Genomic DNA, 56295 nt, shown 5'->3' on the forward strand with positions numbered 1-56295 from the left:
ACCCTGCTTGCGCATTCGACTGTAATGACAGGGCCCCTGTAGGTATGCAGGGTGAGCGCGTCCTGATGGGAGGTCATCACCCTGGCAAAGCTTTCGATCACATTCTTCGACGACTCATCCATGACCAGACCCGCCTCAGCTATGGTCTTGCCTTTCAGGCCATCCATAGTGCTGCCGAGCAGATGAAGGAGAAACGGGTTGGCATCCTCTATACACCCTTCAGGATGACTGAGGATGAGAATGCCTGTCTGGGCCTCTTCGAATACCCTGCGGTAGAACGGATTCTGCTTCTCGTCGAGCCACTCTTTACGGACGCTGCCGCCCCGGCCTGCCGATCGCGGGGAGGAATCAATGCCCTGTAGGGATTGTTTGTCTTTACCCATACTGCCCTGCCGGTTCAAAATAGAGAAGATTCAAACGGATAGGAATGTACGTATTTATGCCGCCACCTCTGCACGGTTTCTTCCGGCTGCACTGCCCTGGATACGCGCCCTGACTCCGGAGCATGACGGAAATGCCAGCGATGAGGGTCATCCCGATGACATGATTTCATGCTACGGCACCGAATAATTTATCAGTTCAATGTTTGATTTTGAGCCAGGGAATACTATATTTGAGACCTTTATCATTAATACATTTAATACGAGCAAGATGCAGGCGCTGATCGAGATTTCTGACAAGCAGTATCTGGTAAAAAAGGGTGACACCCTTTTTGTCCCCAGACAACAGACCGCCATCGGCGACACCATGGAGATCAGTTCCATGGCGACGATCGACGGAGCAAACACCGTCCTCAATCCTGCAGTAAGCGTCAAGGCGAAAGTCCTTGGCCATGTCAAGGACGACAAGGTCGTGGTGTTCAAGAAAAAACGCCGGAAACGCTACCAGTCACGCAACGGCCATCGCCAGCAGATGACCCAGATCGAGGTGGTTTCCCTTTAAGACAGGCAGCAAAGGTTTTCTAACGATAATTTTTTTCCCATGGCTCATAAGAAAGGCGGCGGATCAACGAAAAACGGCCGCGACAGCAACCCGAAATATCTTGGCGTGAAGGCAGCCGGCGGATCGACCGTATCGGCAGGAACCATCATTCTCCGCCAGAGAGGCACCGTCATCAAGCCCGGAACCAATGCCGGCATCGGACGCGACCACACCATCTTCTCACTTGTTGACGGAGTCGTAACATTCCGCAACGGCCGAAACAACAAGAAACAGGTAGATATCCTTCCTTCCTGAGTTTGGCTTGCCATAAAATAAGGTTATATTTCTTTATAGCCGTCTTATCTTAAGACGGCTTTTTTTATGAAATCCCGGGTCCACCCCGTCGACGACAGGGAAGGACACAGATTTTCAGGAGTGCCCGGGCACAGCAATCAAGGGACATTGAAAGACCACAGGGCAACACCCCCTGCCGGCAGAACTTTCGCTGAAAGCGTAGTGCTCATTCTGTGCACGGAGTCTTCAGCATAACGTTCCGCCCAGGTAGCGAACGCCTCCGGATGGTTTATCAATATCCTCCGCCGGGTAACCGGTCGAAATCAATTCATTACACCATTTAAACTGACCGCTTTATGAAAATAACCGTTATAGGAGCCGGTAATGTTGGCGCAACCGCAGCCCTTCGCATTGCAGAGAAACAGCTGGCAAGAGAGGTCGTGCTGATTGATATCGTAGAAGGCATTCCCCAGGGCAAGGCACTTGACATGTATGAGTCCGGACCTGTTGCACTGTTCGACACCAGAGTATCAGGGTCCAACGATTACCGCGATTCCGCCGATTCCGACATCATTCTCATCACTGCAGGCCTGGCCCGCAAGCCCGGCATGAGCCGCGAGGACCTGCTGCAGAAAAACGCGACGATCATCAAGGAGGTCACCAGCCAGGTGATGCAGTACTCCAAGAATCCGATCCTCATCATGGTGTCGAACCCGCTCGACGTCATGACCTACGTTGCCCGCCAGGTAAGCGGACTTCCCGAGGAGCGGGTCATCGGCATGGCAGGCGTGCTTGATACCGCCCGCTTCAGGAGCTTCATAGCCGAAGAGCTGCAGGTATCCATGCAGGACATCAACGCCTTCGTGCTCGGCGGCCATGGCGACTCGATGGTTCCGGTCGTCAAGTACACCAATGTGGCAGGCATCCCGATCACCGAACTGATGTCGATAGAAAAAATCAATGCAATTGTCGAACGCACCAAGAACGGCGGCATTGAAATCGTCAACCATCTGAAAACCGGCTCTGCATTCTACGCTCCGGCAGCCTCAGCCGTGGAAATGATCGAGTCGATCGTAAAGGACCGCAAGCGCATCCTCCCCTGCACCACATGCCTGAAAGGCCAGTTCGGCATCCAGAACGTCTTCTGCGGCGCTCCGGTCAAACTCGGCAGAAAGGGCGTGGAGCAGATTCTGGAAATCAATCTCTCAGCGGACGAACTCAAGGCATTGCAGCAGTCGGCTTCCATTGTAGAGCAGAACTGCAGGAACCTTGATGCACTGCTTGGCTGAGCATACCGGATCAATCCATTGCTTGAATACATAAAAAAAGCGGCCATTCGGCCGCTTTTTTTATGAACAGGTGTCCCCCATTACACCTGTTCCACCTCACGGGCGTGAGGAGTTTCATGATTATACTTGCAATTGCCGTGCCAACGCCAGAAAATCCCCATTTTCCCATACAGAACCGTCCCTCATCGTACACTGCCGGATCCATTGTGAGACGATCCTGTTCCATACCCGAATGAAAGCAGGCACTTCAGGGGGATAAAAAAAAAGCGGCCTTTCAGCCGCTTTTTTTCGAACAGGTGTCCCCCATTACACCTGCTCCACCCCACGGGCGTGAGGAGTTTCATGATTATACTTGCAATTGCCGTGCCAACGCCAGAAAATCCCCATTTTCCCATACAGAACCGTCCCTCATCGTACACTGCCGGATCCATTGTGAGACGATCCTGTTCCATACCCGAATGAAAGCAGGCACTTCAGGGGGATAAAAAAAAAGCGGCCTTTCAGCCGCTTTTTTTCGAACAGGTGTCCCCCATTACACCTGCTCCACCCCACGGGCGTGAGGAGTTTCATGATTATAGATGCAAGTGCCGTGCCAAAGATCGTGATACATAAAAAAAATAGCACCAAAAGCCAGCAACACGCTGTATGCAGGGAGTTGCTGGCCACAAAAAGATGCGTATTGATGGAAATCAGGGGCATAGCTGCCCTCAGGCAGGTCGGTCAAAACAGTACATCACGTCCTGTTTTGACACAGCTGTAGCAGAAAGATGAAGGAAATGAGAGCTTGATAACTTTCCGCCGGGAATATCAAGCTCCGGGGTCAGCCGGCTCCTCATGGCTAACACAGTGAATGGCCCCGAGCCCCCATATCAGGTCACTGCAGTCGATGCCCACCACCTCCCGATCTGGAAAACAACCGCGGAGAATCCGAAGCGCCTCGGCGTCCTGTTCACACCGGTACACGGGAACAAGAACCACGCTGTTGGCGATGTAGAAGTTGGCATAGCTGGCCGGAAGTCGTTCGCCCTCATAGTAGACGGGATCCGGCATAGGCAGCTTTACGACCCGTAGCGGCTCGCCCCTGAGATTGGTATACCCCTTGAGGAGCTCATAGTTCTTTTGAAGCGGCTTGTAGTTTTCATCTTCAGGATCATCCTCCACGGCGATGACCACCGTGTTAATGCTGACGAAGCGCGCCATATCGTCAACGTGGCCGTCTGTATCGTCACCTGCGATCCCGTCACCGAGCCAGAGTACTTTCTTGATGCCGAGCCAGCGCCCGAGCTTCCGCTCGATATCCTCCCGGCTCATGGTGGGGTTGCGGTTAGGGTTCAGCAGGCATGCCTCGGTGGTCAAAAGCAGCCCCTCTCCGTTCACGTCAATCGCGCCGCCCTCGAGCACCATTCCGGTCGATACCAGCGGCATCCGCCGGATGGCGGCTATCCGGGACGGAACGGCATTGTCGTCGTCGTACGGTTCGTATTTCCCGCCCCATGCGTTGTACTCCCAGTCAAGGATGACCTTTTCCTGCGTATCGCCACTGGTATGATAGACGAAGTTCGGCCCGTGATCGCGGCACCAGGCGTCATTGGTCGGAATCTGGTGAAGAAATACCCGTTCCATTTTGAGACAGGGGTGGCCGGATGCAAGAAGCAGTGCGCGCACATCATCTTCCATCTGCTCATCAAGCACATTGATATGCACATCCTCAGATGAACTCAGCCAGGCGGCCAGTTCAACAAACACGGCAGGCACCGGTTCAAACTTCCCCGGCCATGACTCAAGCTTGTGCGGCCAGGAAAGCCAGGTTGCCTCGTGCGGAGCCCATTCAGCGGGCATGACATACTTCGGTTCAGGCATGGGTAGAGAAAATGATGGGGTTGAAGGGTTTTTACCTGTCGGGGTGCAGCAGATACTCCCTGATCCGTCCGATCCGCTGCATGACCGGAGGATGCGAATAGGTCATGAAGACGTGGAACGGATGAGGCGTGAGGTTGGATAGGTTGCTGCGCGACAGCTTCCGGAGCGCATCAATGAGTGCCTCCCCGCGGGGAAAAGTTGATACGGCAAACCTGTCGGCCTGATACTCGTGCCGGCGGGAGAGCACCTGCAGGAACACCGAAAGAATGAACTCTACCGGGGTGTAAAGCAGCATGAAAAAGACCAGACTGCCATAAACAGAGAGGTCCTGCATATAGAACGCATCAAAGAGCTGGCGGTTGGCGAGGAAAAGCGAGAGGAGAAAAAAGAGCACTCCGAGGTTCAGGATGCTGAGCGCCATGCTGATGAGAATGTGCTTTTTACGGAAATGGCCGATTTCATGAGCCAGGACCGCAACCAGTTCATCAACCGTATGGGCATTGACGAGGGTATCGAAGAGGGCGATCCGCTTCTGCTTGCCGAATCCGGTGAAGAACGCGTTGGAACGGGCGGAGCGCTTCGAGCCGTCGATTACATAGATGCCCTCAAGAGGAAAGTTCACCCCTTTTGCATAGCCAGTGATCGCATCCTTCAGCTCACCGTCCTCAAGAGGCACAAAACGGTTGAAGAGGGGCATGATCCAAGTCGGGGCCACATACTGCAGCAGCAGGCTGAAGGCAGTCAGGGCTCCCCAGGCGGGCAGCCAGGCCATCGGACCCGCCGCCTCGAAAAACCAGAGCAGGGCTGCAATGACGGGAGCGCCGATCAACACTGCAAGCGCAAGGGTTTTCAGCAGGTCCGAAACGAATACCCCCGGGGTCGTCCTGTTGAAGCCATAGCGTTCCTCGATGACAAAGGTCTTGTAGATGCTGAACGGCAGTGAGATGAGCGACTGGAGCAGCATGAGCGAACCGATGTAGAGAACTCCGGTCGGGATGGAACCGAAAGCGAAGCCCCGAAGGAACTGGTCAAGCAGGTTGAACCCTCCGGAAAACCAGAACACAAGAAGCAGCACCAGGGCAACAGCACCGCTATACAGCGAGAGGGTGGTCGATGCACGAAGGTAGGCCTGCGACTTCAGGTAAGCCTCCTCGTCGAATATGCCTTTGAATTCAGAAGGAAGGCCAGAGCGGGATGCCTTGAGGTTGAGCAGTTCTGATACCAGTCTGATGAGGAAGGTGGCAAGAAGCGTGAAAAGTACCACTGCGCCAAAAACATTCATCGGGATAGGAAACATAAGATTCACTTGATAGTCACTCGTTATTCGCCCGTGCATTGCATCAACAGTCAACCTTCATTCAATTCTCACTCAATCTTCATCAATAAACCGCTTCTGAATATCCCCGTAGGTTTCAATGCGCCTGTCGCGCAGAAACGGCCAGTGCGACCGGTAATGGCCGATGCGGCTCCGGTCGCACGCGGCCAAGAGAACTATTTCCGCGCCAGCAGGAGCTTCAGCCTCGATGGTGCCGAATGGTCCGCTGACAAAACTGTTCCCCCAGAACTCCAGGTCCCCTTCCCGCCCGACCCTGTTGGCAGCGGCGACGAAAACGCCGTTGGCAACCGAGTGGGACTGCTGGATGGTTTTCCATGCCGCAAGCTGCGAGCGGCGGACCTCCTCTGAACTCTCTCCGGCCGCCCAGCCGATGGCCGTCGGATAGAAGATGATTTCAGCGCCCTTCAGCGCCGTCAGGCGTGCAGCCTCGGGATACCACTGGTCCCAGCAGATGAGGACTCCGATGTCTGCATACCGCGTCCGGAACACCTTGTATCCGAGGTCACCGGGGGTGAAATAGAACTTCTCGTAAAATCCCGGATCATCGGGAATATGCATCTTGCGGTACCGCCCGAGAAGGCTGCCATCGGCATCGACCACCACGGCCGTGTTGTGGTAGAGCCCGCGGGCCCGCTTTTCGAACAGCGAGGCAATGATAACCACTCCGAGTTCCCGTGCCAGGTCCTGAAACAGCTCGGTCGTTGGTCCCGGGACCGGCTCGGCAAGCAGGAAGGGATCGTACTCCTCAGTCTGGCAGAAATAGAGCGAGGTGAAGAGTTCCTGAGTGCAGATGATACGCGCTCCCGCAGCCGCAGCCTCGCGGATCGCGGCGGTTGCTTTCCGGATGTTTTCCTGAGGATCGGCCGTGCAGGAGGACTGCACGAGGGCGATGGTGACGATATCTGAGCTCATGAGAAGAGGGGCTCGGTTAATGGATGAGAAGACCCGCAGAGAACAGTGCGCCGTAGATGGTCATCAGCTTCCCTGTACCGGCAAGCACTGCGTTCAGTTCCCGCCCTTCGCTCCCGTAGAGAGCCCTGAGCATCGTGACGGCAAGAGGGATGGAAAGGAGTGAAAGCAGCGACCAGGGAGAGTATCCGAACGAAGTGAGGGCGAACGGCACAAGGTAGGCCAGCGCGGTCAAGATAAGGTAGATACGTCGGGCCCAGCGGGCGCCGATTCTTGCCGGCAGCGTCATCTTCCCGACTCCCCGGTCGGTATCGATGTCGCGGATGTTGTTGCAGAGAAGGATGTTGACCGAAAATGCCCCGGGAGCCGCTGCGGCAATAAAAACCGGCAGGGAAAGCGACAGGGCCTGCACATAGTAGCTGCCGCCGACGGCCACAAGACCGAAAAAAATGAACACGAACAGGTCGCCGAGTCCGGAATAGGCAATCGGGCGGGGGCCTCCTGTATAGGCCCAGGCAAAGAGCATCGAGAAGAGGCCGACGATCAGGATGGGCCATCCGGCAAGGAAGACCAGATAGAGTCCGAGCAGAAAAACCGCCGAGAGAAGTGCGATGGAAACCCGGATCATGGTCTTTTCAGCTATCAGACCGGCAGCCACGGTCCTTGTAGGGCCAAGCCGCTCGGCGGTATCTGCCCCCTTGCGGAAGTCATAGATTTCGTTGATGAAATTGGTGGCCACCTGGATGCCGAGGGCGCAGACGAGGGCAATGAAGGCCGGCAGAGGGCTGAAAGCCCCGTCGGCCGCCGCCATGGCTGAGCCGACAATCACCGGGACCGCCCCTGCGGGAAGCGTTTTCGGGCGGATGGCCAGGAACCATGCTTCAGGCATTCTGCCCCTCACTCTTTTTTTCTTTGGCCATCTTGACGCTGCTGAAGGTGTGGCGGATCTTCTCTCCCGGTTTGATGTAGGTGAGGCTGTGGCGAACGGCCATGGCCGCATCGCTGAGACCGGTCTGGATGATCTTCAGTTTCCCTGGATAAGAGGCGATGTCGCCGGCGGCATAAAGCCCATCGACGGAGGTTTTCATGTGCCCGTCGACCTCAACCGCGTTATCGACCAGTTCGAGCCCCCAGTCGGCCAAAGGGCCGAGATTGGATTTGAACCCGATGAGCAGGAGCAGTCGATCCGCCTCGACACGCGAGGTGATGCCGTCCCTCCTTTTGAGATGCACGGCCTGAAGGGTATCGCCGTTCAGGTCTATGGCGCTGACTTCAGTGCTTAGATGAACGTCTATCGCTCCCGACTCTTTGGCTTCGTCGACTTCGCGGGCGGTCTTGCCGTGGCCCTGGAATTCATGCATACGGTGCACGAGGGTCACCTTCCGGGCCACGCCCATGAGCCCGACGGTCCAGTCGAGGGCGGAATCGCCGCCGCCGACGATAACCACGTTCTTGTCACGGAAATCCGCCCGGTTTTTCACGGCATAAAAAACCGAGCGGTCTTCGAGCGGGGAAATGTTGCCGAGCTGCGGCAGCTTGCGCGGTGAAAACGCCCCGAGCCCGGCAGCTAGCAGCAGCGCCCTTGAGACAAAGGTCCTGCCGGAGGCGGTCACGACCTGAAAATCCCCGTTTTCGAGCTTCCTGTAGCTAATCACTGTTTCACCCAGAATCACCTCTGGCCCGTACCGTTCGGTCTGCTTCCAGAGGCTGTCGACCAGCCCTGCGGCTGGGACTTCAGGGAAACCTGCGACATCGTAAATGTGCTTTTCGGGGTACAGCGCCGAAAGCTGACCTCCGAGCTGCGGCATGCTTTCGATGATCCTGCAGCTGATATTGTTCATGCCGCACTGGAATGCGGCGAAAATGCCCGTGGGCCCCCCACCGATGATGGTGAGGTCCAGTATGCCGTCGGGAGAAACGCGTTGTAGTGTCATTGGGATGAAGCCCGGGTTACTGATTTGCTGCACCGGCATCTCCCGAACCGCCGGTTCGGGATTTTTTCAGATAGATCATTCCTTCCGGATCAACCATCCCGTAGAGGATGGTGATCAGATGTTCCCCTTCATCCAGTTCGTGGATTTCGACATGTTCGGCATCCCGCTTCGGGACCTGGCTGCCGGCGTTGTCCCTGAAATAAAAAACCGCACGTACGCCTCCGTGGGGAGTTTCACCCACGAACTCATAGTTGCCGTCTTCAAGTTCCAGAAGCGCACAGCCGGGAGTACCCGCCGCAATGGGGCAGGAGGCACACTGGGAGTAAAAACCCTCCACAGGTTCGGCAAAATCACAGACAGGGAATTTCATAACGGGGTTCTTTCATTTTTCTTCAGCTGGATTGGGTGCCAGCAAATATAATATTTACATTGCTTTTTTTACTGTCGCAGGCCTCCATCAAGGGGGTTTTCCTGCCGACGGTCTTCATTCATAAGATTCTGGAGTTTTTCAAGGGATGCTGGCAAAACGGATCATCCCCTGCCTTGATGTGCGCGACGGCAGGGTTGTAAAGGGCATAAATTTCGAGGGGCTGAGGGATGCGGGCTCGATTCTCGAGCAGGCGCGCTTCTACAACAATGAGCTGGCCGACGAACTGGTTTTCCTCGACATTTCCGCTTCGCTGGAATCACGCAGAACAACGCTGGAGGAGGTGCTGAAAGTTTCCGGAGAGGTTTTCATCCCCCTGACCGTCGGCGGCGGAATCAACTCCGTGGAGCGGGCCCGGGAGGTCTTCCTCCACGGGGCCGACAAGGTATCGGTCAACACCGCTGCCGTCAAGGAACCGGAGCTGATCTCGCGCATCGCCGAAAAGTACGGTTCGCAGGCGGTTGTGGTAGCCATTGACATCAAGAAGGTCGACGGCCGCTACATCGTACACACCCATTCAGGCAAACAGCCGACAGCGTATGAAGCGCTTGAATGGGCGCTGAAAGTACAGGAACTCGGCGCAGGGGAGATCCTGCTGACGAGCATGGACCGTGACGGCACCAAAGAGGGTTACGACAACGACAGCCTCGCCCTCATCTCCACTGCGGTGCATATCCCGGTCATCGCCTCGGGAGGAGCAGGCTCACTCGAACATCTCTATGACGGCTTCACCAAAGGTCACGCCGATGCGGCCCTGGCCGCCTCTATTTTCCATTTCCGGCAGCACTCCATCCGCGAAGCCAAACAGTACCTACGGGACCGGGGCATCACCGTCAGGCTTTGAGTGCGTCCGGCTCAGGGCCATAGGCACGTATCGATTTGATCTCAAGACGGAACGCACCGGAGTGCTCCTTCGAAATAAGTACTCCGATCTGCACGATCGAAGCAAGCTCAAGGGGCTCAGCATCCTCTATCACCCTCCCGCGGAATGATGCCGTAAACGCATTGAACGGCAGGTCGACCTCCTGCCACCCTCCGGCAACCGTCTGGAAATCGCTCCGGTAAACGATGCCGTCGTACCGGTCATCGTTACGGATCCGGAAACTGTATCTCCGTCCGTCTCCTTTGACGAGCAGCCGGATGCCCAGGAACCCCCTGAAATCGCGCTCTTTGAGGAATGTCCGGACGGAGGCGAATCCCCCGCTGTTGCGCGTGGAAAGCACTCCCTCGAAAACACCCGCCCCATCATCACCGCGTTGGAAACGGCTCTCTGAAACCCCGCCCATCACCTCATCATCCACGCTGTGCCACTTCAGGCATTGAGGGTTCGTAAAATCGCAAATTACCCGTTCCTGCATGCAATTGCTGATTGAGGTTATTGAGCTGTTATAGAAATATTATCGATGCGATATTCTGCGCCATGCCGCAGCTTGAATCTCTCCTGCTCTTGAAGATTCTTAGGAATAGTAGGGCGCACATTTGTATTTTCACAGGAATAACAACGGCGAACTGCCACCAAACGATCCCGCAATGCACCCGATACTGTCCGCCACCCGCTACCTTGTGCTCATAGCCGTCGCATCACTGTTTGCCGGCACCATAACGATCCTCGTCTATGGAACCCTCTCAGTAGGAAGCCTCATCCTTGACGCACTCTCTTCAGGCACGATTTCGCCGAAAGGAGGAAAAAACCTGGTGCTCGGCTTTATCGAGAACGCTGATCTTTTTCTCGTTGCAACAGCCCTCTACATCATGGCGCTCGGCCTCTACGAACTGTTCATCGACGACACCGTCCCCATGCCCGAATGGCTGCAGATCCATACCCTTGACGACCTCAAGGACAAGCTGGTCGGGGTGATTGTGGTCGTGATGGCGGTACTCTTCCTCGGCCATGCGGTGACGTGGCACGGCGAAAGCACAATTCTCTACCTCGGAGGCGCCATCGGAGCCGTCATCGCCAGTCTGGCCCTCTTCAACGGGCAGAAAAAAAAGAAGGACCCGAAACCCTGAAGGACTATCTTCTGACCTAGAACCACTTCCTCGTCCTGAAAAAAAGGATCATACCGATGAAAATCGAGCCCATGAGCCCGAGGACCCCGAAGTAACCCCACGGCCATCCCAGCTCGGGCATGTAGCGGAAGTTCATGCCGTAGACTCCGGCGATGAAGGACAGCGGCATAAACACGGTAGCGATGATGGTGAGCACCTTCATGATCTCGTTCATCCGGTTGTTTGCGATGGCAAGCCACGTGTCGTACATCCCGATGACGATGTCGCGATAGGTCTCAACGGTCTCGATGACAAGGACGATATTGTCGAGGATGTCCCTGAAAAACGGCCGGGTCGCCTCGTCGTCGATCACCCGGTACCGGTCGCGGCCGATGCTGCTGATGATTTCACGGAGGGGCCAGACTGACTTTCGCAGGAGGATCAGTTCCTTTTTCAGGGTGTACATCGCCGGCAGCGATCCACTGCCGACCGTATCGGTCAGTTCGTCGTCCAGCGTTTCAATCCGGTTCTCGAACTGCTCGAGAACCGTGAAGTAACTGTCGACTACCGAGTCGACGATGGCATAAGCCAGATAATCCGCGCCCTTTTTCCGGACATTGGTGCCGGGGTTTTCCAGCCGCTCATAGAGCGATTGGAACAGCAGGCCCGGGCGTTCACGGAAACTCAGTACGAACCCTTCCCCGATGACCAGTCCCAGCTGCTCTTCCGACACATCACCACCATCGCCTTCAAGCTCCAGCGTCTTGAGCACAAGAAAGAGATAGCGATCGAAATCCTCGATTTTCGGCCGCTGCAGGGTATGCAGGATATCTTCCAGCGTCAGGGGATGAAGGCCGAAGAGCGTGCCTGCCTCCTCGACCAGCCCGACATCGTGCAGTCCATCGATGTTCACCCAGAGCACCTCGCCCTCCCGACGGAGCGCCACGGCCTCCCGGATGGTCCCGGCAGAGGCGCGCCGGACGGACTCCTGGCTGTAGCTGAATACGGTGATTGCCGGATCCTGCATTTTCCGCCCTCCGGTATGCACAAGCGATCCCGGGGCCGTACCGAGAGTGCCGGCCATACCGCTCATGACCTTTTTCATCGGCCGCCGCAGGGCAGTGGCTCTGGCTGGTTGACATTGTTTTTTTCGAGCATGCTTCATAAGCCATCGGTTGAGGGTTTCAGGGTACGGGTCCACTGCCAGTTGCGGACTTCGGGCAGGTCTTCACCGTGGGTACGGATATACTCATTATGGGCGATCAGCATGTCACGCACATACTGCTTCACATAGGCCGCTTTCTGACGAAGCCGCGGCACCCGCTCCACCACGTCGGCCACCAGATGGAACCGGTCGAGATCGTTGCGTACGACCATATCGAAAGGGGTGCTCGTGGTCCCCTCCTCCTTGTATCCGCGCACATGAAGGTTGTAGTGGTTGGTCCGGCGGTAGGTCAGCCGGTGGATGAGCCACGGGTATCCGTGATACGCAAAGATGATCGGACGGTCAATGGTGAAGATGTCATCGAAGTCCCTGTCCTTCAGGCCGTGGGGGTGTTCTTCCGGCGGCTGCAGGGTCATGAGATCGACGATGTTGACCACCCTGATCTTCAGATCCGGGATTTTCTCCCTGAGGATGTCTACCGCCGCAAGAGTCTCAAGGGTTGGGACGTCACCAGCACAAGCCATCACCACGTCGGGGTCGCCGTCCAGGGTATCGCTGGACGCCCACTCCCAGATTCCGATGCCGCAGGTGCAGTGACGGACGGCCGATTCCATGTCCAGCCACTGCCAGGATGGCTGCTTGCCGGCAACGATGACGTTGATGTAATCGCGCGAACGGAGGCAGTGGTCGGTGACGGAAAGCAGGGTATTGGCATCCGGCGGCAGGTAGACGCGTATCACATCGGCCTTCTTGTTGACCACATGGTCGATGAATCCGGGGTCCTGATGGGAAAAACCGTTATGATCCTGGCGCCATACGTGCGAGGTGAGAAGATAGTTGAGCGAAGCAATAGGCCGCCGCCAGGGGATTTCCTGCTTGCATACTTTCAGCCACTTTGCATGCTGGTTGAACATCGAATCGACGATGTGGATGAATGCCTCATAGCAGGAAAAGAATCCATGCCGACCCGTCAGGAGGTACCCCTCGAGCCACCCCTGGCAGGTATGTTCCGAGAGGATCTCCATGACACGCCCGTCCGGCGCCAGATGGTCATCATAATCCATGACCTCATCCATCCAGGTCCTGTCAGTCACCTCGAACAGGAAGCCAAGGCGGTTCGAGGCCGTCTCGTCAGGGCCGAAAACCCGGAAATTGGCCGCCGCCATATTCTCCTTCATGACATCGCGAAGGAACGCCCCCGCAACCCTTGTGGCCTCCGCCTCGACAGCACCGGGAGATGGCACCATGACGGCGAAGTCACGGAAATCATGCATCATGAGATCTCTCAATAGCAGCCCGCCGTTGGCGTGCGGGTTGTCACCCATCCGCCGCTTTCCCTTCGGCGCAAGTGCCTTCAGTTCCGCCCGGAGAGCACCCGACGGAGTAAAAAGCTCTTCAGGCCTGTAGCTCCGCATCCAATCCTCCAGTAGCTGGAGGTGTGCCGGGTTCGTACGGACCTCGGCAAACGGGACCTGGTGCGAACGCCAGAAATCCTCGACCTTTTTGCCATCGACTTCTTTCGGCCCACTCCACCCTTTGGGTGAACGGAGCACAATCATCGGCCAGACCGGCCGCTCCCTCACGCCGCCGTTCCTGGCAGCTTGCTGGATACCCTTAATGTCATCAAGGCAGGCGTCCATGGCCGCAGCCATTTTCTGGTGCATGTCAAGAGGATCCGACCCCTCCACGAACCGGGGGCTGTATCCGTAGCCTTTCATGAGATTCTCAAGCTCCTCATGCGGAAGGCGGGCAAGCACCGCCGGGTTGGCGATCTTGTAGCCGTTCAGGTGGAGAATGGGCAGCACCGCCCCGTCACGGCATGGGTTCAGGAACTTGTTCGAGTGCCAGGAGGTCGACAGCGGTCCTGTTTCAGCTTCCCCGTCGCCGATGACAGCGGCAACGATGAGATCCGGATTGTCAAACGCGGCTCCGTAGGCATGGGAAAGCGAATAGCCCAGCTCTCCGCCTTCATGGATGGAACCCGGGGTCTCGGGTGCCACATGGCTCGGCACACCGCCAGGAAAGGAGAACTGATGGAACAGCGTTTTCATGCCGGCCTCGTTTTCCGATACCGCCGGGTAATACTCGCTGTAGGTCCCCTCCAGCCATACGTTGGCAAGTACCGCCGGGCCCCCATGACCGGGACCGGAAATGTAGATCATATTGAGGTCACGGATGCGTATCACCCGATTCAGGTGCACATAGATGAAATTCTGGCCTGGTGTCGTCCCCCAATGGCCCAGCAGTCTCGGCTTCACATGCTCCGGGACGAGCGGTTCCAGGAGAAGCGGGTTTGCGAGCAGGTAGATCTGTCCCACCGAAAGATAGTTTGCCGCCCGCCAGTAGGCGTTGAGTCCATCGGCTTCTGCCGCTGTGAGAGCACTCTTCGTTTCTTCCCTTTCCTTCGTAGGATCCTCTGCATTCATCGGTTCATCTCCATCTGCTGTATCGGTTAACGTAAAAGCGCAAGCCTCAATGCCTCGCCGGCAATCATCTGCTCTTCATCCGTCTGCATGACCCGTATCACGGCTCCGGCGGTGTCGGCGGATATCACTGCTGCATTTTCCCCATTCCGCCGCTCGTCCAAAGCAATCCCCATGCACTCAAGTCCGTTGCAGATCCGGCTTCGGATTACGGGAGCGTGCTCTCCAATCCCGCCCGTAAACACCAGGAGGTCCAGCCCGCCAAGCACAGCGATCAGCGACCCCAGGTGTTTTCTTGCCTGGTAGCAGAACAGATCCACCGCAAGGCGGGCCGCAGGATCGGAGGCTTCAAGCTCAAGCAGGTCGCGCATGTCATCGCTCTCAGCCGAAACCCCGAGCAGGCCGGAACGGCGGTTTACCATCTCCTTGACCTCCTGTGGAGACATCCCCGCCTCTTCAAGCAGAAAGAGCAGCACCCCCGGGTCGAGGTCCCCGGTCCGGGTACTCATGACGAGCCCTCCAGCCGGAGAAAACCCCATGGTCGTCTCGACGCTCTTGCCGTCCTTCACCGCAACCATGCTTGCCCCGTGACCTAGATGGGCAAGAACGACCCGTCCCCGGTCTGCACTCCGCTCACCCATCCGGCGGAGTTCGGTGAGCAGGTACTGGTAGGAGAGTCCGTGGAACCCATAGCGCTGCACACCCTGCCTCCTGACTGGTTCCGGAAGTGCGTACATCCTGGCAACTTCAGGCATGGAGCGATGGAAAGCAGTATCAAAACAGGCAACCTGCGGCACGCCGGCCATCAGCTCTGCAGCAAGCGCCACACCCTTGAGGGCAGGAGGAAGATGTTCAGGAGCATAAGGGACCAGACGGCCGATATCGGCCAATAGCTCCGGGGTGACGATGGCTGGATCGGCATAAAGCGGACCGCCGTGCACCAGGCGGTGCCCGATGATGTCCGGCGGCGGTGCATCAACGGACTGTATCCAGGAGAAAATCCGGCGGAACGCCGCTTCATGACCTGATGCCCCGGCAGGCTCCCCGCCGGAGGAGGCTCCCCCACGGTGGCGGACACTGAGGGTGCTTCCGGAGGACCCGATCCGCGTCAGTTCTCCGGCATAGATCGACTGCAGTGGCGCTCCCGATGCGTACAGGGCGAACTTGATGCTTGACGACCCCGCATTGAAGACGAGAATGTATTTCATCGGCACAGGCATTGGTCTCAGCTGAACAGCACACGGGAACACTACACAAAGAATGGCACAAACAGATCCAGTGAGAAAAGCGGCGGGTTACATCACAAGAAAAATGCGTCCCGTTGACTGTCCCCCCCGACCGGGGATTTGCATATATTCCAATATGCCCTTCAATCCCGATCCCGACCAGCCATGACGACAGTCCCCTGCTTCATTGCCGGACTTCCCAAAGCGGAACTCCACCTGCACATTGAAGGAACGCTTGAGCCCGCAATGATGCTCAGGCTGGCCGAACGGAACAGGCAACCCCCGCCCTTTCCCGACGTCGAAACAGCTGAAAAAGCCTACCGTTTCACCAATCTGCAGTCGTTTCTCGACATCTACTACCGCTCGACTGAGGTCCTCGTCACAGAGGAGGACTTTTACGACCTGACGCTTGCCTACCTTGAAAAAGCCGCATCCCAGAAAATCGGGCATGCTGAAATCTTTTTCGACCCCCAGGCCCACACGGTGAGGGGAATTGCATTTGCGACCGTGCTCCGGGGCATGGAAGAAGCCTGCAGGGAAGCCCATAGCAGGCTCGGCATCTCCACCCGGCTGATCATGTGCATCCTCCGGCACCTCAGCGAACAGGAAGGCATGACAATGCTGAACGAGGCCGTCCGGTGGAAACGCTGGATAACGGGCATCGGCCTTGATTCATCGGAACGGGGAAATCCCCCTTCAAAGTTCCATAACCTGTACCGGGAAGCCCGCCGTGAGGGGTTCTTCCTGACGGCCCACGCCGGGGAAGAGGGATCGGCGGCTTCGGTGAAGGAGACGCTGGATCTGCTGCATGTCGACCGCATCGACCACGGGGTGCGCTGTATGGACGACCCGGCGCTTGTCAAGGAACTGGTGCGCCGCGCCGTGCCGCTCACCGTCTGCCCCCTCTCGAATGTCAAACTGCAGGTTTTCGGGAGCATGCAGGAACACAACCTCAAAGCGATGCTCGAAAAAGGTCTCATGGTCACCCTCAACTCCGACGACCCTGCGTATTTCGGTGGCTATCTGAATGATAACTTCACTGCGGCAGCTGAAGCACTCGACCTTTCGTTCAGCGACATCATCCGGCTTGCCGCGAACTCCTTCAACGCCTCCATGCTCAGCATCGTGCAGAAAAAAATCCATCTTCTTGAACTGGCCGACTATGCCCGGGGCTTCGCTCCCGGCCACTGAACCCGACACCGATGCCAGCAAGCACTCCAGAACCCCGCCCCACACCCTTCATAACCGCTGAAGCCATCGCAAAGCGTGTCGCCGAAATGGGTTCCGCCATTTCGAAAGCGTATCCGGAAGCGACCGCTGAAAACCCCCTGGCCGTTGTCGCGGTCCTGAAAGGTGCGTTCATCTTCGCCGCAGACCTTATGCGCGCCCTCACCGTTCCCTGCACCCTCCAGTTCATATCGGCCTCGAGCTACAAATCGGGCACCACCTCTTCGGGCAGTGTCGAGCTCAACCACGACCTTGACGTCAGGGGAAAGGACGTCCTCATTATAGAGGACATCGTCGATACCGGGCTGACCATACTGAGGATCTCAGAAGCATTGGCAGCCCTGAAACCCGCCTCGATCCGCATCTGCACTCTTCTTGACAAACCCGCCGCCCGCATCCATCCAGCAAGGGCCGACTACATCGGCTTCAAGGTGCCCGACCGGTTCCTCATCGGCTATGGCATCGACTGGAACGAACGCTTTCGCGAACTTTCCTACCTCGCCATGCTTGAGGGCTGAATCTCCTGCCGAAAGCCCTATACCGGGGCGATTAAGTCGCCTCTTTGAGGGCGCGCAGACACGCGCCCAACGCCCATCGATGCAACAAAAATCACATAAATGTCTGAATATTTATTTTATTTAATCAAAAAATCCTTACTTTTTTAGGGTGGATGGTAATGAAATCTAAATAACTGGGACTCGGCAGCAGCCGCACAACGGAACCGGAAGATGACCACACCGACAGCAATAGCTCCCGGAAGCATCACGAGGCCATGGATCATCGACACCACACTCCGTGACGGGGAGCAGGCACCCGGCGTAGTATTCAGCGACGCTGAAAAAACAGAAATCGCCCTGATGCTGGCCGATGCCGGCATCGATGAGCTTGAGGTCGGCTACCCGGCCATCAGCCGCGATGAAGAGGCAGTCATCAGGAGCATCACCGGCATGCACCTCCCCATGCGGCTCACCGGATGGGCCCGGGCAAAATGGGAAGACATCGAAGCTGCATGCCGCAGCGGAGTCGAGGCCGTTCATATCAGCTTCCCGCTCTCACCCCTCTACCTCCAGCTCATGGGACGCGACTACCCCTGGGTGCAGGATCAGCTCGGCGAACTGACCTCACGGGCGAAACGCTACTTCCGCTTCGTCAGCGTCGGCGCACAGGATGCGACACGCACCCCCCCAGACACGCTGCGGCGCTTCATCGCCGATGCCGGAAAGGCAGGTGCCGAACGGGTCAGGATAGCCGACACCGTCGGGGTGGCGACCCCCCTCTCCATCTGCACGCTGCTTGAGAGGGTACTCGTCACGGGCGGACCGATGCTTGAATTCCATGCACACAACGACCTCGGCATGGCGACAGCCAACGCCTACACCGCCATAGAAGCCGGCTGCGGCGCCGTCAGCGTCTCGGTGTCGGGTCTCGGAGAACGGGCGGGCAACGCAGCACTCGAAGAGCTGGCCATAGCCCTCAAACTCTCAGGTATTCACCCCACAGGCATCGATACCACCAAACTGAGTGCACTCTGCAACACCATCGCCAGAGCGTCAGGCCGGGCTATCGAACCCCAGAAGCCTGTCGTAGGTAAGGCTGCATTCCAGCATGAATCCGGCATACACTGCGCAGCTCTTCTCAAGGACCCGCTCTCGTACCAACCGTTCCTGCCCGCCATGGCCGGCATGCCGGAGCATGAGCTCGTGATCGGAAAGCACTCCGGCAGCGCCTCGCTGAAAGACTTTTTCCAAAGAAAGGGCATAACCCTCTCGGCAGCCGAAGCCGCCAGCCTGCTCGGCGAGGTCCGAAAAAGCGCAACAGCAAACAAGCGCTCGCTTCTTCCCTCCGAACTCGAAATCATCTACCATCAGCTCGCTCCGGAGAACTGAGGAATCACAGGAAACATCATGCTCATACCACAGGAACAGGAGAATAGAAGCATCAGCCTGCTTGCGGAAGTCGGCAGGACCGTCACCAGCGAAAACGACATCAGCAAAGTACTGACGCTCGTGCTCTTCATCATGTCCGAGCACATGAACATGCTCCGCGGGATGATCACCATCCTCAACCGCGATGCCGCCGAAATAGTCATCAGCCAGTCCTTCGGACTCACCGAACAGGAAAAGGAGCGCGGGCACTACCGGATCGGCGAGGGCATCATAGGCCAGGTCGTCAAGACGGGCCGCAGCGTCATCGTTCCCGACATCAGCGACGAGCCACTCTTCCTCGACAGGACCCGCTCCAGGGAAAAAGAGCGAAAAGAAGGGCTCTGCTTCATCTGCATCCCCATCCGATCCGGCAACGAAATCATCGGCACCCTGAGCGCCGACCGCAGGCTCTCCCACCCTGAGGAAGAGAGCGGAAAGAAAACAAAAAAAAGGTCCAACGAAGAGGCCGACCTCCTGCAGCACCATGTCGACCAGCTCTCCATCATTGCGGCCATGATCTCCCAGGCCGTGCGCCTCCGCCAGCTTGCCAGCGAGAGCGACCGGCGCGAGCAGTTCCACCCCCCGTCCATTCCCGCCGCAGAGGAACCCCGGGAAGAGGAGGGCATCCCGGAGGAGATGCGGCCGAAAAACATCCTCGGCAACACCAAGCCGATGCTCAGCCTGTTCCGCATGATCGACAAGATTGCCGCCACCAGTGCCACCACCCTTATCCTCGGTGAAAGCGGCGTCGGAAAGGAGCTTGTCGCCAGCGCCATCCACTACAAAAGCCGCCGCTCGACAAAGCCCTTCATCAAGTTCAACTGCGCCGCACTTCCCGAAAGCATTGTGGAGAGCGAACTGTTCGGGCATGAAAAAGGCGCTTTCACCGGAGCCTCATCGACACGCCAGGGCCGCTTTGAACTGGCCTCTGGCGGCACAATCTTCCTTGACGAAATCGGGGAACTCAGCCTTCCCATCCAGGCCAAGCTCCTCAGAATCCTGCAGGAAAAGGAGTTCGAACGGGTCGGTGGATCGAAAACCATCAAGGCTGATGTCAGGGTCATTGCCGCTACGAACCGCAACCTCGAAGCCCTTATCATAGACGGACTCTTCCGTGAGGATCTCTACTACCGGCTGAACATCTTCCCCATCACCGTCCCGCCTCTGCGGGAAAGGAAAACGGACATTCTGCTGCTTGCCGACTATTTCGTCGAGAAATACAACGCCATGAACCAGAAAGGCGTAAGGCGGATATCGACAACCTCCATAGACATGCTGATGCGCTACCACTGGCCCGGCAATGTGCGCGAGCTGGAGAACTGCATCGAACGCGCCGTCATCCTCAGCGAAGACAACGTCATCCACGGCTACCACCTCCCCCCGAGCCTGCAGACTGCCGAGTCAAGCGGCACGCCCTGCACCGGCTCACTCCAGCAGAAGCTTGAGGCCATCGAAAGGGAGATGATCATCGAAGCCCTGAAAAGCACCAAGGGAAACATGTCCAGGGCAGCCGCCGAACTCGGCCTCTCGGAGCGCATCATCGGCCTCCGGGTCAGGAAGTTCCAGATCGACTACCGGAAATTCCGCCCCTGACATCCTCCTACATTACTGTAGGAACCACCCCATCGACGCATCCGGCTTACCCTGCACAACCTGCTCCGCCGCTCCATCCCGGTCCTCCTGCGGCACCCGCAGAACCTTACCCCGCCATACTCCGGCACCACTCATCAGCCTCGAAGGCTGCAGGGCAACACGGCATGGGGCAGTCGGAAAGAAAACCTCTGCATGCCATCCGAAACACGCCCGCCATTTCCGACTGTTATGTATGAAAATCAACATTCCTACAAAACGGTAGCCTGAAAACGCACCCGAAAAGCTCTTATCCCGGGACGAAGGCCGCGACTTAATAAATAATGCCATTTTCCGCCACATCCCCAGCCCGCAACCAGTGCGGGATTCCAGCATCCCACTGCCGAAGAGAGCCAATCACAACAGACTTTTCCGAACTTTGGCACGCATATTGCTATAGTATCCGTAAATATTCAGGCAAGAGCAAACAACAGCCTCAATATTTAACCGGAAAGGCAACTAAAACCCTAAACATCAGTCAACATGAGAAAAGTAGCGATTTACGGAAAGGGCGGCATCGGCAAGTCGACCACCACGCAGAACACGGTTGCCGGCCTTGCCGAAATGGGCAAGAAGGTCATGGTGGTAGGCTGCGACCCCAAGGCCGACTCGACCCGTCTCCTGCTCGGCGGACTCCAGCAGAAAACCGTGCTTGACACGCTCCGCGAGGAGGGTGAGGAAGTCGAACTCGAAGACATCATCAAAGAGGGATACCGCAACACCCGCTGCACCGAGTCCGGCGGACCTGAGCCCGGCGTGGGCTGCGCAGGCCGCGGCATCATCACCTCAGTCAACCTGCTTGAGCAGCTGGGCGCATACGACGAAGAATGGGACCTCGACTATGTGTTCTACGACGTGCTCGGCGACGTGGTCTGTGGCGGATTCGCAATGCCGATCCGCGACGGAAAAGCTGAAGAAATCTACATCGTCTGCTCCGGCGAGATGATGGCAATGTATGCTGCAAACAACATCTGCAAGGGCATCCTGAAGTATGCCGACGCAGGCGGCGTACGCCTTGGTGGCCTCATCTGCAACAGCCGCAAGGTGGACAACGAGCGCGAAATGATCGAAGAGCTTGCCCGCAAGATCGGCACCCAGATGATCCACTTCGTCCCCCGCGACAACTTCGTCCAGCGTGCTGAGATCAACCGCAAAACGGTGATCGACTACGATCCGACCCACGGCCAGGCCGACGAATACCGCGCGCTTGCCCGCAAGATCGACGAAAACGAGATGTTCGTCATTCCCAAGCCGCTGGAAATCGAAGAGCTCGAGTCGCTTCTCATCGAATTCGGCATCGCCAACTGACAACAACGAAATCCGGCGCCCGAGGGCGCCCAAAACAAAAGGGAGTATAACGCCAATGTTAATGATCAGGACAATCGTACGGCCCGAAAAGGCGCATGAAGTCATGCAGGCACTGCTTGATGCAGGCTACCCGGCCATCACCAAAATATCCGTAGTCGGACGCGGCAAACAGCGAGGCCTCAGGGTAGGCGACGTGGTCTATGACGAACTGCCCAAAGAGATGCTGTTCACCGTCGTGCCGGATGCCGACAAGGACTATGTGGTCCGGGCCATCCTCGACCATGCCAAGAGCGATGGAGAGGGCAAGTTCGGTGACGGAAAGATCTTCATCTCAGCAGTCGAAGAGGTCTACACCATCAGCTCGGGAATGCAGGAAACTGAACCGACGCTCGCAGCAGCAAAGGAGGCCTAGAATGAAAGAGATCATTTCAGTCATACGCATCAACATGGTGAACGCAACAAAGAAAGCGCTCGTCGAGGCCGGCATCCCTGGCTTCACTGCAACCGGGAGGGTCATGGGTCGCGGCAAGGGTCAGGTCCACTTCGACATCCTCAAAGGCGCCGAAGAGGGCCATCCCGAAGCAATCGCGCTGCTCGGCGATGCGCCGCGCCTGGTCGCCAAGCGGATACTGACGGTGGTCGTGCCCGATGAGCTCTGCAAAACGGCAATCGACACCATCATAAAGACCAACCAGACCGGCAAGCCGGGCGACGGCAAGATCTTCGTCACCCCCATCACCGAGACGATCAGGGTGAGAACCGGTGAAGAGGGCGATACGGCACTCAACTGACGAGAAACAAAACAACAGGTGTAAACGGAGAAATCTACATGGAGGCGAACAAGACATATCCGGATCCTTCCGCCATCAGGGAGGAACTGGTACAGAAATACCCGGCGAAGGTCGCCAAGAAACGGACGAAGTCGATCATCATCAATGATCCTGAAACCGTTCCAGAGGTACAGGCCAACGTCCGGACCGTGCCCGGCATCATCACCCAGCGCGGGTGCTCCTATGCCGGCTGCAAGGGTGTGGTGCTCGGCCCGACACGCGACATCGTCAACATCACGCACGGTCCCATCGGCTGCAGTTTCTACAGCTGGCTGACCAGGCGCAACCAGACAAAGCCCGAAACCGATGCCGATGCGAACTTCATCACCTACTGCTTCTCGACCGACATGCAGGAGGAAAACATCGTGTTCGGCGGTGAGAAGAAGCTCAAGGTGGCAATCCAGGAAGCCTATGACCTCTTCCACCCGAAATCCATAGCGATCTTCTCGACCTGCCCGGTCGGACTCATCGGCGATGACGTCCATGCCGCCGCACGCGAGATGAAGGAAAAACTCGGAGACTGCAATGTCTTCGGATTCAGCTGCGAAGGATACCGGGGCGTCAGCCAGTCGGCCGGCCACCACATCGCAAACAACGGTGTTTTCAAGCACATGGTCGGTCGCAACAATGAAAAGAAGGAGGGCAAGTTCCGCCTGAACCTCCTGGGTGAATACAACATCGGCGGTGACGCCTTTGAAATTGAGCGCATTTTCAAGAAATGCGGCATCACTCTGGTCTCCTCGTTCAGCGGCAACTCCACCGTCGGCCAGCTCGAGAACGCTCATATGGCAGACCTCAACGTAATCATGTGCCACCGCTCCATCAACTACATGGGCGAGATGATGGAAACCAAGTACGGCATCCCGTGGATGAAGATCAACTTCGTCGGCGCCGAGTCTTCCGCCAAGTCGCTGCGGAGAATTGCCCAGTACTTCGGCGACGAGGGACTGAAAGCGAAGGTTGAAGAGGTAATCGCGGAAGAACTGCCGAAGGTAAAGGCCGTAATCGACGAGATCCGCCCCCGCACAGAAGGCAAGACCGCAATGCTCTTCGTCGGCGGCTCGAGAGCCCACCACTACCAGGATCTTTTCACCGAGCTCGGCATGACGACGGTGGCGGCTGGCTACGAGTTTGCGCACCGCGACGACTACGAAGGCCGCGAAGTGCTGCCCGGTATCAAGATCGATGCCGACAGCAAGAACATCGAAGAGCTGAAGGTTGAGGCCGATCCGGAGCTCTACAAGCCCCGCAAGAGCGAAGCCGAACTTGAAGCGCTGAAAGCCGAGGGCCTTGAGATCAACGGCTATGAAGGCATGATGAAGCAGATGATGAAGAAGTCGCTGGTCGTCGACGACATCAGCCACTACGAGTCGGAAAAGCTCATCGAGATCTACAAGCCCGACATCTTCTGCGCCGGCATCAAGGAAAAGTACGTGGTCCAGAAAATGGGTGTGCCGCTCAAGCAGCTGCACAGCTACGACTATGGCGGCCCCTACACCGGGTTCGAAGGTGCGGTGAACTTCTACCGCGACATCGACCGCATGGTCAACAACCCCGTCTGGAAGCTGATCAAGGCCCCCTGGGAAACGGCGGCAGGAGAAAACGACGGAGTGCTTGAAGCCACTTACGCAGAGGCATGAACAACCCGCAATCACCCGGCAAAATGAAAAAGGAGATTCTTTAACATGTTATTACGACACACCACCAGCGAGGTCAAAGAGCGCGAAGGGCTGACGATCAATCCAGCAAAAACCTGCCAGCCGATCGGAGCCATGTACGCCGCGCTCGGCATCCATGGATGCCTGCCTCACAGCCATGGATCGCAGGGCTGCTGCGCCTACCACCGCAGCACCCTCACCCGGCACTACAAGGAGCCGGTGATGGCGGCGACCAGCTCGTTCACCGAAGGCGCATCGGTTTTCGGCGGACAGGCCAACCTGCTTGCCGCGATCGACACCATCTTCTCGGTCTACGATCCGGACATCATCGCCGTGCACTCGACCTGCCTTTCTGAAACCATCGGCGACGATTTGCAGCAGATCACCAGAAAAGCGCTCGATGACGGAAAGATCCCCGAGGGCAAGTATGTGATCTACGCCTCGACTCCGAGCTTCATCGGATCGCACGTCACCGGCTATGCCAACATGGTCGCGGGCATGGCTTCGCAGTTCGCCGTCTCCACCGGCGAGAAGAAGGACCAGGTCAATCTGGTCGCCGGATGGATGGAACCATCCGATATGCGTGAACTCAAGCGCATCTCGAAGGAAATGGGAGCCAAAATCGTACTCTTCCCCGACACCTCCGACGTGCTCGACGCACCGCAGACCGGCAAGCACGTATTCTACCCGAAAGGCGGCGTCACCGTTCCGGAACTCAAGAGCACCGGCGACAGCAAGTTCACCCTTGCCCTCGGCTGCATCAGCGCCGAACCGGCAGCCATTGCGCTCGACAAGAAATGCTCCGTCCCCTTCGAAACGGTGGACATGCCCATCGGGCTTTCGGCGACCGACCGCTTCATCATGGCGCTCTCGAAGGCCGCAGGCGTAAAGGTCCCGGACTCCATCACTGCAGAGCGCGGCAGGCTCGTTGACGTCATGACCGATATGGAGCAATACTTCCACGGCAAAAAGGTTGCGCTCTTCGGTGACCCCGACCAGCTCATCCCGCTCACGGAGTTCCTGCTTGACCTCGGCATGAAACCACGCCACATCGTCAGCGGTACACCCGGCGGACGATTCGACAAGCGCATGAAGGAGATCCTGGAGCGTGCCCCCGGAGCGAACTTCAAGAACGGCCTCAATGCCGACATGTTCCTCCTGCACCAGTGGATCAAGAACGAGCCGGTCGACCTCCTCATCGGCAACACCTATGGCAAGTACATCGCCCGTGACGAGGATATCCCGTTCGTACGCTTCGGCTTCCCGATCCTCGACCGCATCGGCCACAGCTACTTCCCCAGCGTGGGGTACAGCGGCGGGCTGCGCATCGTCGAAAAGATCCTCGGTGTCCTCATGGACCGCCAGGACATGACGGCAAATGAGGAGAAGTTCGAACTCGTGATGTAACCCCCCCCGGAAAGTGCCGCCGCAAATCGGCGGCACAGGAAGGGAGCAGGCAACCATTCAACACCGCTTACAAAAGGAAACAGCCATGGAGCAGATAGGCATCCTCGAGGGAAGGGAAAAACAGATCTTCGAAAAGAAGGATGGCGGTCAGGCGTTCGACATTTCGTGCGAAACCACCAGCCTATCGGGATCCGTCAGCCAGCGGGCCTGCGTCTTCTGCGGCTCGAGGGTAGTGCTCTATCCGGTGGCCGACGCGCTTCACCTCGTCCACGGCCCAATCGGATGCGCAGCCTACACCTGGGACATCAGGGGAGCCGTTTCATCGGGCCCCGAACTCCACAGACTCAGTTTCTCCACAGACCTCCGCGAGATGGACGTCATCTACGGCGGCGAGAAAAAACTTTACGCATCGCTGATAGAGCTGATTGAAAAGTTCAGCCCGAAAGCGGCATTCATCTATTCAACCTGCATTATCGGCCTGATCGGCGACGACATAGACGCCGTGTGCCGAAAAGTCGCAAAAGAGACGGGCATTCCCGTCCTGCCGGTCCATTCCGAAGGGTTCAAAGGGACTAAAAAAGACGGCTACAAAGCTGCCTGCACCGCCCTCATGAAACTGGTCGGAACCGGCCCCATAGAGGACATCAGTCCATACAGCATCAACATTCTCGGCGAGTTCAACCTCGCCGGAGAAGCCTGGATCATCAGGAAATATTACGAGGAGATGGGCATAGAGGTCGTCTCCACCATGACCGGCGACGGCAGGGTCGGAGCGGTCAGACGCGCTCACGGCGCAACCCTCAACGTAGTGCAGTGCTCCGGCTCCATGACGAGCCTCGCAAAGGATATGGAGGCCAAATACGGCATTCCCTACATCAGGGTCTCCTACTTCGGCATCGAAGACATGTCCGCAGCCCTGTACGACGTGGCGAAACATTTCCCGGACCGGCCGGAGATCATGGAAAAAGCAAAGGAGATTGTCAGCCGCGAGGTCAGGAATCTCTACCCCAAGCTCCAGAAGTTCAAGGCGGCGCTCAGCGGCAAGAAAGCCGCCATATACGTCGGCGGCGCATTCAAGACCTTTTCGCTCATCAAGGCGCTGCGTTCGGTCGGCATGTCGGTGGTGCTTGCCGGCTCCCAGACCGGCAACAAGGAAGACTACCTCGCCCTGAAGGAAATGTGCGACGAGGGCACGGTCATTGTCGACGACTCGAACCCCGTGGAACTCTCTAAGTTCATTCTCGAAAAAGAGGCCGACCTGCTTATCGGCGGCGTCAAGGAGCGCCCGATTGCCTTCAAGCTCGGCGTCGGGTTCTGCGATCACAACCACGAACGCAAGATTCCGCTCGCAGGCTTTGAGGGCATGTACAATTTCATTCTGGAGGTCTACCAGTCGGTCATGAGCCCGGTATGGCAGTTCGCTCCGCGCAAAGGAGGTTCACTGTGAAACACGCAAAAACGGCCACCCAGAACGCCTGCAAACTCTGCAATCCGCTTGGCGCATGCCTCGCGTTCAGGGGGATTGAAAAATGCGTCCCCTTCCTGCACGGATCCCAGGGATGCGCAACCTATATCCGGCGGTACCTCATCAGCCACTACAAGGAGCCGATCGACATTGCATCCTCGAACTTCAACGAGGAGACGGCCGTGTTCGGCGGCAGCCACAACCTGAAGCTCGGCCTGAAGAACGTAACCCAGCAGTACCTGCCGGAAGTCATCGGCATCGCCACCACCTGCCTGTCCGAAACCATCGGCGACGACGTGAAGGGGATCCTGCGCGAGTACATGAAAGAGTCCATATCGAGGACCGGTGAACCAATCCTCATCCACGCCTCGACACCAAGCTACCAGGGCAGCCATATCGACGGCTTCCATGCCGCCGTGCGGGCCGCAGTGGAAACACTCGCTGAAAAAGGCGTGCCCCGAAACCTCCTGAATCTGTTCCCGAACATGGTATCGCCGGCCGACCTCCGCCACCTGCAGGAGATCCTCGATGACTTCCAGCTCCCCTCGATGATCCTGCCGGACTACTCGAAAACACTTGACGGAGGCCCGTGGGCAGAATACCACAGAATCCCCCCGGGAGGCACTCCTGCCGCCGCAATCGCCACATCCGCCAGCGCCATCGGCAGCATTGAGTTCGGCTCCACCCTCGAAGCCTCGAAGTCTGCGGCAGGATGGCTCGAATCGAAGTTCGGGGTTCCGCGTTACCACCTCCCCCTTCCGATCGGCATCAGGGAGAGCGACCGGTTCTTCGGGCTGCTTGAAGCCATCAGCCAGAAACCCCGACCGGAAAAGTACGACGACGAGCGGCGCCGTCTGGTGGATGCTTACTCCGACGGGCACAAATATGTGTTCGACAAAGCCGCGATTGTATACGGCGAAGAGGACCTTGTCATCTCAATGACCGCATTCCTGCAGGAAATCGGCATCCGTCCGGTGCTCTGCGCATCCGGCGGCAAGAGCGGCCTCATGCGTAAAAAGCTTGAAGCTCTTATTCCGGACCTGGATGGAGAAGGCATCAAGGTGCGCGACGGGGTCGACTTCGCCGACATCGAAGATGAGGCGGCACTGCTCCGCCCCGACCTCCTCATCGGCAACAGCAAAGGCTACACCATGTCGCGCAAAAGCGGAATCCCGCTGATTCGCATCGGCTTCCCCATCCACGACCGGTTCGGCGGACAGCGCCATCACCATCTTGGATACCGCGGCACCCTGGAGCTCTTCGACCGGATTGTCAACACTGTGATCGAGACGCGACAGGATGATTCTGAAATCGGATACACTTACATGTAAAAGGGAGGAACACCACATGCAGCTCAAACTTGAAAACCACCCATGCTTCAACGACTCCGCCCGACACAAGTTCGGCCGGATACACCTCCCTGTCGCCCCGAAATGCAACATCCAGTGCAACTACTGCAACAGGAAGTTCGACTGCATGAACGAGAACAGGCCGGGCGTCTCGAGCAGGCTGCTCTCACCCGGCCAGGCACTGCACTACCTGAAGCAGGCCGTTCTGCTCTCGCCGAACATTTCGGTGGTCGGCATAGCAGGTCCCGGCGACCCTTTCGCCAACTCCGAAGAGACCATGGAGACGCTCCGCCTGGTCCGCAAAGAGTTTCCCGAGATGCTGCTCTGCGTCGCAACCAACGGGCTCAACCTCATGCCCTTCATCCCCGAGCTCAAGGAGCTTGAGGTAAGCCACGTCACCATCACCATCAACGCCATAGACCCGGCCATCGGCGCTGAAATCTATGCCTGGGTCCGCCATGAAAAACGGATGCACCGCGACATTGAAGCTGCAGAACTCCTGATCGGCAACCAGCTTGCCGCCCTCAGCGCGCTGAAAGCCGCCGGCATCACCGCCAAGGTCAACACCATCATCATCCCCGGCGTCAATGACCGGCATGTGCTAGCGGTAGCCGAAAAGGTCTCGGAACTCGGGGCAGACATCCTCAACTGCCTTCCCTACTATAACACGAAGGAGACCGTCTTCGAAAACATCGAGGAACCTCCGGCCGACATGGTGGCCGACATCCAGAAAGCCACCAGTGCCTTCCTCCCGCAGATGAAGCACTGCGCCCGCTGCCGCGCCGACGCGGTCGGCATCATCGGAGAGATGAACAGCGAAGCCATGACCGAAAAGCTCCATGAGGCCGCCAGACTGCCGAAAAACCCTTCAGAGACCCGGCCCTACCTTGCCGTCACGAGCCTCGAAGGAGTCCTCGTCAACCAGCACCTCGGCGACGCCGACCGGTTCCTTGTCTACGGCATGGACCCCGCCACCGGCACCTGCTCGCTCATCGACTCCCGCCCTGCACCCAAACCGGGCGGAGGACAACACCGGTGGGAAGCCGTGGCGGATCTCATCGGCGACTGCCGCGCTCTGCTCTGCAGCAGTGCAGGGGACTCGCCGACCAAGGTGCTGAACACCAAGGGAATAGAAGTCATGGTGCTCGAAGGAGTGATTGAAGACGCCGTCACAGGCCTCTTCAAGGGCGAAGACATCCGGCACATGACCCGTAACAGCAGAAAGCATGCATGCAGCGGAACGGGAGGCGGCTGCGGCTGAGAGCCGCCTCACCCGGATGTATGGCTTCGGCACACAGGAAAAGCAGAGAAACGTCAACCCCAAACACCAAACAGGACACCGCAATGGACAAACCCAAACACCACATTTTCGTCTGCGCAAGCTTCCGCGCCCAGGGAGCTCCACAGGGCATCTGCCGCAAAAAAGAGTCACTCAGTCTGATTCCCTATTTCGAGAGCGAGCTGGCCGACCGCGGCATGACGGACGTGGCCGTGTCCGCCACCGCATGCCTCAACCTCTGCGAGAAGGGCCCGATTGTCGTCATCTACCCTGAAAACTTCTGGTATGGAGAAGTCGACAGTGAAGATAAGGTCGATGAAATTCTCGATGCGCTTGAAGAGGGCGAAGCGTGCGAAGCGCACATCATCCACTGATTATTATTGCCTGCGCTGTCTTTTCATGATGGAAAGACAGCGATCTTTATCACCGCAATGCATCATCTGATGCTTTTTTTACAGTCACCGCTATAACATAGCACACATAACGGATAACCCTGAAAACGCCCCAATGAAACCCGTCACCAGAGTACTTCTCGCTTGCGCACTGCTACCCCTTGGAGCAGGAGCTGCATATGCTGCAAAGTCCGCCGAAACAGGCCAGACACTCTACAACCACCACTGCAGCAGCTGCCATTCCATGACGCCTCCCCCCGAAACCGCGCCGCCGATTGTCGGACTCGCGCACTTCTACCATAAGGCATTTGAAAAAAGGGAGGATGGTGTTCAGCATATCATGGACTTCATAAAACATCCCGAACCATCCCAGTCAAAGCTCCGTGCACCGGCCATTACAAGGTTTGGATTGATGCCGCCACTCAAACTCACAACTCAAGAACGCAGGACCGTATCGGAATGGATGTGGGACCAGTACAAGCCGAACTTCACCCCGCCGGACTGTCCGGAATAACCGGGGAGACAAGCCATGATGATGAAATCAATAATCTTGGCCATGACAGGCATGCTCATGGCAGCATCAATGCCTGAAGAGGCTTCAGCCAGCGAGCCAGGTATGGAAATCTACACCCGGCACTGCAACGCCTGCCATCCGCTCAACCAGCCTCCGACCGGCGGCCCTCCTGTTCTCGGGATTGCGCTCCACTATCACGAGGCCTTCATTGAGCGTGAAGCAGGTGTCACGCACATGATGGCTTTTATTGAAAACCCTGATCCGCGAGCATCCCAACTCGAGCCCGCAGCAATGACCCGGTTTGGCTTGATGCCCCCAATCAAACTCAACAAACGAGAGCTTAAGATGGTGGCAGAATGGTTCTGGGATCAATACAGGCAAGGCTTCAAGCCTCCGGGAGGCTGCAGGTAAAGAGCTGAACAGGCAGACATTTACTCTTGACATTTTTTTTACCCACCGCTATAACCCATACAACATAACGAAAACAACTTATGAAATACTGTTCATCACCAACGCTGATGCTACTTGCACTCTGCTGGATACTGCCTGGCACCGGTCTTGCGGCATCATTTCTTTCAGAAGAAACCGTGGTTACGGCAACACGCACGGAAACGCCGGTATCAAAAGTCCCTGCAGCTATTGAAGTGATCAGCAAGGAGGAAATTGCCGCCAGTGGAGCCGAAACGCTTGATGCAGTGCTGGCTGAAGCCCAGAGCATCTCCCTGCAATCCCCCTCCGGCAGGATCAGCATCGCAGGACTCAGAGGCCTCAACAGCAAGAATACCCTCATCCTGCTCGATGGCATGCGGCTTTCCTCCGGTTTCGGGGACTATGTCGACATGGAGGAAATACCGACGGCCATGATTGAGAGGATCGAAATCATCAGGGGTTCAGGCTCCGCACTCTATGGCAGTGATGCCATCGGCGGGGTCATCAACATCATCACGAGGAAACCCACCAAAGAGCTCCATGCGGGAGTCGGGTTCAGAACCGGCATCAGCAAATACAGCGAAGCGGGCATGGCCAGGGGTGACGGATGGATCAGCGGTACGACCGGAAAGCTCGGCTATGTCATTGCCGGCTCCTACAGCGACCGAGATCATTACGATCGTGACAAGAGCGATATCGTACCCGATGGAGATGACAAATATCTTGGAGGAGGATCCGCAGCACTGACGTACAGATTCCATGAAGGTGTCACGGCCAGAATGGGAGTGCTTTACCATGATAGGCAAAATGAAGGCGCCCGCTTGTATTCAAAGAAATATTATGATCGAACCCTTGAAAGCGACCGTACCCTTGGCTATGCGGGTTTAGACATAGCCACAGGAAGCGAATCAACTCTGACGCTACAGGGCAGCCTATCGAGCTACGACTGGAAATCAACAATGGATCCAATCACCGTAGCTTCCGGCTTCGTAACCAGCCTTAAGCAGGAAGCCTCGCTTCTCGAAAGTCACTGGGTAAGTAAACTGAGCAAAAGTAACCGGCTATCCATCGGCCTCGATTACCGCAAGGAAGATCGACGTGATGTCAATATCAATAAAACATTTGCCGTTGTAACCGGCAGCCACGACGTATGGAACTTCGGGTCCTACATTCAGGACGAATTGTCTGTCATTGACCCGCTCGGCCTTACTCTCGGCCTACGCTACGACAGCCACTCAGACTTCGGCACCGCATTCAGTCCGAAAGTCAGCATATGGCACCAACTTGCTGACAAACTCAAGATCAGAGGTTCCTACGGCGAAGGGTTCCGTGCCCCGACCATCTACGAGCTCTATATCGGTTCTCCATGGACACAAAGCCAGGCGATTGTCGCCAATCCTGATCTCGAACCAGAAAAATCAAGAACTTATGAAATCGGCATGGATGCAACAGCCGGACCGTTAACCTGTAGCATCACGGGTTTCAGGAACGACCTTCGAGACATGATCGGAAAAATTTCATTAGGAATGATAGATGGGGTGCCCAACTACCAGCTCGGCAACATTGACAGGGCAATGACACAAGGCGTAGAGGTAAGTGCATCGGTCACAATCCCATATGGCTTTACCCTGTCCGATGAATTCACCACAATTGAGAGCGAAGATAAAAGCACCGGAGCAGACCTGCTGTTCGTCCCGGACATCACCAACACCCTCAAGCTAGCGTATCTCCAGCCAAAAGCCGGAATCAACGCAAACATACGCTTGCTTACGACAGGAAGGCAGATGACTGACAAGACAACCAAAACAGAGGGGTACTCTCTCGTCAACCTGTACCTTTCGAAAAGCGTCATTTCAAACACCAGCGTTTTCTTTGGAATCGACAATCTGTTCAATGACGAGGCAGATGCAGCGTATGCGCTGAACAGCGGTGCTGCCGCTACGGGAACCTACTTTTACGGCGGCATAACGATGTCCCTGTAACACATCGGTTGGAGCTGAGTAAAATTGAATACATCGAACGCATTGCATTTCATGTTTTGTCTTCTTTTCACCTTCCCGACGTTTCACTGGCGCCGGGGTCTTCTTGGGAAATATAGACAGCGAACAAAAAGCCAATGAAATCCTTGATGCGCTCAAAAAAGGCGATTCCGCCGCAGTTCACGCCATCTTCTAAATGTGTTTCAAACGCTGCCTTTCCATGTTAGAAAACAGCATTTTTTTGCAACTTTCGTTATATTCACACTTATATAACGAATAATAGCACAACCCTGAATTTCAATCCAAACCTGCGCCTGACGCTATAACCCTAAAACCATAACGAAATCCAACACTGCCACTCACACCTATGAAAAAGACAACCCCCCCCCATAGCCCTCACATGCATGGCGTTTCTGCTCGCAGCAACGGCCCAAGCCGCTGAAACAGCACCAGACAGCACCGTCATCCGCTTTACCTCCGAGGAAATCACCGTATCAGGCCAGAAGGGAGATATCCTGCAGCAGGTAACCGGCAGCGAATCGGCCGTACTGAACCCCTCGCAGATGTCCGTCTACAAGGTCATCAACATGATGCCATCCCTCAGCCAGCAGAGCGTCGACCCATACGGGCTCGCCGACATATCCAACTACCATGAGGCATTCAAGTTCCGTGGAGTTGAGGCTACGGCCGGCGGCGTGCCGTCCACTACGGCCAATGTTGAAGGACTTCCCGTCACCGGCAGACCGGGGGGAGGAGCGACCATCTACGATCTTGAGAACATGCAGAACATCACCATCTACACCGGCGTCATGCCGGCAAACAAGGGACTCGGGCTTTCCACTGTCGGGGGCAAGATTGACATGGAAATCAAGCGACCTACCGATACGTTTGGTGTTGATGTGAAGCAGACCGTCGGCAGCAACGACTTCAGCCGCACCTATCTGAGGGTTGATAGCGGCGAGCTCGGAAGTGGGCTGAAGGCATTCGTTTCGGGATCGACGAGCTATGCCGACAAGTGGAAAGGCGAAGGATCGAGCAACCGCAACAACCTCATGTTCGGGATCTCGGAAACCTTCAGCGACAGGGTGAAGCTTGAAGCATTCCTTACATACAGCAAAGGGCTGATCCATCCCTACCGCGCACTCAGCTATGCCGAAATCAGCAACCTCGAAACCGCCTATAGCAAGGACTACAGCACAGACCCCACCAGCGTCTGGCACTACGACTACAACAAGAACGAGTTTGAGGACTGGATGGTGATGGCCAACCTGGAAATCAAAACCGGGGACAGCTCGAAGCTGAACATCAAACCCTACTACTGGAGCGACAAGGGGTATTACATGGAAACCATAACACCAACACCGGGAACGAACCTCGTCCGGGAGTGGGACGTCGAGCATGACCTTAAAGGGCTACTCGCTGAATACTCAACAAAACTCGGTGATATCGATCTTGATTTTGGATACCTATTCCACACTCAGGAACGGCCGGGACCTCCCTCCTCATGGAAGAACTACACCGTATCCACTGCAGGGGACCTTGTATTCAAAAACTGGTCTATCCTCTCGAACACCTCCAGCCACGAACTGCACGAACCCTTCATTGAGGCAAAGTACAGCACAGGGAACTATCGTATTGAGGGCGGCCTGAAGTATGTCAACTACACCCTGCCGTCGATCATCACATATGACATGGCGGCCGTTGACGTAAGCTACGACGAGGCTCTCGCCTCGAACCCGTCAATAGACGCATCAAGAAGCGCAACAGCAGCAAAAACCTTCAGCCGCGTCTTTCCAAACCTGACGCTGACGAGGTTCATCAATGATGACACATCGATTCACCTCGCCTACGGAGAAAACTATGTCACCCATGTCGACATCTATCCCTACTTCATCTCCAATGCCAAAAATTTCATAACCAACGGCATCACCTTCCAGGAGCTCTGGGACGCCCGCGAAATGGAGACAGCACAGAACTTCGAGCTTGGCATGAAGATGAAGGGCACCAACTGGAGCCTCGCCCCGACCATCTATTATGCCATCCACAACCACAAGCAGGCGGTGCTCTACGACCCGGCGCTTAATGCAACATACCCGATGAATAACGCCGACGCCAAGGGATACGGCGTCGAACTTGAAGCAGACTACAAGCCCTCCCGCGACCTGAAATGTTACGGTTCATTCTCATGGAACCGATTCTACTTCGACCAGGCCATCGCGTCTGATGCCAGCGGCAACCCGACTATTGACGTAAAGGGTGACCAGGTTCCTGATGCACCGGAATTCATGGCCAAGGGAATGCTCAGCTACAGGATGGGTGACGTCAGCATCTCTCCGATTGTCCGTTACAGCTCAGTCCGTTACGGGGATGTACTACACGAAGAAAAGATCGACGGTGCGACGGTCTTCGATCTTGACATCACCTGGTCGCGACCGATGCTCGGATTCAAAAATGTCGACTGTTCGCTTTCCCTCATCAACGTGTTCGACAAACAGTACGTCAGCATGATCAGCACGTCCGACTATAAAACGATGAAGACATCCTACCAACCCGGAGCGCCGTTCACCCTTATGGCGACGCTTGCCCTCCACTACTAGAGTTTCTCCGCAGTGCATGTTCTTTCTTCTTTACACCTTCCCGGCGTTTCTCCGGCGCCGGGATTTTATTCCTGAACCCCGGAAAGAGACTACGATCATGAGAAAAAAAACACTGTTTCCCATTCTGCTGTTCATGCTGGTTGCCGGCACCCTCCATGCAGCCACACTCACCATTGCGGCCGGCGCCGGCTACAAACGGCCCCTCATGGAGATCTCCCGTCTCTATGAAGAGAAAAACGGCACCCACGTCGACGGCGTCTACGGCAACATGCAGCATATCATCACCCAGACGACAATGAGCGGCAAGGTCGCCATCATCCTCGGCGACCGCGACTGCCTCCTCCGCTCCGGCGTAAAGACCTCCGGGTTCCACCGCATCGGCGGCGGCAAACTTGTCCTTGCCTGGCGCAAAGGACTCAAGCTTGACCGGGCTTCGTCAATTGAGGGAAAAGCGTTCGGACGGATCGGCATGCCAGACCCATCAAAAACCATTTACGGCAATGCCGCCACCACATTCCTCCAACGCTCCGGGCTCGAAGCCGGCACCAGAACAAAACTCATGACCATGTCCACCGTCCCCCAGGTGTCGGCATACCTCATCACCGGTGAACTTGACGCAGGATTCCTGAACCTGACCGATGCGCTGGCTATTCAGGAGCAGATCGGAGGGTTCATGCCGATTGAGCAGTCGCTCTACGAGCCGATCAACATCGGCACGGTGAAGGTGGCAGGATTTGAGAACAACAATGAGGCCCGCAGATTTCTGGAATTTCTGGAAAAGCCCGAAAGCCTTGCTATCTTCGGGAAATACGGACTCTGAACCCATAGCATGCACATCCCCGCACTCCCCGACGGCATCGCCGGCCCGCTTGAGCTCAGCCTCAGCACCGCAGCAGTGACCCTCGTCCTGCACCTCGCGGCGGGAGTGCTGGCAGGCTACTTCCTGACCGGCAGAAGGAGCGTGTTCCAGACAATTGCAGACGGAATCGTGACCCTTCCGCTGGTATTTCCTCCGATTGCCACAGGGTTCCTTCTGCTCCTTCTGCTCGGGCGTCAGGGCATCATCGGCCAGGGCCTGCAGGCACTCGGTACCGATATCATCTTCAGCCGGAACGGCGTATGGATTGCATCGTTCATCGCAGGCCTGCCGCTCGTTGTCAAGTCCATGCAGACGGCGGTTGAGGGCATGCCTCCATCGCTCTCTGAAGCGGCATGGACACTCGGTAAAAGCCGTCTGCACACCTATCTCTTCGTCATACTCCCCGCGGCCCGAAATGCGCTTCTCACCGGACTTGTGCTCTCGGTCGGCCGTTCGCTCGGGGAAGTAGGCATCACCCTCATGCTCGGCGGCAACATCAGCGGAAAAACGGAGACCGTCTCGCTGGCCATCTATAATGCCGTGTTCGAGGGCAATCTCGACCGTGCGCTCATCCTCTCCGGCCTGCTTGCACTCTTCTCCCTCTCGATGTTCCATCTCCTGAAAAAAATCGGTGGAACGACGGAAGGCTAGTGAATGAGAAGGCGATTGCCCTATATTGATAATGATGTATAACGAAGCGAAAAGACTCCAGATGAAGCTGAACTCCGTAACCTATGGCAAAATGCATGCGTGACGACATCGGCCTTGAAGGCGATATCTGGTTCCAGAAAGACCGGAACCGGTTCCTCGGCGGCGACAGGATCGCCCTTCTGGACAAAATCCAGGAACTGGGATCCATCAACAGCGCAGCCAAAGCGGTCGGCATCAGTTACAAGACCGCATGGCACCTCGTCAATATGATGAACAACCTTTCCGAAAAGCCCCTGGTGGAGAGGACCGCCGGAGGCAAGGGCGGGGGCGGTACCATCCTTACCCGTGAGGGGAAAAAAGTGCTTGAACAGTTCCGGGTGGTGCAGGAAGAACACCGCAAATACCTCCACAATCTGGAACAGCGACTCGGCAACACGACACAGCTCCATCAATTCCTAAAAATGATCTCCATGAAAATCAGTGCACGCAATGTCTTTTCCGGCACCATTGAACAGATCACACCCGGTGCCGTCAACGCAGAAGTGGTCATTCTGCTCTCCGGCGGAGCCCGCATCACCTCCATCATCACCAACGGTGCAGTGAAGAACCTCGCACTCAAGGAGGGCATGAGCGCATACGCCATCATCAAGGCCAGCTCCATCATCATCGGAGAGGATCTGGAGAGCGCAAAGATCAGCGCACGCAACCTCATGTGCGGCACCATCTCGAAACTGATCGAGGGCCCTGTCAGCACCGAAGTAGATGTTGAAATCGGCGGCGGCAACGTAATTTCAGCCATCATCACCCACGGCAGCTCTATGAAACTCGGCCTGAAGGAAGGCGGCAAGACCTGTGCAGCCTTCAAGGCATCGAGCGTCATCCTCGGCGTCAACTGAGGCAGTTTCCTCCCGTTTTTCCCTTTACAGAAGCCTCCCTCATCCGGGGGCTTCTGCGGTTTCTGTTGGCTTCCTCCAAAAGAAGGAATATCTTGTCTCCTCATCACCAACTCTGAGGAAAGAGGAAACACGACCGATTGAGCCGTACCGAACAGAACATCCCCCAGCTTGAAGACCGTTTTCAACGCCGGATCACCTACGCACGCATAGCCCTCACGCGCCTATGCAACCTCCGCTGTTCCTACTGCATGCGGGAGGAACATGAGAGTGGAACGGCAGCCGCCATGATGAGCTTCAGCGAAGTAACAGCCATCATCCGGGCCCTCGCGGCAATGGGGATAAAGAAAGTGCGCCTGACCGGTGGCGAACCGCTCCTTCGCAACGACATTTCGGACATCGTCCTTGCGGCGAAACAGACACCCGGAATTGAGAAGGTAACACTCACCACAAACGGACTTCTGCTCGACCGCCATCTTGACCGGCTGCTTGAGGCGGGCATCGATGCCATAAACATCAGCATCGACTCCCTGCAGCCTAAGCGATATCAAGCCATCGCTCGCCGCGATGAGTATAGCAGGGTGAAGGCCAACCTTGACCGGCTGATCGGTATCGGAACCGTTCCGGTGAAAATCAACGTGGTCATGCTTCGCGGTGTCAACGACGACGAGCTCGGGGACTTCATCGAACTGACCCGACAGAATCCCGTCACGGTGCGGTTCATGGAGCTTCAGCCGTTCGACGACCACCAGATATGGCGTACGGGCAAGTTCCTCGGTATGGATAAAATCCGGGAACGCATCTTCAGTCTCTATCCTGAAATGGAAGAGCTGCAGGGATCGGGAACCCAGTATTTCAGTTTCCGGCTGCCGGAACATAAAGGATCCACAGCCATCATCCCCGCCTATACGCGGAACTTCTGCAACCGCTGCAACCGCATCCGGATAACAGCCGGAGGCACGGCCATGAGCTGCCTGTACGAAAAGGAGGGGGTGGACCTCCTGCAGGCCCTGAGAAATGAAGCAGGAACGGATGAATCCCGAAAGGAAGCACTCATGCATTGCTTGAGAGAGTGCATTCTCCACAAGCCCGAAGACGGCAGGAAGGTCAAGGATGCCGGCAGTTCAGCCGGCACGAGCATGTCGGAAATCGGAGGGTAGGCTATACTGCGGCTTTCGTGAGGCTCATCCCCGCCTCGACACTGCCGCCTTCCATGACCCTGCAGAAAAGCCCCTCTTTGGGCATAATGCACTCCCCTGTCGCCACCTGTATGGGGCAACCGCCGTTGTGGCACTCCTTGCCGATCTGAGTGATCTCCAGCACCACCCCGCCCTCCACCATGAGCCGGTCGCCGACAGCGAGAGCACAGAGATCGATTCCACGCGTCACGATGTTCTCGGCGAACATCCCGTGGCTGAGTTCCGGCATTTTCGTGCGCATCCTGTCCACGCTCTCACCGGCAAGCAGTGAAACCTGGCGGTGCCAGTCACCGGCATGTGCGTCACCCTCTATTCCCCAGTCTTTTTTGAACTCGGCTTTTTCAACCGGTGACTTCAACTCGCCCTTTTCCCTGCTGACGCAGACCGCCTCGATATGTCCCATATTCACTTTTACCTGTAGCAATTGTTTTGCGCTACGGCCACGTTCCCGTAATCCGCTCTGCATAAATCTGACTGGAAAATACACACAAAGTTATTTGGAAAACATGAAAAATTATATTAACAATTGTTAAGGGATAAAACAGATCAATGAAAACAGATCAATGAAACAGACCGAACCACAACAGGGCATCCCGATGCCCATCGTCACCTTGAACCGCGCCATCCTGCTGGCAGGCGTCATCCTTGCCGGCGCATTCCAGCAGCCGCTCATCACGACGGCACTCTTCCTCATCATTCTGCCGGCGGTACTGGCGGGCAAAAAGGCAAGTATGGTGTTCATCCTCGGCTCAAGGCTTTTCGCATCCAGCATTGAAGGCGCCGCAACCGAAAGCGCGAAACTCATGCGTTTCAACAATGCCATTGCCGCCATACTGCTCGGAGGAGCACAGGTGGCGTTCCTCGCAGGAGCAACTATGGCGGGGTGGGTCCTATCAGGTATCGTCGCCCTAGCCGCCGGAATCGCGCTCTGCGGTTTCTGTTTCGGCTGTTTCCTTTTTTACCGTTTCAATCTGGAACGACATAAACTTTCGATGAAACTAAACCGGCAGTTATAATACTGAAAGTCGGATAAGACGTACTCGATCAGCAGACCACTCTCAGATAGTCCATGAACAGACGGCCTAAGACACCACTGGCCCGGTATCTTTTTGAGCCAGCAAAGCACCTTGCTCTTTCAGCTTCCGCTCTCTTCAGGCCCTGAGTCCATTGCCTTCCCCGCAAGTTGTCAGGATAGCATGTACAATTTGCGGGGGGGCGTGCCCCATCCCCCCCCTTCTTCACGGCGCCCCCCTCTCTCTTTTCAAGCACTCGATAATCTACCGGCACCATGAAGGGAGCCATATCCTGATTGCTGACGAGGGCGAAACAGCTGAAGGATTTCTTCGCTTCGGCAATGGCCTTGTCGTTGAAGCTGACCCTACATTGTCAACCACAACCGCTTTGCGAACAGACTTTGTGATGCGTTGTTCATGGATAGCGGCGGGCTGGTTGATTCGAAACCAGGCCCTCGGACTCATCGGGCACGAAGGAGGAATAAACGACATGATTCATCCCCGTGAATGAGGTGTTAAAGCCAGAGCGAGATCGCAAATAAGGTCGTCGGGATCCTCGATTCCCACCGAAAGCCTGATTACGCCGTCGGTGATACCAACCTCAGCGCGGTGTTCGGCACCCATCGATGCATGGCTCATGGTAGCGGGATGCTCGATCAGCGACTCGACTCCGCCGAGGCTTTCAGCAAGGGCGAACAGCTTCGTTCCCTTCAGGACTCGGTTCACCTCCCCGATGCCTCCGTCGAGCTCGAAGGAGACCATGCCACCGAACCCGCGCTGCTGCTTTTTGGCAAGTTCATGCTGAGGATGGGTCTCAAGGCCCGGATAGAAAACGCGGGCGACCTTCGGGTGGCTGTCGAGGAATCGGGCGACAGCCATTGCGTTGCGCTCATGCTCCTTCATGCGTGGAACCAGCGTCTTGATGCCGCGAAGCACCAGCCAGCAATCGAAAGGCTGGGCACAGGTTCCGAGGGTGTTGACCAGATATTTCAGCTTTTCATCGATCTGCGAACTGTTGGACAGGACCGCACCACCGACAACATCGGAATGGCCGTTCAGGTACTTGGTGGTCGAATGGACCACTATGTCGGCACCGAGCCTGAAGGGTTGCTGGTTGTAGGGAGACAGGAAGGTGTTGTCCACGATCGAGAGCAACCCGTGCTTCCTCGACAACGTCGTTACCGCCTCAATGTCGACAAGGTTCAGTAGCGGGTTCGACGGAGTCTCGATCCAGATTGCCCGGGTCTTTTCATTGATGTATGCCTCGATGCCAGCTGAATCCCTGAGGCTGATGAAATGAACCCGGATCTCGAAATGCTCCTGGATGGTCTTCATCAGCCTGGCCGTGCCGCCGTAGCAGTCGTTTGTGCAGATGATCTCGTCTCCGGCATTGAAAAGGTGCATCACGGTAGCGATGGCCGCCATGCCGGTGGTGACGGCCACAGCGCATGAGCACCCTTCAAGCGCGGCGATGCTGTCTTCAAGGGCTTTCCTGGTCGGGTTGCCGCTCCTGGTGTAATCGAATCCCTTGTGCTTGCCGATATCCTCGAACACGAAGGTCGAGCTCTGGTAGATCGGCGTCATGATGGCACCATAGGCCTTGTCCGGGGCAACGCCGGCATGGATTGTATCGGTCTGGAAACTCATGGCAATTCCTCCGTTCATTATTGTTGAAATATCGGGCGCAAACGGAAAAGGAAATAAAAAAACCCCTTCCCTGATGAGTGAGGAAGAGGTATTTGGAACTTATGCCTGGAGCCGCCCCTTGAGAGGGCCATTTCCCGGCGATAGTCAGACTCTATATCACTCATCTTTCCTCGTCTCGGCAACAAATCGATCATGAATACGTGGCCGGAGGTAGAATGCGGCACCGTGTCCCTTGCGGGATCGGTTGTCAAGGCATCATCGGGTCTATTCCCTCAGCCTTTCTTGATGACTGTCAATGCAGACAAAGAACAGTTAACAATTGTTAATGTACACGGAAAAAGCATACGAGTCAAGACGGAAACACACATTTTTTGCATATAAGTGGATGTCCCCTCCGAAAAAAGAGTTTTGAAATCCCGGAAAAAATAACATTTTTTAACAATCGTTAACAATGCGCACGAAAAAAGGATGGGCATCTCAAACAGCATCACAATGACTGGAAACCACCGGTGCTGCATCTGTTTGCGCCCATTTCCCGCGCTTCTGATTCACGTTCCAGGTCTGCGAACTGATTCATGAGGCCGGTCCTGCATGTCAGCGCCGGCTTTTTTCGTTTCAGCCGTACAGCATACAGATAATCAATTGTTCAAAGAATCCCGGGCCATGTCGACATCGGTGTCGTAGAACACACTGCGATTTCACAAAACAAGAAACAGCAACTCACCGAACTTCACCAATGAGCAAGAAACCCTACCAGTTCGAGACGCTGGCGCTCCATGCCGGCCAGGCGGTCGACGCTACCCAGTCGCGCGGCGTGCCGGTCTACCGCACCAGCTCGTATCTCTTCAAGAACACCGAGCATGCGGCCAACCTCTTCGCCCTCAAGGAATTAGGCAACATCTACACCCGACTGATGAACCCGACCACCGACGTGCTCGAGCAGCGCGTCACGCAGCTTGAGGGCGGCGCCGCTTCGGTCGCTCTGGCCTCCGGCACCTCGGCCATCTTCTACACCGTCATCACGCTTGCCGAGGCCGGCGACAACATCGTTTCGGCCAACAACCTCTACGGCGGCACCTACACCCAGTTCGATGCCATCCTGCCGAAGCTCGGCATCGATGTGACCTTCGTCGATCCGAAGGACCCCGCCAACTTCGAGAAGGCCATCAATGAGAAGACCCGGGCGCTCTACATCGAGACCATCGGCAACCCCGTGCTCGATTATACGGACGTGAAGGCGATTGCCGAAGTTGCGCACCGCAACTGCCTGCCGCTCATTGTCGACGCCACCTTCACCACCCCATACCTGCTCAAGACCATAGAACTTGGCGCCGACATCGTCATCAACTCGCTGACCAAGTGGCTCGGCGGCCACGGGGCCGGAATCGGCGGCATCATCACCGATGCCGGGCGCTTCGACTGGAAAGCCGGGCGCCATCCGCTCTTCACCCAGCCTGACGCCAACTACCACGGACTCTGCTGGGGCATTGACCTGCCGGAGCCGCTCGCCCCGATCGCCTTTGCGCTCCGAGTCCGCACCGTACCGCTCAGGAACCTTGGTGCCTGCATCTCTCCCGACAACTCCTGGCTCTTCATCCAGGGTATCGAGACCCTGCCGGTCCGCATGGCGCGCCACTCCGAGAACGCGCTGAAGGTAGCCGAACACCTGAAGGCCCACCCGAAGGTCGCCTGGGTGCGCTACCCCGGCCTGAAGGACGATCCGTCTTATCCGATCGCATCACGGGACCTGAAGCACGGATTCGGCGGCATGGTAGTCTTCGGTGTGAAGGGCGGATACGATGCAGCGGTGAAGATCATCGACACGATCGACCTGTTCTCCCACCTGGCCAACGTCGGGGATGCCAAGAGCCTGATTCTGCATCCTGCCAGCACCTCGCACAGTCAGATGACAAAGGAGCAACAGGCCCAAAGCGGGCTCACTTCCGACCTCATCCGCCTCTCGGTAGGCATGGAACATCCGGACGACCTCATCACCGCACTCGACGAGGTGCTGGCGAAGGTTTGATCGCAACAGATGTAAGTAAAAGAAGATGGTGAACGACATGAAACCGAAAGGTTCGATACTCATCGCCGATACGCAGTTCCTCACCACCGAAGCGCTAAGGTCAATGCTTGATGCCGAGGGGTACGGGATGAGTGTAGTCCATACCCGCACTGAGCTGTACGAATACCTGAAGGCCAACGAACCCTCGCTGATCATCACGGACTACATCCTGTTCGATTTCAGGTCGATCAACGACCTGCGGGAACTCGGGGAGCTGCATGATGGCTCCCCCATCCTGGTGCTCTGCAACTCGGTGAACCAGATGCAGATCAAGGAGCTGAACCAGGCCGGCATCAGGAACATCGCCCTCAAGACCGACGACCGGACCGAGCTGCTCCAGTCCGTCACGACCGCCATGAAGGGCAAGAAAGCCTATTCCGGCAGCGTGCTCGACATCCTCCTCAAAGAGGATGGACCCGCCGAAGACGCCTGCCTGCTCACCACCTCCGAAATCGAGATCGTCAGGCTCATCTCGACCGGACTCACCACCAAGGAGATCGCGGTGAAGAAGCATGTCAGTTTCCATACCGTGACGACCCACCGCAAGAACATCTTCCGGAAACTTGGCGTCTCGAGTAGCCCTGAGCTGATGATGTTCGCCATCAAGGCCGGGCTCATCTACAACATCGAATACCATATCTGAACCCCTCTGCCATACCGGCCCTACCCTTTTTACGGTAGACAAAATACCGCAACAGCGGGATTTCAGGCGCCAGGCATGATGACGATATTCATAAAGTTTGAATTTCCGTCACCAAAACACCGGCACCCATGGCACGCATTGCAAAAAAACTCACCGACCTGATCGGCAACACCCCGCTCCTCGAGCTCGGCAACTTCGGGCTGGACCAGCAGGCGCTCGGCACCATCATCGCCAAGCTCGAATACTTCAACCCCGGCGGCAGCGTCAAGGACCGTATCGGTTTCTCGATGATCGAGGCTGCCGAGAAGGACGGTCTGCTAACCAGAGAGAGCGTCATCGTCGAGCCGACCAGCGGCAACACCGGAATCGCCCTGGCCTTCATAGCTGCCGCCAAGGGATACCGGCTCATCCTGACCATGCCAGAGACAATGAGCATCGAACGCCGCAACCTCCTCAAGGCCCTCGGCGCCGAGCTGGTGCTCACCCCAGGACAGGAAGGCATGGGCGGCGCCATACGCAAGGCCGAGGAGCTTAACGAGAGCCTGCCGAACGCATTCCTGCCACAGCAGTTCAAGAACCCCGCCAACCCCGACATCCACCGCAGGACTACGGCAGAGGAGATCTGGAACGACATGGACGGCAAGATCGACATCTTCGTCTCCGGCATCGGCACCGGCGGCACCATCACCGGCGTCGGCGAGGTACTCAAACAGCGAAACCCGAACGTAAGGATCGTGGCCGTCGAGCCGACCGAATCCCCGGTGATCTCGGGCGGAAAACCCGGCTCCCACAAAATCCAGGGCATAGGTGCAGGCTTCATTCCCGATATCCTCAACCAAGGGGTAATCGACGAGATCATCACGGTCAGCAACGAAAACTCCTTCCGCACTGGTCAGGATCTGGCCCGCACCGAGGGGCTGATCGTCGGTATCTCCTCAGGCGCGGCCGTCTGGGCAGCACTCCAGCTGGCCAAGCGCCCGGAAAACAGCGGCAAGCGCATCATCGTCATCCTGCCCGATACCGGCGAACGCTACCTCTCCACCCTCCTCTACCAGTTTGAGAATGAAGCGACAGCAATTTGAGCGAATCAAGCCGTCACAATCAGGGGACCAAAGAGGATAATGGACATGAACACTCAACAGTACGAGACGACCAATACCCATCCGTCTCCGGAGAATCAGGCAAATCCCGCAAGCATACGCTTAAAGCTGGCCTGCCGGTTCGCATTCCTGCTCCCCGGATCAGGAGAGTGCCGAACACTCTCCACCGAGGAAAAGATCATCGCCTGCATGGCGAAAAAGCATCCAACCCTGTTCATCAGCTGAAAAGAGACGAGGCTTGCCCGTATCGAATACCATGTTTGTGGTATTTGCGTGGTACGGAAAAAGGCATTGTCTCTCAAGACAGCCTTATTTACGAACGTTCAACCAGACACACCCAAGACGATGAGCTCCATGAAACACACTTCAGAATGAAAAGCACCAGATTCTCCGTCGGCCTCGCGCTCTTCAGCAGCCTGCTCTACTCGACCGCACAGGCTACCGCTCCTGCCGGAGCAACACTGCTGAACGTCTCCTACGATCCCACCAGGGAACTTTACCAGAGCGAAAATGCGGCATTCGCCAGCTACTGGAAGCAGAAGACCGGCCAGGAGGTCACCATTAACCAGTCGCACGGCGGCTCCGGCAAGCAGGCCCGCGCCGTAATCTACGGCCTCGAGGCCGACGTCGTCACCCTGGCGCTGGCCTATGACATCGACGCGATCGCCGACAGCAAGCTCCTGGCGACGAACTGGCAGCAGCGCCTTCCCCAGAACAGCACGCCCTACACGTCTACCATCGTTTTCGTAGTCCGCAAGGGAAACCCGAAAGGCATCAGGAAGTGGGACGACCTGATCAAGACAGGCATATCGGTGATCACCCCGAACCCCAAGACCTCTGGCGGAGCGCGTTGGAACTACCTGGCCGCATGGGGTTACAAGCAGACGCAGACCGGATCGGCTGACAAGGCCAAGGCGTTCGTAAAGGCAATCTACAAGAATGTTCCCGTCCTCGACACCGGCGCCAGAGGTTCGAGCCTCACATTCACACAGCGAGGCATCGGCGACGTACTGATTACCTGGGAAAACGAGGCGCACCTTATTCTGAAGGAGTTCGGTAACGACAGGTTCGAAATCGTGGCCCCGCCGGTCAGCATTCTGGCCGAACCGCCGATCGCCATCGTCGATAAGAACGTCGACAGGCACGGTACCAGAAAGGTCGCCGAAGCCTACCTGAACTTTCTCTACACCCCGCAGGCGCAGGAGATCATCGTCCAGAACTCCTATCGCCCGCGCAATACGGCAACACTCAGGAAGCACGCATCGAACTTCCCGGCCATCAAGCTCTTCACGATAAAGGACCTGTTCGGCACCTGGCGCCAGGCTCAGAAGACACACTTCAGCGACGGCGGCACTTTCGACCAGATCTACACGCCCTGATTCCCAGATACTTTACCCATAACCGAAGGAAAGCCCTCAACGAAACGGGACAGGGAAGATGTCCTGTTTCGTTGAGGAGCGTTCAAAGATCTCAATACGCAATGCCGCCGTTCAACCGCAACAAACGACACATCCTTCCGGGATTCGGCCTCTCGATGGGCTACACGGTCTTCTACCTGTCGGCCATCGTCATCGTTCCGCTCGGAACCATCGTCGTCAGCGCCATCAGGATGGATCCGCAGGCATTCTTCTTTACAGTGACATCCCCGCGGGTACTCGCATCCTATAGCCTGAGCATCTCAACCGCCGTCTTTGCGGCACTCTTCAACGCCCTCTTCGGATTCCTGACCGCGTGGACACTTGTCCGCTATCGATTTCCTGGCAGGATGGTGCTTGATGCCCTGGTCGACCTGCCCTTTGCGCTCCCGACCGCCGTGGCCGGCATCTGCTTCGCAACACTCTACTCGCCGGTTGGCTGGATCGGCCAATTCCTCGACAAAACCGGCATACAGGTCATCAACGCACCATCCGGCATCGTCATAGCCCTGATCTTCATCGGCTTCCCTTTTGTCGTCCGGACGCTCCAGCCGGTCCTTGCAGAACTGGAGCCTGAAATGGAAGAGTCTGCCCAGAGCCTTGGTGCAACCCGCTGGCAGACCTTTCGCAGGATTCTGCTTCCGCATCTGTTCCCCGCGCTACTCACGGGCGTAACCCTCGCATTCGCAAGAGCTATCGGTGAATACGGCTCGGTGATCTTCATCGCCGGCAACCTTCCGTTCAAGACAGAGATCGCCCCGCTTATGATCATGTCCAAACTCGACCAGTTCGACTACGACGGGGCCTCAGCTGTCGCTCTCGTGCTGCTCCTCATTTCCTTTTCGATGCTCCTCGTCCTTAACGCGGTGCAACGTTGGCAGCAGAAATCCTACCGGTAACTTCCCGAGCCATAATAACATGCAGACGAACTCCGAAACAGCGCAGCAAAGCCGCACGCCACTGACACGGAACGATCCCCCGACGATCCAGGCCGTCCTGATACTGCTGACGTTCCTGTTCTTCGCGAGCTTCATCTTAATACCTTTGGGATTGGTCTTCGCTGAAGGATTCAGGAAAGGCGCCCAGGTCTACCTTGAGGCCATCCGCGAACCGTTCGCGCTTGCCGCCCTGAAGCTCACGCTTCTGACCACAGCCATCGTGGTACCGGTTAACGCGATATTCGGTGTGACGGCGGCATGGGCCATATCGAAATTCACATTCAAGGGTAAGTCCACGCTCTTCAGCCTGCTCGACCTGCCCTTCGCGGTCTCGCCGGTAATCGCCGGCCTCATCTTCGTGCTTCTGGTGGGCAGCAGGACCAGCTTCGGAGCCTGGCTCGGGGAGCACGGCATCAGGATCATTTTCTCGACGCCGGGCATCGTCATCGCCACCCTCTTCGTCACCTTCCCGTTCGTCGCGCGGGAACTCATCCCTCTCATGGAGGCTCAAGGCCGTGAGGAGGAGGAGGCAGCCATCACCCTCGGGGCGAGAGGCTGGCATGTGTTCACCAGAATCACCCTACCCAACATCAAATGGGGCCTCATGTACGGCATGATCCTCTGCATGGCGCGCTCTATCGGTGAATTCGGCGCGGTCTCCGTTGTCTCCGGCCACATCCGGGGCATGACCAACACCGTCCCGCTGCACGTCGAGATTCTCTACAGCGAATACAATTACACCGCTGCGTTCGCAGTCTCATCCATCCTTGTACTCCTAGCTCTCGGAACCGTAGCAATCAAGGCCTTGATGGAGATGAACGTGCACAACCGCCAACACTCCCAACACTGACCTGCCATGAGCATCGAGATCAAAAACGTCACCAAGAAGTATCCAGGATATACGGCCCTTGACGACATCACCCTAAAGGTGCAGACAGGCGAGCTCATCGCCCTGCTCGGTCCATCGGGCTGCGGCAAGACCACCCTGCTCAGAATCATCGCCGGTCTGGAAACGCCAGACGCGGGAAGCGTCCTGCTCGGGGATCGCGATACGACAAACCTGCAGCCAAGGGAGAAGAACGTCGGGTTCGTCTTCCAGCACTACGCCCTGTTCCGGCGGCTGGACGTGTTTGAGAACGTCGCCTTCGGCCTCAATGTACGGCCCTCGGGCTCCCGTCCGTCGAAAAGCGAGATCCGCGACCGGGTCGAGTACCTGCTCAAGCTGGTGCAGATGGACTGGGCGATGAAGCGCTATCCCTCCCAGCTATCAGGGGGCCAGCGCCAGCGCGTGGCTCTCGCCAGGGCGCTCGCGGTAAACCCGAAGGTGCTACTGCTCGACGAACCATTCTCGGCACTAGATGCCAAGGTGCGCCAGGAGCTTCGTCGGTGGCTCCGTAAACTGCACTACGATATCCACGTCACAAGTATTTTCGTCACGCATGACCAGGAAGAGGCGCTCGAACTCGCCGACCGGATCGTGGTAATCAACAAAGGGCGGATCGAGCAACAGGGCTCCCCGCAGGAGGTGTATGACCATCCGGCCAACGCCTTCGTCTACAACTTTCTTGGCAATGTCAACGTGTTCCACGGTCGAGTGAGAGAAGGGAAGATACTGGTCGGCGAAAAACTGCTCGAAGCAGGCCCTGCTTCCGGAATCCACGAAGCTTTCGATGGGCAGGCTTTCATCAGGCCGCATGAAATCGGCATCAGCAGGATCCGCAGCAGCGGAAATGACCTTTCCGGATTCATCCGGGACATCCGGCTCATGGGCGGCCAGATCGGGCTCGCACTTGAAACAAAAGCCTTCGACCAGCCGATCGAGGCCGAGATCACGCGGGAGGCCTGGCACAACCTGCAGCTGTCGAAGGGAGACGAGGTTTTCATCACCCTCGACCGCCTCAAGGTCTTCAGCGGAGACTATGAGATCTGATAGAATGGTCTGCAAGCAGGTGTGGGGAGATCAACCAGGTCTATGATGCGAGCTACATCGGAAGCGCTGAGAAACGCTGCAGTTTCCTGCCCATAGACATACACCCTGAGCATCGAAGGGATCCCGCCGAAAAGTTCCAGCGCCTCGCGGGCGTCACGCAGTCTTTCGAGCACAATGCCATCGAAAAGCGACAAGGCCACACCCAGCTTCAACGAATCGCCATACCTGAGGGTGCAGGGCGGAACGATTCTGACCGGTACAAGGCAGCTCAATGGGCGCAGACCCGCATAAAGACCGATGAACGGTTCTGGTACATGCCCTGCAGTCCGGCCAACGATGGCCAGAAGCGGCAACGGAGGTGTGTCGTCCCCCTCCCACCGTGACCATAGTGACCGATTCGTCATGGAAACATGCCCGACTTACAAGCGCGACAGGGACCTCTGCATCGAACCCACGGTCAAGCAGGTAGGCCATCTCTTCGCCACCACGTCCGAAAACAATGGGATCGCCCCCCTTCAGCCGCACGACGACCCGGGGGGTTAGCGCAGCCTGGAATAGCTGATCATTGATCCAATCCTGTCCAGCGTGGTGACACTTTCATTGCGCTTGCCTACATAGATGCACTCCGCATCGCACCGGTCGAGAATGGAGGAATCGATCAGGTCATCGTAGAGGATGAACGAAGCCACTTTCAGCACGGCGCCGGCCCTGAGGGTGAGGAAGTCGGCACACCACGCCCCGGCGCCAACGAGGTATATCCTGCCCCGCATATCGCAATGCAGGTCAGTCGCGGTCATTGGCGTCTCCGAAAAGCAGCTTGACCCTGTCCCTCCATTCGATTGCTCTCCTGACGTCGGCACCCCCTGATGATACAGCTACCGTCATGGCGCCTTGCCGGTAAATTGCCGGGGAAAGGAAATCGCAGAGGCTGGGATCATCCGGCGTGTTGATCAGGATGCCCCTCGCGTTTGCTGCACATTTTAGCCTGGCGTTCGATTCCCGTGCTTCGTCGCAGGCGTAGGTAAGCCATATACCATCAAGGTCTTCATCCCGCCAGCGGCGAAGTCGGCAGTCCGCTATGCTGTCGACGATCCGCTCGTCGAGCGATTCGCCGACAACCGTAAAATCTGCACCGAAGCGCTTCAGGAGTTCGATTTTCTCAAAGGCGGCAATCCCGCCACCAACGACAAGGACCCGTCTGTTTTCAAGGTTGATGCAGACCGGGAGGCAGTTCATATCTGGTAGTCGTCAATGACCTCTTTCCAAAGAAGCAAATCGGCAATACGGCTGATCTCATTGGCAATATCATCGACCGAAGGGAGGATGACGTCCGGTGTCGTCCGATAGAAACGGTTTTCGCCGACATTGACGACAAGAATCTCGTTCGGTGCGTTCAAAAGCTTCAGCGACTCGATGTCGTAATCATCAGGATCATCGATGACCGTAATGAAAATGAGGCCGGCATCGGTCATGATACGCGCCAGTTCACCGATCCGGCGGAGTTTCTCCTCGGCGCCTCCCTCATCGGATCGAAGGTCGGCCTCAAGGCCGTGTTCAATAGCCGCCATGCCGAGGTAATAGGTGCTGTAGCGGTTTCGGAAAAGCATACTCTCCAGCTCCTTGGCAAGGGCACGTTTGCCTGTAAGCGGCGGTCCGACGATGACGATGAACTTCGCGCGGTGTCGGTGAACCCGCTCGCGGTCGACGACGAGCACATTGCCGTTCTCCCAGTGTCGCTCCCGGTCCCGGATATGGCGTTCGAGGATGCTCTCCCCCCCGGAGAGGTTCTCCAGCACGATGCCCCCGCCTGCGATTTCGTAGTTATCCACGATGACGAAGCGCCCTGTCGCTTCACTAGTCGATGCCAGATCGAAGGCAATCGGCCTCGTGGTCTCCAGGATGCACTCGCCGACGTCTCTGTTGTCAAGCTGCTGCTTGGTGCGGCTCAGGCGGAGGTCGGAGGCATCGAGGGTGCTCAGAATGCCAGCGAGCCGCACCGTGGCGTGCGCCGTGCCGAGCTTCAGTTTGTACTCCTTCTCAGTGGACATGGGCACGCGGCCGACCCAGAAGATGTTTGCCCTGAAACGCGCTCCAACCTCTGGCTGCGGGTCATCCGGACGCACCATGAGCTCGCCAGGCCGGATGTAGATCTGGGTAGCGAGGGTTACGCCGACCGCTTCGCCGGCTTTGGCCGAATGCTTCACCGCGGTATTGAAGGATTCGACGGAAGCGATCGATGAGCGTTTGCCGGATGGAAGGAAAAGCACTGCGTCCCCGATGTTCACGGAGCCGGCTTCGATTGTGCCGGCCACGATGCGCCGGTCATCGCCGGACCCAGTGAATTTGTAGACATCCTGCACCGGGAGGCGGAACGGCTTGTCCCTCAGCCCCCCCCCGGTACTGAACCGATCGAGCTGGGCGAGCACTGTCGGGCCGTCATACCAGGGCATGGATGCTGAAACCGCTGCAATATTGTCACCCTCGCGCGCACTGACCGGGATGAAGCCGAGCGGTTCGACGTCGATCTGCCTCAGGTAGGCCGTGTATTCGGCCTTCAGCGCGTCGAAATCGACCTGCCGGTAGCCTGCAAGATCCATCTTGTTCACCAGCACACTGACCTGTTTCACCCCGAGCATGGCAACCATGTGGCCATGGCGGCGCGAATTCTCCTGAATGCCCTCATGCGCATCGATGACGAGGAGCGCCGCCTCAGCTCTTGAAGCACCGGTCACCATATTCTTGAGAAACTCGATATGGCCGGGAGCGTCAATAATGATATAGTCGCGTTTCCGTGTATTGAAAAAGCAGCGGGCCATATCGATGGTGATCCCCTGCGCCTGTTCGTCCTTGAGCGCATCAAGAAGAAATGCATATTCGAACGGCTTGTGGTTCCGCCTGCACGACTCCTTCACCGCATCAAGTTTCCCATCGGGAAGCGAGCCAGTATCAGCAAGGAGCCTACCGATAACCGTGCTCTTCCCATGATCCACATGGCCCACAATGACGATATTCATCTGTTCCTTTCCATTCATGGCAGAGTTCCCCTATCCCATTTTATTGTAAAAATCCTCCCCTATGACGCCTCTCATTCCTACATATACCCCACACGCCGAAGGGTCTCCAGCCCGCCAGCGTCCTCACGGTCCTGTGCCCGGCCGGATCGTTCAGCAATGTTGGCCAGCCGCCCCTCACAAAGCTCGCTGATGATGTCGGCCACCGTCTCCGACTCCGACGCTATCGGCGTTGTGCAGGGCCAGCACCCGAGCGACCGGTAGCGGGTGCCCTGACCCCTATTGAAATAGAGCGGGACAACGGGAATTTCTTCGCGCTCAATGTACTCCCAGATGTTCAGTTCGGTCCAGTCGAGCAGCGGATGGATCCGCACATGAGTCCCTGGAGCGAAATCAGTCTTGAAGTGGTTCCAGAATTCAGGCGGTTGGTCGCCGACCTCCCAGCAGTTTTCAGTATCGCGGGGAGAAAAATAGCGCTCCTTGGAACGGCTCCCCTCCTCATCGGCCCGGACCCCTACTATGACGCCAGTGTATGGCTCTCGCGACTCATCAAGCACATAGCGCCCCGTGGGGTGCTCCATCCTCCAGCGAGGCCACTCCCCCGAGAGCGTCCGCTTCAGCGCCTCGCTCTTCAGGTTGCGGCAGCAGGTGATCCGATCGGTGTTCCCGTCAGGAAAGCTCAGTTTCCGCTCAACAGCGTCAGTGTTCTCCCCATAGATCATGTTGAGTTCAAACTCCATCGCCATCCGGTCACGGTACTGGATCATTTCGGGAATCTTGAAATGGGTGTCAATATGCACAAGAGGCAACGGCACATGCCCGAAAAACGCCTTCCGTGCAAGCCAGAGCAGCACCGTGCTGTCCTTGCCGATAGACCATAGCATGCAAAGCTGTCGGAAATCGCGGTATGCCTCCCTGAGGATGTAGACGCTCTGTGCTTCAAGCTTGTCGAGATGGTTCATGTTCACTTTTTTTTTCATTAGTATTCGGGACATGCAGCCCGCACTCCCTGTGCTCCGCCTCTTCCCACCACCACCGTCCGGAGCGGATGTCGGCTCCGGGCTCAACCGCTCTGGTGCATGGTGCGCATCCAATGCTCGGATACCCCTTCCGGTGCAGCGCATTCGACGGGACATTGTGTCGCAATAGATACCCGAAGACTTCCGCTTCGGTGAAGGCGGCCAACGGATTAATCTTGAACAGCCCGAACGCTTCATCCCACTCCACAACCCCGGTGCCGGTCCTTGTCACCGACTGTTCACGCCTCAGGCCGCAGATCCATGCATCAAGAGAGGACAGCCGTCTTTCAAGCGGCTGCACCTTCCTTGTGCGGCAGCACATCCGGCGTTTTTCGACGCTGTCGTAAAAAAGGTTGGCACCGAACCGCTGCAGCATATCCTCCACCGGGGCCCGTTCAGGAAACAGGACCTCCATAGAGATGCCGTAGTGCATCCTGGTTGCATCAAGAAGATCGTATGTCTCCTGCGGAAGACGACCGGTGTCGATGGTAAACACCGGAATGTCGAGCCCGTGGCGGCAGATCATATCGATGATCACCTGATCCTCGGCCCCGAAACTCGAGGCAAACGCAAGGTGGCTGATACCGAACTTTCGAACTGCCCGGGAGAGCACCTCTTCAGGCTGAAGCTTAGACCATTCCTGCTGCAGCTTTCCTGCTGCTGCGCTACTCATGCGGCCGACCCTCCCCTGAGGCCGCTCGCGGAACCCGCTTCCGGCACACCCTCTCCGGCCGGAGGGATCGAAACCTCGCCGAGGATGACGAATCTGGCATGTGCAAGCCCCACGCGCTCAATGGTGGCACCGAATCGTTCCTTCGCCCATCCATACTTCCTGTAAAACTCAAGGACACGGCCGACAAGCCGTATAACCTCGTCCGCGTCGGCGGCCATCCAGACAAGGGGGTCAGCAAACCGGGGCTTCCTGCCCATCGTCCCTCCAATGAGGATACTGAAGCCGCTCCGCCGGACAGCCCATCCACCGGAGGTGCATTTTGAGGCGCAGAGCCCGCAGCCGATGCAGCGTTTCTCGTCGACGCTGTAGGTGAACTGATCGTCCCGAGCTGCCCTCCCGCTACGACTGATGGCATCAACCGGGCAGTATGAGAGGCACTTGCCGCAATCGTTGCACTGCGGGCCTATCCATTCAGGCTCAACGACCCCTCTGATGCCCACATCGTTCTCATTGGCCTTGGCGCAGTTGCTGGCGCATCCGGTAATGCCGATCTTGAACTTCGAAGGGGCCTCGGCCCCGAAAAACTCCGCATCGAGCCGCTCCCCGAGAGCTTTGGTGTCGATGACCCCCAGCCGGCAGCAGGTGCTCCCCGGGCAGGCCACAATACCCCGAACCCTGGAACCGCAGGCTCCAAGCTCAACACCTGAACCCTGGAGCTCCAGAAATGCTGGTTCAAGATCCTTGCGCCGCACGTCATGGATCTCGATGCCCTGACGGGTAGTCAGATGGATCGAGCCGCTTCCATACTTTTCAGCAACTGCAGCAACCGCTGCAAGCTGACGGGAATCAAGATCTCCAGCGACTGATTTGAGGCGCATCACAAAAACACCGGGCTGCAGCTGTTTCATGATGCCCGTCCTGCTCTCTATTGCCGTTTCCTCCACACTGCTTTTCATCGCCGCTCCATGCTTTCATGATTGAAGAATAAAACCCTGCCAAAGCAGGCCTCCGTCCAGCCTCAGGGAAGGACGGGACTGACTGAGGTGAGTTAACAAAACACAATCAGCAGGAGAGAGCAAAGCATATACCGCGTAAATACCATAAACAGGGTACATGAGGCAAAACCCAATAGAGCCGAGGAAGAAAGATGGTAACAATTGTTACATTCATACATAAAAGCGAAAAGCCATTCCCCTGACGGATCTCACCCGGATACGCTGAATAACCGATAATCTGCGTACCTTATAGCAGCAACCATCAACCACCCGAAGCACATGGAGTTTGAAACCCTTGCCATCCACGACGGACAGGCTCCCGATCCAGTGACTGGTTCGGTTACCGTACCTATCTACCAGACCTCTACCTTTGAACGGGAAGGAATGGAATTCAATGGAGGATTCGTCTATTCACGGATCGGGAATCCTACCCGCAAAGCACTTGAATCCACGCTAGCCCTGCTTGAGAACGGCCGTCACGGC

57 protein-coding genes and 1 riboswitch (2 of these 58 only partly in view) are annotated in these 56295 nt (G+C 56.9%); of the genes, 37 read left to right on the plus strand and 20 right to left on the minus strand.

The window, feature by feature from the left end; all coding sequences use genetic code 11:
• Positions 1-383, minus strand: partial view of an HD domain-containing phosphohydrolase gene (locus PLUT_RS07805; protein ID WP_011358236.1) — the 5' portion only. The gene continues 691 nt to the left of window position 1, outside the view; only the first 383 of its 1074 coding nucleotides appear in the window; the start codon lies at positions 381-383; its stop codon lies beyond the left edge, outside the window.
• 268 nt (positions 384-651) lie between these two features.
• On the opposite strand from PLUT_RS07805, the gene rplU reads away from it, so the two are divergent.
• The 3 genes from rplU to mdh all read left to right on the plus strand — a co-directional run bounded on the left by rplU (position 652) and on the right by mdh (position 2504).
• Entirely contained in the window at positions 652-942 is a 291-nt protein-coding gene (gene rplU, locus PLUT_RS07810) for a 50S ribosomal protein L21 (protein ID WP_011358237.1), read from the plus strand.
• A gap of 39 nt (positions 943-981) precedes the next feature.
• Positions 982-1236: a 50S ribosomal protein L27 gene (rpmA, locus tag PLUT_RS07815; RefSeq protein WP_011358238.1), complete on the plus strand. Its 255-nt coding sequence runs from the start codon at positions 982-984 to the stop codon at positions 1234-1236.
• A gap of 335 nt (positions 1237-1571) precedes the next feature.
• Entirely contained in the window at positions 1572-2504 is a 933-nt protein-coding gene (mdh, locus tag PLUT_RS07820) for a malate dehydrogenase (RefSeq protein WP_011358239.1), read from the plus strand.
• Positions 2505-3311: 807 nt separating this feature from the next.
• Here mdh and PLUT_RS07830 read toward each other — a convergent pair.
• The 6 genes from PLUT_RS07830 to PLUT_RS07855 all read right to left on the minus strand — a co-directional run bounded on the left by PLUT_RS07830 (position 3312) and on the right by PLUT_RS07855 (position 8913).
• On the minus strand, positions 3312-4364 hold the full coding sequence (locus PLUT_RS07830; RefSeq protein WP_011358241.1) for an agmatine deiminase family protein: 1053 nt from the start codon (positions 4362-4364) through the stop codon (positions 3312-3314).
• A 31-nt stretch (positions 4365-4395) separates the two neighbouring features.
• Entirely contained in the window at positions 4396-5646 is a 1251-nt protein-coding gene (locus PLUT_RS07835; RefSeq protein ID WP_041463871.1) for a M48 family metallopeptidase, read from the minus strand.
• Between the two features lie 87 nt (positions 5647-5733).
• A complete protein-coding gene (locus PLUT_RS07840) occupies positions 5734-6612 on the minus strand; it encodes a carbon-nitrogen hydrolase (protein WP_011358243.1) in 879 nt (292 codons plus the stop codon).
• Between the two features lie 16 nt (positions 6613-6628).
• Entirely contained in the window at positions 6629-7498 is an 870-nt protein-coding gene (locus tag PLUT_RS07845; RefSeq protein WP_011358244.1) for a 1,4-dihydroxy-2-naphthoate polyprenyltransferase, read from the minus strand.
• A complete protein-coding gene (locus tag PLUT_RS07850; protein ID WP_041463872.1) occupies positions 7491-8543 on the minus strand; it encodes an NAD(P)/FAD-dependent oxidoreductase in 1053 nt (350 codons plus the stop codon). The genes PLUT_RS07845 and PLUT_RS07850 overlap by 8 nt, the downstream gene beginning before the upstream one ends.
• A gap of 16 nt (positions 8544-8559) precedes the next feature.
• Positions 8560-8913 carry a hypothetical protein gene (locus PLUT_RS07855; RefSeq protein ID WP_011358246.1) on the minus strand — a complete coding sequence of 118 codons (354 nt, stop codon included), beginning with the start codon at positions 8911-8913 and terminating at the stop codon, positions 8560-8562.
• Positions 8914-9058: 145 nt separating this feature from the next.
• On the opposite strand from PLUT_RS07855, the gene hisF reads away from it, so the two are divergent.
• The gene (gene hisF, locus PLUT_RS07860) at positions 9059-9814 is read left to right on the plus strand and encodes an imidazole glycerol phosphate synthase subunit HisF (protein ID WP_011358247.1); all 756 of its coding nucleotides are present in this window, start codon (positions 9059-9061) and stop codon (positions 9812-9814) included.
• Here the strand turns inward: hisF and PLUT_RS07865 are convergent.
• The gene (locus PLUT_RS07865; protein WP_011358248.1) at positions 9804-10328 is read right to left on the minus strand and encodes a CIA30 family protein; all 525 of its coding nucleotides are present in this window, start codon (positions 10326-10328) and stop codon (positions 9804-9806) included. The two genes, hisF and PLUT_RS07865, sit on opposite strands and share 11 nt — an antisense overlap.
• A gap of 172 nt (positions 10329-10500) precedes the next feature.
• On the opposite strand from PLUT_RS07865, the gene PLUT_RS07870 reads away from it, so the two are divergent.
• Positions 10501-10980 (plus strand): YqhA family protein, encoded by a 480-nt coding sequence (locus PLUT_RS07870; RefSeq protein ID WP_041463873.1) that lies wholly within the window; start codon positions 10501-10503, stop codon positions 10978-10980.
• Between the two features lie 16 nt (positions 10981-10996).
• On the opposite strand, the gene corA is transcribed toward PLUT_RS07870, so the two are convergent.
• From corA to PLUT_RS07885, 3 genes are read right to left on the minus strand one after another with little or no spacing between them, the layout of a single operon-like run.
• Positions 10997-12064: a magnesium/cobalt transporter CorA gene (corA, locus tag PLUT_RS07875; protein WP_238974573.1), complete on the minus strand. Its 1068-nt coding sequence runs from the start codon at positions 12062-12064 to the stop codon at positions 10997-10999.
• 56 nt (positions 12065-12120) lie between these two features.
• The gene (locus PLUT_RS07880) at positions 12121-14550 is read right to left on the minus strand and encodes a phosphoketolase family protein (protein WP_011358251.1); all 2430 of its coding nucleotides are present in this window, start codon (positions 14548-14550) and stop codon (positions 12121-12123) included.
• 26 nt (positions 14551-14576) lie between these two features.
• Positions 14577-15755 carry an acetate/propionate family kinase gene (locus PLUT_RS07885; protein ID WP_157858167.1) on the minus strand — a complete coding sequence of 393 codons (1179 nt, stop codon included), beginning with the start codon at positions 15753-15755 and terminating at the stop codon, positions 14577-14579.
• Between the two features lie 183 nt (positions 15756-15938).
• Between PLUT_RS07885 and PLUT_RS07890 the strand changes: the two genes are divergently transcribed.
• The 21 genes from PLUT_RS07890 (at position 15939) to moaA (ending at position 39324) form a co-directional block, all read left to right on the plus strand.
• The gene (locus PLUT_RS07890; RefSeq protein ID WP_011358253.1) at positions 15939-16964 is read left to right on the plus strand and encodes an adenosine deaminase; all 1026 of its coding nucleotides are present in this window, start codon (positions 15939-15941) and stop codon (positions 16962-16964) included.
• Between the two features lie 11 nt (positions 16965-16975).
• Positions 16976-17518, plus strand: coding sequence for a hypoxanthine phosphoribosyltransferase (hpt, locus tag PLUT_RS07895; protein WP_011358254.1), 543 nt, complete (start codon positions 16976-16978; stop codon positions 17516-17518).
• A gap of 210 nt (positions 17519-17728) precedes the next feature.
• Positions 17729-18886 (plus strand): homocitrate synthase/isopropylmalate synthase family protein, encoded by a 1158-nt coding sequence (locus PLUT_RS07900; RefSeq protein ID WP_011358255.1) that lies wholly within the window; start codon positions 17729-17731, stop codon positions 18884-18886.
• Positions 18887-18904: 18 nt separating this feature from the next.
• Entirely contained in the window at positions 18905-20518 is a 1614-nt protein-coding gene (locus PLUT_RS07905; RefSeq protein ID WP_011358256.1) for a sigma-54-dependent Fis family transcriptional regulator, read from the plus strand.
• Positions 20519-21037: 519 nt separating this feature from the next.
• Positions 21038-21862 (plus strand): nitrogenase iron protein, encoded by an 825-nt coding sequence (gene nifH / locus PLUT_RS07915; RefSeq protein WP_011358257.1) that lies wholly within the window; start codon positions 21038-21040, stop codon positions 21860-21862.
• Positions 21863-21917: 55 nt separating this feature from the next.
• Positions 21918-22274 carry a P-II family nitrogen regulator gene (locus PLUT_RS07920; RefSeq protein WP_011358258.1) on the plus strand — a complete coding sequence of 119 codons (357 nt, stop codon included), beginning with the start codon at positions 21918-21920 and terminating at the stop codon, positions 22272-22274.
• Between the two features lies 1 nt (position 22275).
• Positions 22276-22653 (plus strand): P-II family nitrogen regulator, encoded by a 378-nt coding sequence (locus PLUT_RS07925; RefSeq protein ID WP_011358259.1) that lies wholly within the window; start codon positions 22276-22278, stop codon positions 22651-22653.
• A gap of 38 nt (positions 22654-22691) precedes the next feature.
• A complete protein-coding gene (gene nifD, locus PLUT_RS07930; RefSeq protein ID WP_011358260.1) occupies positions 22692-24332 on the plus strand; it encodes a nitrogenase molybdenum-iron protein alpha chain in 1641 nt (546 codons plus the stop codon).
• 45 nt (positions 24333-24377) lie between these two features.
• Complete coding sequence (gene nifK / locus PLUT_RS07935) at positions 24378-25757, plus strand: nitrogenase molybdenum-iron protein subunit beta (protein WP_011358261.1); 1380 nt, start codon at positions 24378-24380, stop codon at positions 25755-25757.
• Positions 25758-25842: 85 nt separating this feature from the next.
• Complete coding sequence (gene nifE / locus PLUT_RS07940; RefSeq protein ID WP_011358262.1) at positions 25843-27204, plus strand: nitrogenase iron-molybdenum cofactor biosynthesis protein NifE; 1362 nt, start codon at positions 25843-25845, stop codon at positions 27202-27204.
• Positions 27201-28553, plus strand: coding sequence for a nitrogenase component 1 (locus tag PLUT_RS07945; protein WP_011358263.1), 1353 nt, complete (start codon positions 27201-27203; stop codon positions 28551-28553). Before nifE ends, PLUT_RS07945 begins: the two co-directional genes overlap by 4 nt.
• 16 nt (positions 28554-28569) lie before the next feature.
• Complete coding sequence (locus PLUT_RS07950) at positions 28570-29832, plus strand: radical SAM protein (RefSeq protein WP_011358264.1); 1263 nt, start codon at positions 28570-28572, stop codon at positions 29830-29832.
• Between the two features lie 83 nt (positions 29833-29915).
• The gene (locus PLUT_RS07955; protein ID WP_011358265.1) at positions 29916-30224 is read left to right on the plus strand and encodes a (2Fe-2S) ferredoxin domain-containing protein; all 309 of its coding nucleotides are present in this window, start codon (positions 29916-29918) and stop codon (positions 30222-30224) included.
• Between the two features lie 133 nt (positions 30225-30357).
• Entirely contained in the window at positions 30358-30756 is a 399-nt protein-coding gene (locus PLUT_RS07960; protein WP_011358266.1) for a c-type cytochrome, read from the plus strand.
• A 15-nt stretch (positions 30757-30771) separates the two neighbouring features.
• Positions 30772-31167: a c-type cytochrome gene (locus PLUT_RS07965; protein ID WP_011358267.1), complete on the plus strand. Its 396-nt coding sequence runs from the start codon at positions 30772-30774 to the stop codon at positions 31165-31167.
• 107 nt (positions 31168-31274) lie between these two features.
• Positions 31275-33167 (plus strand): TonB-dependent receptor plug domain-containing protein, encoded by a 1893-nt coding sequence (locus PLUT_RS07970; protein ID WP_041463875.1) that lies wholly within the window; start codon positions 31275-31277, stop codon positions 33165-33167.
• A 401-nt stretch (positions 33168-33568) separates the two neighbouring features.
• Entirely contained in the window at positions 33569-35761 is a 2193-nt protein-coding gene (locus PLUT_RS07975) for a TonB-dependent receptor (RefSeq protein ID WP_011358269.1), read from the plus strand.
• 97 nt (positions 35762-35858) lie between these two features.
• Positions 35859-36581: a molybdate ABC transporter substrate-binding protein gene (gene modA / locus PLUT_RS07980; RefSeq protein WP_041464168.1), complete on the plus strand. Its 723-nt coding sequence runs from the start codon at positions 35859-35861 to the stop codon at positions 36579-36581.
• Between the two features lie 9 nt (positions 36582-36590).
• Positions 36591-37271, plus strand: coding sequence for a molybdate ABC transporter permease subunit (locus PLUT_RS07985; RefSeq protein WP_011358271.1), 681 nt, complete (start codon positions 36591-36593; stop codon positions 37269-37271).
• Positions 37272-37354: 83 nt separating this feature from the next.
• A complete protein-coding gene (locus tag PLUT_RS07990; protein WP_011358272.1) occupies positions 37355-38167 on the plus strand; it encodes a TOBE domain-containing protein in 813 nt (270 codons plus the stop codon).
• 137 nt (positions 38168-38304) lie between these two features.
• Complete coding sequence (moaA, locus tag PLUT_RS07995) at positions 38305-39324, plus strand: GTP 3',8-cyclase MoaA (RefSeq protein ID WP_011358273.1); 1020 nt, start codon at positions 38305-38307, stop codon at positions 39322-39324.
• A 1-nt stretch (position 39325) separates the two neighbouring features.
• On the opposite strand, the gene PLUT_RS08000 is transcribed toward moaA, so the two are convergent.
• Positions 39326-39766, minus strand: coding sequence for an MOSC domain-containing protein (locus PLUT_RS08000; protein WP_011358274.1), 441 nt, complete (start codon positions 39764-39766; stop codon positions 39326-39328).
• 160 nt (positions 39767-39926) lie between these two features.
• Between PLUT_RS08000 and PLUT_RS08005 the strand changes: the two genes are divergently transcribed.
• Positions 39927-40379 (plus strand): DUF4395 domain-containing protein, encoded by a 453-nt coding sequence (locus tag PLUT_RS08005; protein ID WP_041463876.1) that lies wholly within the window; start codon positions 39927-39929, stop codon positions 40377-40379.
• A 492-nt stretch (positions 40380-40871) separates the two neighbouring features.
• Here PLUT_RS08005 and PLUT_RS08010 read toward each other — a convergent pair whose 3' ends face one another.
• Positions 40872-42023 (minus strand): trans-sulfuration enzyme family protein, encoded by a 1152-nt coding sequence (locus PLUT_RS08010; protein ID WP_011358277.1) that lies wholly within the window; start codon positions 42021-42023, stop codon positions 40872-40874.
• Between the two features lie 157 nt (positions 42024-42180).
• A riboswitch (SAM riboswitch) is annotated at positions 42181-42315 on the minus strand.
• A gap of 444 nt (positions 42316-42759) precedes the next feature.
• Here PLUT_RS08010 and PLUT_RS08015 point away from each other — a divergent pair.
• The 8 genes from PLUT_RS08015 (at position 42760) to PLUT_RS08050 (ending at position 50114) form a co-directional block, all read left to right on the plus strand.
• Positions 42760-44049, plus strand: a complete 1290-nt coding sequence (locus PLUT_RS08015) for an O-acetylhomoserine aminocarboxypropyltransferase/cysteine synthase family protein (RefSeq protein ID WP_011358278.1) — start codon at positions 42760-42762, stop codon at positions 44047-44049.
• A gap of 37 nt (positions 44050-44086) precedes the next feature.
• Positions 44087-44731, plus strand: coding sequence for a response regulator transcription factor (locus PLUT_RS08020; RefSeq protein WP_011358279.1), 645 nt, complete (start codon positions 44087-44089; stop codon positions 44729-44731).
• Between the two features lie 128 nt (positions 44732-44859).
• Complete coding sequence (cysK, locus tag PLUT_RS08025; RefSeq protein WP_011358280.1) at positions 44860-45813, plus strand: cysteine synthase A; 954 nt, start codon at positions 44860-44862, stop codon at positions 45811-45813.
• 45 nt (positions 45814-45858) lie between these two features.
• Entirely contained in the window at positions 45859-46056 is a 198-nt protein-coding gene (locus tag PLUT_RS08030) for a hypothetical protein (protein ID WP_157858169.1), read from the plus strand.
• Positions 46057-46202: 146 nt separating this feature from the next.
• Positions 46203-47210, plus strand: a complete 1008-nt coding sequence (locus PLUT_RS08035; protein WP_011358281.1) for a sulfate ABC transporter substrate-binding protein — start codon at positions 46203-46205, stop codon at positions 47208-47210.
• 101 nt (positions 47211-47311) lie between these two features.
• On the plus strand, positions 47312-48145 hold the full coding sequence (gene cysT / locus PLUT_RS08040) for a sulfate ABC transporter permease subunit CysT (protein ID WP_011358282.1): 834 nt from the start codon (positions 47312-47314) through the stop codon (positions 48143-48145).
• A 19-nt stretch (positions 48146-48164) separates the two neighbouring features.
• Positions 48165-49034 carry a sulfate ABC transporter permease subunit CysW gene (gene cysW / locus PLUT_RS08045; protein WP_011358283.1) on the plus strand — a complete coding sequence of 290 codons (870 nt, stop codon included), beginning with the start codon at positions 48165-48167 and terminating at the stop codon, positions 49032-49034.
• A gap of 6 nt (positions 49035-49040) precedes the next feature.
• On the plus strand, positions 49041-50114 hold the full coding sequence (locus PLUT_RS08050; protein ID WP_011358284.1) for a sulfate/molybdate ABC transporter ATP-binding protein: 1074 nt from the start codon (positions 49041-49043) through the stop codon (positions 50112-50114).
• Here PLUT_RS08050 and PLUT_RS08055 read toward each other — a convergent pair.
• Positions 50102-50518 carry a hypothetical protein gene (locus PLUT_RS08055; protein WP_157858170.1) on the minus strand — a complete coding sequence of 139 codons (417 nt, stop codon included), beginning with the start codon at positions 50516-50518 and terminating at the stop codon, positions 50102-50104. The genes PLUT_RS08050 and PLUT_RS08055 overlap by 13 nt on opposite strands.
• On the opposite strand from PLUT_RS08055, the gene PLUT_RS11775 reads away from it, so the two are divergent.
• On the plus strand, positions 50517-50657 hold the full coding sequence (locus tag PLUT_RS11775; protein WP_157858171.1) for a hypothetical protein: 141 nt from the start codon (positions 50517-50519) through the stop codon (positions 50655-50657). The genes PLUT_RS08055 and PLUT_RS11775 overlap by 2 nt on opposite strands.
• Here the strand turns inward: PLUT_RS11775 and PLUT_RS08060 are convergent.
• From PLUT_RS08060 to PLUT_RS08085, 6 genes are read right to left on the minus strand one after another with little or no spacing between them, the layout of a single operon-like run.
• Positions 50654-50911, minus strand: coding sequence for a hypothetical protein (locus tag PLUT_RS08060; protein WP_157858172.1), 258 nt, complete (start codon positions 50909-50911; stop codon positions 50654-50656). The genes PLUT_RS11775 and PLUT_RS08060 overlap by 4 nt on opposite strands.
• Positions 50898-51350 carry a precorrin-2 dehydrogenase/sirohydrochlorin ferrochelatase family protein gene (locus PLUT_RS08065; RefSeq protein WP_041463880.1) on the minus strand — a complete coding sequence of 151 codons (453 nt, stop codon included), beginning with the start codon at positions 51348-51350 and terminating at the stop codon, positions 50898-50900. Before PLUT_RS08065 ends, PLUT_RS08060 begins: the two co-directional genes overlap by 14 nt.
• Positions 51347-53146 carry a GTP-binding protein gene (locus tag PLUT_RS08070; RefSeq protein ID WP_011358285.1) on the minus strand — a complete coding sequence of 600 codons (1800 nt, stop codon included), beginning with the start codon at positions 53144-53146 and terminating at the stop codon, positions 51347-51349. Before PLUT_RS08070 ends, PLUT_RS08065 begins: the two co-directional genes overlap by 4 nt.
• 59 nt (positions 53147-53205) lie before the next feature.
• Positions 53206-54087: a sulfate adenylyltransferase subunit CysD gene (cysD, locus tag PLUT_RS08075; RefSeq protein ID WP_011358286.1), complete on the minus strand. Its 882-nt coding sequence runs from the start codon at positions 54085-54087 to the stop codon at positions 53206-53208.
• Positions 54065-54817, minus strand: a complete 753-nt coding sequence (locus PLUT_RS08080; RefSeq protein ID WP_011358287.1) for a phosphoadenylyl-sulfate reductase — start codon at positions 54815-54817, stop codon at positions 54065-54067. Before PLUT_RS08080 ends, cysD begins: the two co-directional genes overlap by 23 nt.
• Positions 54814-55773: a 4Fe-4S dicluster domain-containing protein gene (locus PLUT_RS08085; protein ID WP_011358288.1), complete on the minus strand. Its 960-nt coding sequence runs from the start codon at positions 55771-55773 to the stop codon at positions 54814-54816. The genes PLUT_RS08080 and PLUT_RS08085 overlap by 4 nt, the downstream gene beginning before the upstream one ends.
• A gap of 318 nt (positions 55774-56091) precedes the next feature.
• On the opposite strand from PLUT_RS08085, the gene PLUT_RS08090 reads away from it, so the two are divergent.
• A protein-coding gene (locus tag PLUT_RS08090) for a trans-sulfuration enzyme family protein (protein WP_011358289.1) crosses the window boundary here: on the plus strand, positions 56092-56295 show its 5' portion. It continues 939 nt past the right edge of the window; 204 of the gene's 1143 nt are visible here — the first part of the coding sequence; the start codon lies at positions 56092-56094; the stop codon falls past the right edge of the window.

It is taken from the genome of Pelodictyon luteolum DSM 273 (genome assembly GCF_000012485.1).
GTDB classification, from domain to species: Bacteria; Bacteroidota; Chlorobiia; order Chlorobiales; family Chlorobiaceae; genus Chlorobium; species Chlorobium luteolum.

What these genes read in the sequence shown, in the direction of transcription:
- PLUT_RS08060 (WP_157858172.1), bottom strand. Translation starts at nt 50,911, where the DNA reads ATGACCGCGACTGACCTGCATTGCGATATGCGGGGCAGGATATACCTC.
- PLUT_RS07970 (WP_041463875.1), top strand. Translation starts at nt 31,275, where the DNA reads ATGCTACTTGCACTCTGCTGGATACTGCCTGGCACCGGTCTTGCGGCA.
- hisF (WP_011358247.1), top strand. Translation starts at nt 9,059, where the DNA reads ATGCTGGCAAAACGGATCATCCCCTGCCTTGATGTGCGCGACGGCAGG.
- corA (WP_238974573.1), bottom strand. Translation starts at nt 12,064, where the DNA reads ATGAAAAAGGTCATGAGCGGTATGGCCGGCACTCTCGGTACGGCCCCG.
- nifH (WP_011358257.1), top strand. Translation starts at nt 21,038, where the DNA reads ATGAGAAAAGTAGCGATTTACGGAAAGGGCGGCATCGGCAAGTCGACC.
- PLUT_RS07985 (WP_011358271.1), top strand. Translation starts at nt 36,591, where the DNA reads ATGCACATCCCCGCACTCCCCGACGGCATCGCCGGCCCGCTTGAGCTC.
- PLUT_RS08035 (WP_011358281.1), top strand. Translation starts at nt 46,203, where the DNA reads ATGAAAAGCACCAGATTCTCCGTCGGCCTCGCGCTCTTCAGCAGCCTG.
- PLUT_RS08015 (WP_011358278.1), top strand. Translation starts at nt 42,760, where the DNA reads ATGAGCAAGAAACCCTACCAGTTCGAGACGCTGGCGCTCCATGCCGGC.
- PLUT_RS07955 (WP_011358265.1), top strand. Translation starts at nt 29,916, where the DNA reads ATGGACAAACCCAAACACCACATTTTCGTCTGCGCAAGCTTCCGCGCC.
- PLUT_RS07975 (WP_011358269.1), top strand. Translation starts at nt 33,569, where the DNA reads ATGGCGTTTCTGCTCGCAGCAACGGCCCAAGCCGCTGAAACAGCACCA.
- PLUT_RS08030 (WP_157858169.1), top strand. Translation starts at nt 45,859, where the DNA reads ATGAACACTCAACAGTACGAGACGACCAATACCCATCCGTCTCCGGAG.
- PLUT_RS07850 (WP_041463872.1), bottom strand. Translation starts at nt 8,543, where the DNA reads ATGACACTACAACGCGTTTCTCCCGACGGCATACTGGACCTCACCATC.
- PLUT_RS07965 (WP_011358267.1), top strand. Translation starts at nt 30,772, where the DNA reads ATGATGATGAAATCAATAATCTTGGCCATGACAGGCATGCTCATGGCA.
- PLUT_RS08005 (WP_041463876.1), top strand. Translation starts at nt 39,927, where the DNA reads ATGAAACAGACCGAACCACAACAGGGCATCCCGATGCCCATCGTCACC.
- PLUT_RS07830 (WP_011358241.1), bottom strand. Translation starts at nt 4,364, where the DNA reads ATGCCTGAACCGAAGTATGTCATGCCCGCTGAATGGGCTCCGCACGAG.
- cysW (WP_011358283.1), top strand. Translation starts at nt 48,165, where the DNA reads ATGCAGACGAACTCCGAAACAGCGCAGCAAAGCCGCACGCCACTGACA.
- nifE (WP_011358262.1), top strand. Translation starts at nt 25,843, where the DNA reads ATGGAGCAGATAGGCATCCTCGAGGGAAGGGAAAAACAGATCTTCGAA.
- cysK (WP_011358280.1), top strand. Translation starts at nt 44,860, where the DNA reads ATGGCACGCATTGCAAAAAAACTCACCGACCTGATCGGCAACACCCCG.
- PLUT_RS08050 (WP_011358284.1), top strand. Translation starts at nt 49,041, where the DNA reads ATGAGCATCGAGATCAAAAACGTCACCAAGAAGTATCCAGGATATACG.
- nifK (WP_011358261.1), top strand. Translation starts at nt 24,378, where the DNA reads ATGTTATTACGACACACCACCAGCGAGGTCAAAGAGCGCGAAGGGCTG.
- PLUT_RS07865 (WP_011358248.1), bottom strand. Translation starts at nt 10,328, where the DNA reads ATGCAGGAACGGGTAATTTGCGATTTTACGAACCCTCAATGCCTGAAG.
- PLUT_RS08020 (WP_011358279.1), top strand. Translation starts at nt 44,087, where the DNA reads ATGAAACCGAAAGGTTCGATACTCATCGCCGATACGCAGTTCCTCACC.
- PLUT_RS07990 (WP_011358272.1), top strand. Translation starts at nt 37,355, where the DNA reads ATGGCAAAATGCATGCGTGACGACATCGGCCTTGAAGGCGATATCTGG.
- PLUT_RS08070 (WP_011358285.1), bottom strand. Translation starts at nt 53,146, where the DNA reads ATGAATGGAAAGGAACAGATGAATATCGTCATTGTGGGCCATGTGGAT.
- PLUT_RS07845 (WP_011358244.1), bottom strand. Translation starts at nt 7,498, where the DNA reads ATGCCTGAAGCATGGTTCCTGGCCATCCGCCCGAAAACGCTTCCCGCA.
- nifD (WP_011358260.1), top strand. Translation starts at nt 22,692, where the DNA reads ATGGAGGCGAACAAGACATATCCGGATCCTTCCGCCATCAGGGAGGAA.
- PLUT_RS08055 (WP_157858170.1), bottom strand. Translation starts at nt 50,518, where the DNA reads ATGACGAATCGGTCACTATGGTCACGGTGGGAGGGGGACGACACACCT.
- cysD (WP_011358286.1), bottom strand. Translation starts at nt 54,087, where the DNA reads ATGAACCATCTCGACAAGCTTGAAGCACAGAGCGTCTACATCCTCAGG.
- PLUT_RS07920 (WP_011358258.1), top strand. Translation starts at nt 21,918, where the DNA reads ATGTTAATGATCAGGACAATCGTACGGCCCGAAAAGGCGCATGAAGTC.
- PLUT_RS08080 (WP_011358287.1), bottom strand. Translation starts at nt 54,817, where the DNA reads ATGAGTAGCGCAGCAGCAGGAAAGCTGCAGCAGGAATGGTCTAAGCTT.
- PLUT_RS07905 (WP_011358256.1), top strand. Translation starts at nt 18,905, where the DNA reads ATGCTCATACCACAGGAACAGGAGAATAGAAGCATCAGCCTGCTTGCG.
- PLUT_RS08065 (WP_041463880.1), bottom strand. Translation starts at nt 51,350, where the DNA reads ATGAACTGCCTCCCGGTCTGCATCAACCTTGAAAACAGACGGGTCCTT.
- PLUT_RS07885 (WP_157858167.1), bottom strand. Translation starts at nt 15,755, where the DNA reads ATGAAATACATTCTCGTCTTCAATGCGGGGTCGTCAAGCATCAAGTTC.
- modA (WP_041464168.1), top strand. Translation starts at nt 35,859, where the DNA reads ATGAGAAAAAAAACACTGTTTCCCATTCTGCTGTTCATGCTGGTTGCC.
- PLUT_RS07855 (WP_011358246.1), bottom strand. Translation starts at nt 8,913, where the DNA reads ATGAAATTCCCTGTCTGTGATTTTGCCGAACCTGTGGAGGGTTTTTAC.
- PLUT_RS08010 (WP_011358277.1), bottom strand. Translation starts at nt 42,023, where the DNA reads ATGAGTTTCCAGACCGATACAATCCATGCCGGCGTTGCCCCGGACAAG.
- PLUT_RS07870 (WP_041463873.1), top strand. Translation starts at nt 10,501, where the DNA reads ATGCACCCGATACTGTCCGCCACCCGCTACCTTGTGCTCATAGCCGTC.
- PLUT_RS07835 (WP_041463871.1), bottom strand. Translation starts at nt 5,646, where the DNA reads ATGAATGTTTTTGGCGCAGTGGTACTTTTCACGCTTCTTGCCACCTTC.
- hpt (WP_011358254.1), top strand. Translation starts at nt 16,976, where the DNA reads ATGCCAGCAAGCACTCCAGAACCCCGCCCCACACCCTTCATAACCGCT.
- rpmA (WP_011358238.1), top strand. Translation starts at nt 982, where the DNA reads ATGGCTCATAAGAAAGGCGGCGGATCAACGAAAAACGGCCGCGACAGC.
- PLUT_RS07900 (WP_011358255.1), top strand. Translation starts at nt 17,729, where the DNA reads ATGACCACACCGACAGCAATAGCTCCCGGAAGCATCACGAGGCCATGG.
- PLUT_RS07880 (WP_011358251.1), bottom strand. Translation starts at nt 14,550, where the DNA reads ATGAATGCAGAGGATCCTACGAAGGAAAGGGAAGAAACGAAGAGTGCT.
- PLUT_RS07840 (WP_011358243.1), bottom strand. Translation starts at nt 6,612, where the DNA reads ATGAGCTCAGATATCGTCACCATCGCCCTCGTGCAGTCCTCCTGCACG.
- cysT (WP_011358282.1), top strand. Translation starts at nt 47,312, where the DNA reads ATGCCGCCGTTCAACCGCAACAAACGACACATCCTTCCGGGATTCGGC.
- PLUT_RS07925 (WP_011358259.1), top strand. Translation starts at nt 22,276, where the DNA reads ATGAAAGAGATCATTTCAGTCATACGCATCAACATGGTGAACGCAACA.
- PLUT_RS07950 (WP_011358264.1), top strand. Translation starts at nt 28,570, where the DNA reads ATGCAGCTCAAACTTGAAAACCACCCATGCTTCAACGACTCCGCCCGA.
- PLUT_RS07960 (WP_011358266.1), top strand. Translation starts at nt 30,358, where the DNA reads ATGAAACCCGTCACCAGAGTACTTCTCGCTTGCGCACTGCTACCCCTT.
- PLUT_RS08085 (WP_011358288.1), bottom strand. Translation starts at nt 55,773, where the DNA reads ATGAAAAGCAGTGTGGAGGAAACGGCAATAGAGAGCAGGACGGGCATC.
- mdh (WP_011358239.1), top strand. Translation starts at nt 1,572, where the DNA reads ATGAAAATAACCGTTATAGGAGCCGGTAATGTTGGCGCAACCGCAGCC.
- PLUT_RS08000 (WP_011358274.1), bottom strand. Translation starts at nt 39,766, where the DNA reads ATGGGACATATCGAGGCGGTCTGCGTCAGCAGGGAAAAGGGCGAGTTG.
- PLUT_RS11775 (WP_157858171.1), top strand. Translation starts at nt 50,517, where the DNA reads ATGGAAACATGCCCGACTTACAAGCGCGACAGGGACCTCTGCATCGAA.
- rplU (WP_011358237.1), top strand. Translation starts at nt 652, where the DNA reads ATGCAGGCGCTGATCGAGATTTCTGACAAGCAGTATCTGGTAAAAAAG.
- PLUT_RS07890 (WP_011358253.1), top strand. Translation starts at nt 15,939, where the DNA reads ATGACGACAGTCCCCTGCTTCATTGCCGGACTTCCCAAAGCGGAACTC.